The organism is Candidatus Venteria ishoeyi (genome assembly GCF_030378065.1).
GTDB lineage: Bacteria > Pseudomonadota > Gammaproteobacteria > Beggiatoales > Beggiatoaceae > Venteria > Venteria ishoeyi.
In genome coordinates, this window is sequence record NZ_JAUCGJ010000013.1 from 57,672 (window position 1) to 99,666 (window position 41,995).

Annotated in this window: 29 protein-coding genes (1 of these 29 running past the window's edge); 8 read left to right on the forward strand and 21 right to left on the reverse strand. The window is 44.9% G+C overall.

Features of this window, described 5'->3' with window-relative positions; genetic code table 11:
- Positions 1–1,986 carry the 3' portion of a DNA helicase RecQ gene (gene recQ / locus QUF61_RS06165; RefSeq protein WP_289680982.1) on the forward strand. Its footprint begins 177 nt before the window's first position, so only the last 1,986 of its 2,163 coding nucleotides appear in the window; its start codon lies beyond the left edge, outside the window; the stop codon is at positions 1,984–1,986.
- Between the two features lie 61 nt (positions 1,987–2,047).
- On the opposite strand, the gene QUF61_RS06170 is transcribed toward recQ, so the two are convergent.
- The 3 genes from QUF61_RS06170 to QUF61_RS06180 all read right to left on the reverse strand — a co-directional run bounded on the left by QUF61_RS06170 (position 2,048) and on the right by QUF61_RS06180 (position 6,531).
- Positions 2,048–3,811, reverse strand: a complete 1,764-nt coding sequence (locus tag QUF61_RS06170; protein WP_289680983.1) for a mechanosensitive ion channel family protein — start codon at positions 3,809–3,811, stop codon at positions 2,048–2,050.
- Positions 3,812–3,876: 65 nt separating this feature from the next.
- A complete protein-coding gene (cls, locus tag QUF61_RS06175; protein ID WP_289680984.1) occupies positions 3,877–5,325 on the reverse strand; it encodes a cardiolipin synthase in 1,449 nt (482 codons plus the stop codon).
- Between the two features lie 6 nt (positions 5,326–5,331).
- Positions 5,332–6,531 carry a hypothetical protein gene (locus tag QUF61_RS06180; RefSeq protein ID WP_289680985.1) on the reverse strand — a complete coding sequence of 400 codons (1,200 nt, stop codon included), beginning with the start codon at positions 6,529–6,531 and terminating at the stop codon, positions 5,332–5,334.
- A gap of 214 nt (positions 6,532–6,745) precedes the next feature.
- On the opposite strand from QUF61_RS06180, the gene nagZ reads away from it, so the two are divergent.
- Entirely contained in the window at positions 6,746–7,819 is a 1,074-nt protein-coding gene (gene nagZ / locus QUF61_RS06185) for a beta-N-acetylhexosaminidase (protein ID WP_103919626.1), read from the forward strand.
- 85 nt (positions 7,820–7,904) lie between these two features.
- Here nagZ and QUF61_RS06190 read toward each other — a convergent pair whose 3' ends face one another.
- From QUF61_RS06190 to QUF61_RS06200, 3 genes are all read right to left on the reverse strand, one after another.
- On the reverse strand, positions 7,905–10,661 hold the full coding sequence (locus QUF61_RS06190) for a cation-translocating P-type ATPase (protein WP_289680986.1): 2,757 nt from the start codon (positions 10,659–10,661) through the stop codon (positions 7,905–7,907).
- Between the two features lie 183 nt (positions 10,662–10,844).
- On the reverse strand, positions 10,845–11,780 hold the full coding sequence (locus tag QUF61_RS06195; RefSeq protein ID WP_289680987.1) for an NAD-dependent epimerase/dehydratase family protein: 936 nt from the start codon (positions 11,778–11,780) through the stop codon (positions 10,845–10,847).
- Positions 11,781–11,791: 11 nt separating this feature from the next.
- A complete protein-coding gene (locus tag QUF61_RS06200; RefSeq protein ID WP_289680988.1) occupies positions 11,792–12,775 on the reverse strand; it encodes a malate dehydrogenase in 984 nt (327 codons plus the stop codon).
- A gap of 308 nt (positions 12,776–13,083) precedes the next feature.
- Here QUF61_RS06200 and fusA point away from each other — a divergent pair, with 308 nt between their 5' ends.
- The gene (gene fusA, locus QUF61_RS06205) at positions 13,084–15,129 is read left to right on the forward strand and encodes an elongation factor G (protein WP_289680989.1); all 2,046 of its coding nucleotides are present in this window, start codon (positions 13,084–13,086) and stop codon (positions 15,127–15,129) included.
- A 71-nt stretch (positions 15,130–15,200) separates the two neighbouring features.
- On the opposite strand, the gene QUF61_RS06210 is transcribed toward fusA, so the two are convergent.
- The 5 genes from QUF61_RS06210 to QUF61_RS06230 all read right to left on the reverse strand — a co-directional run bounded on the left by QUF61_RS06210 (position 15,201) and on the right by QUF61_RS06230 (position 21,647).
- Positions 15,201–16,406, reverse strand: coding sequence for a TonB-dependent receptor (locus QUF61_RS06210; protein ID WP_289680991.1), 1,206 nt, complete (start codon positions 16,404–16,406; stop codon positions 15,201–15,203).
- Between the two features lies 1 nt (position 16,407).
- Positions 16,408–17,196, reverse strand: a complete 789-nt coding sequence (locus QUF61_RS06215) for an outer membrane lipoprotein-sorting protein (RefSeq protein ID WP_103919613.1) — start codon at positions 17,194–17,196, stop codon at positions 16,408–16,410.
- Positions 17,196–19,547, reverse strand: coding sequence for an efflux RND transporter permease subunit (locus tag QUF61_RS06220; RefSeq protein ID WP_289680992.1), 2,352 nt, complete (start codon positions 19,545–19,547; stop codon positions 17,196–17,198). Before QUF61_RS06220 ends, QUF61_RS06215 begins: the two co-directional genes overlap by 1 nt.
- A gap of 169 nt (positions 19,548–19,716) precedes the next feature.
- Positions 19,717–20,448 carry a TetR/AcrR family transcriptional regulator gene (locus QUF61_RS06225; protein ID WP_289680993.1) on the reverse strand — a complete coding sequence of 244 codons (732 nt, stop codon included), beginning with the start codon at positions 20,446–20,448 and terminating at the stop codon, positions 19,717–19,719.
- 83 nt (positions 20,449–20,531) lie between these two features.
- Positions 20,532–21,647 carry a metallophosphoesterase gene (locus tag QUF61_RS06230; protein ID WP_289680994.1) on the reverse strand — a complete coding sequence of 372 codons (1,116 nt, stop codon included), beginning with the start codon at positions 21,645–21,647 and terminating at the stop codon, positions 20,532–20,534.
- A 224-nt stretch (positions 21,648–21,871) separates the two neighbouring features.
- On the opposite strand from QUF61_RS06230, the gene QUF61_RS06235 reads away from it, so the two are divergent.
- The 5 genes from QUF61_RS06235 (at position 21,872) to QUF61_RS06255 (ending at position 27,560) form a co-directional block, all read left to right on the forward strand.
- A complete protein-coding gene (locus QUF61_RS06235; RefSeq protein WP_103919617.1) occupies positions 21,872–22,492 on the forward strand; it encodes an L-threonylcarbamoyladenylate synthase in 621 nt (206 codons plus the stop codon).
- 12 nt (positions 22,493–22,504) lie between these two features.
- Positions 22,505–23,164, forward strand: a complete 660-nt coding sequence (locus QUF61_RS06240; RefSeq protein WP_103919618.1) for a site-2 protease family protein — start codon at positions 22,505–22,507, stop codon at positions 23,162–23,164.
- A 26-nt stretch (positions 23,165–23,190) separates the two neighbouring features.
- Positions 23,191–24,402, forward strand: coding sequence for a tryptophan--tRNA ligase (locus QUF61_RS06245; protein WP_289680995.1), 1,212 nt, complete (start codon positions 23,191–23,193; stop codon positions 24,400–24,402).
- Positions 24,403–24,909: an O-acetyl-ADP-ribose deacetylase gene (locus tag QUF61_RS06250; RefSeq protein WP_103919620.1), complete on the forward strand. Its 507-nt coding sequence runs from the start codon at positions 24,403–24,405 to the stop codon at positions 24,907–24,909. It abuts the gene before it with no gap.
- A 113-nt stretch (positions 24,910–25,022) separates the two neighbouring features.
- Positions 25,023–27,560 (forward strand): efflux RND transporter permease subunit, encoded by a 2,538-nt coding sequence (locus QUF61_RS06255; protein ID WP_289680997.1) that lies wholly within the window; start codon positions 25,023–25,025, stop codon positions 27,558–27,560.
- A 250-nt stretch (positions 27,561–27,810) separates the two neighbouring features.
- Here the strand turns inward: QUF61_RS06255 and QUF61_RS06260 are convergent, their stop codons facing one another.
- The 10 genes from QUF61_RS06260 to QUF61_RS06305 form a co-directional block, all read right to left on the reverse strand.
- On the reverse strand, positions 27,811–28,335 hold the full coding sequence (locus tag QUF61_RS06260; RefSeq protein WP_289680998.1) for a hypothetical protein: 525 nt from the start codon (positions 28,333–28,335) through the stop codon (positions 27,811–27,813).
- A gap of 61 nt (positions 28,336–28,396) precedes the next feature.
- Positions 28,397–29,539 (reverse strand): type II secretion system minor pseudopilin, encoded by a 1,143-nt coding sequence (locus tag QUF61_RS06265; RefSeq protein ID WP_289680999.1) that lies wholly within the window; start codon positions 29,537–29,539, stop codon positions 28,397–28,399.
- A gap of 518 nt (positions 29,540–30,057) precedes the next feature.
- Positions 30,058–30,633 (reverse strand): formylglycine-generating enzyme family protein, encoded by a 576-nt coding sequence (locus tag QUF61_RS06270; protein ID WP_289681000.1) that lies wholly within the window; start codon positions 30,631–30,633, stop codon positions 30,058–30,060.
- Entirely contained in the window at positions 30,606–30,764 is a 159-nt protein-coding gene (locus tag QUF61_RS06275; RefSeq protein ID WP_177428389.1) for a hypothetical protein, read from the reverse strand. Before QUF61_RS06275 ends, QUF61_RS06270 begins: the two co-directional genes overlap by 28 nt.
- A gap of 121 nt (positions 30,765–30,885) precedes the next feature.
- Positions 30,886–32,787 (reverse strand): ATP-binding cassette domain-containing protein, encoded by a 1,902-nt coding sequence (locus QUF61_RS06280; RefSeq protein ID WP_289681001.1) that lies wholly within the window; start codon positions 32,785–32,787, stop codon positions 30,886–30,888.
- 207 nt (positions 32,788–32,994) lie between these two features.
- A complete protein-coding gene (locus QUF61_RS06285) occupies positions 32,995–35,322 on the reverse strand; it encodes a CHAT domain-containing protein (RefSeq protein WP_289681003.1) in 2,328 nt (775 codons plus the stop codon).
- Complete coding sequence (locus QUF61_RS06290) at positions 35,306–35,554, reverse strand: hypothetical protein (protein WP_289681004.1); 249 nt, start codon at positions 35,552–35,554, stop codon at positions 35,306–35,308. Before QUF61_RS06290 ends, QUF61_RS06285 begins: the two co-directional genes overlap by 17 nt.
- A 515-nt stretch (positions 35,555–36,069) precedes the next feature.
- Positions 36,070–36,687: a hypothetical protein gene (locus tag QUF61_RS06295; protein WP_103920702.1), complete on the reverse strand. Its 618-nt coding sequence runs from the start codon at positions 36,685–36,687 to the stop codon at positions 36,070–36,072.
- A 43-nt stretch (positions 36,688–36,730) separates the two neighbouring features.
- Positions 36,731–38,962: a two-partner secretion domain-containing protein gene (locus QUF61_RS06300; RefSeq protein ID WP_289681005.1), complete on the reverse strand. Its 2,232-nt coding sequence runs from the start codon at positions 38,960–38,962 to the stop codon at positions 36,731–36,733.
- Entirely contained in the window at positions 38,959–41,877 is a 2,919-nt protein-coding gene (locus tag QUF61_RS06305; RefSeq protein WP_320416058.1) for a chitobiase/beta-hexosaminidase C-terminal domain-containing protein, read from the reverse strand. The genes QUF61_RS06300 and QUF61_RS06305 overlap by 4 nt, the downstream gene beginning before the upstream one ends.
- Positions 41,878–41,995 lie beyond the last annotated feature (118 nt).

The following is a 41,995-nucleotide window of genomic DNA, read 5'->3' on the forward strand; positions in this document are numbered from 1 at the left end:
GCCATTGTGATTTCCCCCTTGATTGCATTAATGCAGGATCAAGTAACGGCCTTATTGCAGTTGGGCATACGCGCAGCCTGCCTGAATTCCTCATTAAACTATGAAGAAACCCAGCAAGTCTCGCGGCAACTACGCAGCGGCGAACTGGATTTATTATATATTGCACCAGAGCGTTTAATGACTGAACGCTTCCTGGCTTTTCTTGAGCAAACACAGGTTGCCTTATTTGCCATTGATGAAGCGCATTGCGTTTCACAATGGGGACATGATTTTCGCCCGGAATATGCGCAACTTTCAATTTTGCATGAGCGCTATCCACAAATTCCACGTATTGCCTTAACTGCGACCGCTGATGGCCCGACACGGCGGGAAATCATGACCCGTCTGCAACTGGAAACAGCGCAACACTTTGTTTCCGGCTTTGATCGCCCAAATATCCACTACCGGGTTATTGATAAAAACCAACCACGCCAACAGGCACTGGAATTTATTCGCCAGGAACACCAGGAAGATGCCGGTATTATTTATTGTTTGAGCCGCAAAAAAGTAGATGACACCGCGCTCTGGCTGCAACAGCAAGGCTTAAATGCCCTGCCCTATCACGCAGGAATGCCAGCAGCGACACGTAAACTACACCAGCACCGGTTTATTCATGAAGAAGGCTTGATTATCGTTGCCACCATCGCCTTTGGCATGGGCATTGACAAACCTAATGTACGCTTTGTCATTCATCTGGATTTACCCAAAAGCATAGAAGCCTATTATCAGGAAACCGGACGTGCCGGGCGTGATGGCCTGCCCGCCAACGCCTTGCTGACCTATGGCCCGGAAGATGTGGTGATGCTGCAAAAGTTTATCCACAGCTCCGATGCTGATGAACAACACAAACGTCTGGAACTACATAAACTTGATGCCTTGCTGGGTTTTTGTGAAATGACCACATGCCGCCGCCAAGGTTTGTTGGCATACTTTGAAGATCACCTGCCTGAACCTTGTAATAATTGCGATACCTGCCTGGAACCACCAGAAACCTGGGATGCCACGGAAGCCGCGCAACAGGCATTATCTTGCATTTATCGCACGGGCCAACGTTTTGGCATGAGTTATTTGATTGACGTACTACGTGGTAAAAGCAACGACCGTATCCGCAACTTTGGACATGAGCAACTCAAAGTCTTTGGCATAGGTAAAGAGCGTCCTGCCACGCAATGGCGCAATCTTTACCGGCAATTGGTCGCACAAGGTCTGGCAAGTGTCGATATTGAAGGTTATGGCGGTTTGTTTTTAACCGATGCCGCGCGTCCTATTCTACGCGGTGAAGAAACGCTATTATTGCGCAAACTGCGGCCCACGAAAAAACAAAAAGCCGATAAACGTAAATCTGCCTCTCTGTTTGAAGGTACTGATTTAGTACTTTGGGAACAACTGCGCAGCAAACGCCTGGAACTGGCAAATGCCCAGGATGTCCCACCTTATGTCATTTTTCATGATGCTACGCTGGTGGAAATGGTCTGCCATTGCCCCACTACAGATGCGGAACTGACACAGCTTTCAGGTGTTGGCAGCGCCAAACTGAAACGTTATGGCCCTGCTTTTCTGGAAGTCATAGAAAACCATGTCATTGAACAGGATCTGGATAAATCCAGCTTACCCGCTATACCGGAACCTGAGGCAACAAGCCTGCCTGAAACCATGCAAATCAGCCTGATCAGTTATCAGGAAGGTAACGACATCGAACAAATTGCCCAGATGCGTGACTTAAAATCCAGTACAATTTATGGGCATTTAGCCAGAGCCATAGAACTGGAAAAGCTTAATCTGGAAGAGATTCGGGAAGTCAAAACCGAAGATATTCAAACCATTGAAGCCGCTTTAGCCGATTTACCCAAAACCGAACAAATGGCACTCAAGCCTTTATATCAGCAATTGGAGGAAACCTATTCCTATGGCCTGTTACGTTGTGTCATGGCGGGTTTATTGCGTTGATTTCAACCTGAATTCGCAACCGTTCCAAAGCGTCACTCAAGAGACTGTTTTTCACAAAATATCAACGCTTACCGCGCGTAATATATTCCGCCTGTTGCCGCGCAACATCCTGCGCGTGATTGCTGGAACTACCCGCTGGCAAAAGTTCGTCAATTGGATGATTGGCATTCTCGTCAACTTGTTGCCAGTATAAAGTTTGAGTTGGAAAGGCAAATTCAACCCCCATGCGCTCAGCCAGTTTTAAGGCATCCAGTAAAAATTGATGACGCGCCTGTAATTCCATGCTCCAGGTGGGAACCTCAAAAAAGATATACACCATAATATCCAAAGAAGAAGCGGCATATTCATTAAAATAAATATGGAAATAATCTTTACGGGTGTGCGGATGTTGGCGCACCAGTTCGCGCAGTCCTTCACAATAACCATCAATGCGCTCTGGTGGCGTATCATAAGTCAATGATAAAACCGTTTTTAAGCGCCTATAACGCCGCTGCCCCATATTATCCACTTCAGCGGTAATCATACGGGAGTTGGGCAGGGTAATCACCGAGTTATAAAAGGTACGAATCCGGGTACTGCGAAAACCGATGCTTTCAACCGTGCCTTCAATTTTATCGATGACAATCCAGTCACCCACCAGAAACGGGCGATCTGTCAGTACCGTAACAAAACCAAACAGGTTTTCTACCGCATCTTTTGCCGCCAGGGCAAAGGCCAATCCGCCCAAGCCCAGACCTGCTAAAACACCGCTGATATTCAGGCTCAGGCTGTTGGCAATGAAAATGATACCGGCAACCGTGACAAAAATTTTAAGTACCTGAGTAATCAAAGGCACCAGCATATCATCGAGCAAAGTCTCTGTTTTTAATGCCTGCTCCTGGAAAAATGCGCTGATTAAATCGACCAGACGATAGGCTGTCCAGATACCGGATAATCCCGCCATAAATTTTGCGGCAACCAGTAATACCAGCAATACATCATCGGGTAAACCCAGCAAATTCAGACCCATCCACCAAATGCTCGCCATCATCATCAGGCCCAGAGGACGCAATATGTTGCTGGAAAGCTTTCGATAATAGGGTTTTGCAAATTTTTGCCAGATTTTAACGCTGACTCGCAGCACAAATGCCGCCAGACGATCAGCAACCACCCCCAACAGCACTATCAACAAAATACTCAGCCATTGCCAATACGCTACATCCAGCAAGGTGGGTTTTAACCACTCAGGGACTTTTTGACTAATGCGTAAATGCCAGGGTAGGTGTTCAGGTGCACTGCTGACCAGTGGCGCTACCGATTTATCTGTTTCAGCTTGTGTTTGTTGCTGAGTTTGCAGCGTATTTAAAATGGCTTGTAAGGTATCCAGAGATTCATGCGCAAACAGCCAGCGTCCATCTGTTTGTTTGGCAAAATAGAGCTTGCCTTCAGCGTAGTCATATAAGGTATATTCGCTATCTTTATGCGCTGGGGGCAGGGTTTTGGGTTCCAGATACGGGGTGTTTTCCAGCACCGTCAGCAGCATCCAGGCTAAATCTCGACCGCGTTCTTTACGCACCAGTGTGTTCACCTGGCTTAAATCCAGCGTTTGCTCGGCTTTATCGAGGGCATCTTTATCTCCGGCTTTCAGGGCTTCCATTGCCATGAGAAAGCTGTCCAGGGTTTTTTGTGGGGATTTCAATCCTTCAGGCACGGGGGCAGATACAGATTTTTCAGTACGCACTGTGGTGATAACCGTTTCAGAGGTTCCAATTACCTCTGATTGCCCCTCTTCGGCAACGGCGACAGTGGAAAACATAAGCCAAACTAAGGCAATAAAGTAATACATGTATTTCATAAACCATTTATTAAAAGACCTGCCAGGTTTTTAAAATCTGGAAGGTCTGATGCATGTTACAACAAGGGGGATAAGATACGCCCCAGCCCAATGAACAAAGATGCCTTAAAATCCCACTGAATATCTTGCGGCGACAGAATCCTACAGGAATCTTTTAGCAGATGGTTAAAATCATGCTGTAACTGTTGCGCCAGTCCCTGATTATACAGCAGGGTGCTGAGTTCAAAATTAATCCGAAAACTGCGGATATCCATATTTGCAGATCCCACCATGCCCCAGTTGTCATCTACAATAACCACCTTGGAATGCACCATGCCCCGCTGGTATTCATAAATCTGGATACCGGCATTTAACAAGGTTTGATAATAGCTGCGTCCAGCCCATAAAACGATGGCATGATCGAGTTTATTAGGCAATAACAGGCGCACCCGCACATTGCGATACGCTGCGGCCTCCAAAGCCAGCACCATGCTGGCATCCGGCACAAAATAAGGCGTGGCAATATCGATCTGGTGTTGTGCGGTAGAAATAATTGCCAATAATAAATGGTGCAGGATACGGGTATTCATATCCGGGCCGGAAGGAAATATCTGTACAATCTGATTATCCGACCCTGTTGCTTGCGGCTGTGGTGGAGGAAAATAGCTGGCAGCACTTAAATCCTGATGCTGCGCATAATGCCAGTCTTCAACAAACACATCCTGTAATTCATGCACCGCAGGCCCGGTCAGGCGCAAATGGGTGTCGTGCCAACTCTGATAATGTTTATCCAGACCCACATATTCATTACCGATATTCTGGCTGCCGGTAAAACCGATTAAACCATCAATAATCGCAATTTTACGATGATTACGAAAGTTAACCCGCCAACGCCCACGCCAAGGCACCACCGGCAGAAAATAACTGACCTCCACCCCGCTTTTACGCAGACGATGTAAAAAATGCCGGGACCAACCCCAGGAGCCGATAAAATCCACCAACACACGGCATTCAACCCCCGCTCTGGCTTTTTCCCGCAACAGTTTTGCCAGCTTTTGCCCGGTTTCATCGGCATGAAACGCATAATATTCCAAATGAATATGCTGTTGTGCCTGACTGATAGCCTCACATAATGCCGCCAGTGCCTGTGGCCCATCATGATAAATTTGCACTTGATTATTACAGGTGGGCGGCATTTTATTCAAATGGCTGATAAAGGTGATAAACCCCCGCACCCGCTCCGGCAGCACTTCGCAGGAGGGATGTATATATTGTTGTTGCAGGCGTTGCAGACGTAACTCCAGGGTATCGAGCTGTTTACGTTTTTTATCCCGTCGCTTGCGCATACGCGCCAGCTTTGGCGTACCCAGCAGCAGAAACAAAACCACGCCCAGTATTGGCAACAAAAAAAACAGCATCATCCAACTGAGCATCACCTGCGGCTCGCCAGGATGACGTAAGATATAGATGATGGCAAAAATCACCAACACCACATCAAAACCCAGTACCACTAACAGCCAGTCCATTACTGATTATTCCGCTTGGCGCAACTCCGTGGTGAGTTTTTCAAACTCAGCGCGCATTGCCATATTTTCAAAGGGCACTAACTCCGGCAATTGCAAGTTTGCCAGACTGCTAAATTGCTGGTTACTGGCGCGAATCAAGGTCACCAATTCACCACTGATACGCACAGTCTGATAACGGATTAAGGCCACGTCATAGTCTTTTTTCAAAGCCCCCTGTGCTTTTAACACCTGATTGGCCTGCCGGGTCAATTGCTGGCGATATAAATTCAAAGTATTACTGGTCAATTTCTGCGCCTGAATACTGATTTGTAAATTACTGCGGCGCAAGGCGTCGGTTTCCCGCATCAACATATTCTGGGTTTTTTGTTGCAAACGCTGATTATCCGCACGAATTTTTTCCAGTTTGGGTAAATAATTTTGCACAATACGATCTATAAAATTCTGCTGCATGGTAATCACCACCTCCAACAACACCGCATACATGCCATAATGTTTACGCGCAAATTCCAGGTCTTCACCGTTATCAATCATCAATTGTGCCAGATGGTTGCTGATTTGTTTGACATTATCAAACACCACACTCATTGCAATCACATCATCCCCCACCACGCTGGTCATCAACACATCTAACTGCGCCTCGCTTAAATACACGCCGGTTTTTTGCATGTGCTGGGCAATATTGGCTTTGTGTTGTTTAATTTGTGTTTTATTTTCCGCAATATCGCCTTTTAAGTCAGCTATTTTGTCATCGTAACTTTTTGCCTTGCCCGGACGGCTGATTTTTTTGGTTTGATATTCCGCCATTTGCCGACGTTTCTGACTAATCGTATTTTCCAGGTTTTTAATCGCCTGCACATCCTCCGACACGGCTGACAAGCCCAGAATTTTGACAGCCTCCTGCAATAAAGCATCAATTTCTTTCTGATGCGATTTTTGATCCTCGCCAAACCATTTTGATTCTGGTAAATCCTTATGCCGCTCTTTTTCTGCCAGCAAATCATCCAGCCTGGGGTAGGCTTCCTCCCACACCTTGGCAAACTGCTCCTGCGGATTAAGATTACTGCCCGTCATATCATCCACAAAATCACCTGTTGCGGTCATGATTTGATCCAATAAACCCGGATCGCTGCTACCAGATTTACTGGGTGATGCTGCGCAGGCTTGCAAACTGAAGCAAATAAAAATAAAAAACCATATGTGTTTCATTAAGTTATTTCCTGTTCCATTAAAGAATATATCATTAAACTTGTCTTTTACTTCTTCTTCCGCCTTGCAGACTGAATGCTACTTCGTACTCAATCAGGCACATAAGCTGGAATAAAGTAGCCTGAAATAGCATAGCGTATTCCACCTAAGTATTTGATAATATTTGAATTACAGTTATACTTGTTTTTTTATTAAAAAAACAACGGATTTTATCATGCATATTGGCCCTTTTATGATTGATTTTACCGGTACACAATTGACCGATGCCGATCGTAAACTGTTATTACACCCTTTGGTGGGGGGGGTTATTTTATTCAGCCGCAATTATGAGTCACCGCAACAGCTTACAGCTTTAACCAGCGAAATTCACGCGTTGCGCAAACCGCCGCTATTGATTGCCGTGGATCATGAAGGTGGGCGGGTGCAGCGTTTTCGTGAACATTTTGTACACATTCCTGCCGCGCAGACTTTTGGTTTATTGTATAAAAAAGACCCAAAATCTGCACTGGAAAAAGTACAGCAGGCAGGCTGGCTGCTGGCTGCTGAACTCCGTGCTGTCGGGGTGGATTTCAGCTTTGCCCCGGTATTGGATCTTAATAACCCCATCAGCAGCGTTATTAATGACCGCGCTTATCATCACCACCCGGAAGTCGTGGCTAAACTCGCGCGCGCCGCAATGAAGGGCATGAAACAAGCGGGCATGATTGCGGTGGGCAAGCATTTTCCAGGGCATGGCTCGGTGGCAGCGGATTCTCACCACAGCCTGCCGGTGGATACACGCCCGGAAGCCGATATTCGCAGCGCAGACTGGGTGGCTTTTGAGCGTATGATTAATTACGGCTTGCCTGCCTTGATGCCAGCCCATATTGTTTATTCTGCCGTCGATACATATCCTGCCGGGTTTTCAGCACAATGGTTGCAGATCCGCCTGCGTAAAGAACTGGGTTTTCAAGGCGCGATCTTCAGTGATGATCTGAATATGGCAGGTGCAAATGTTGCTGGCACACCATTACAGCGTGCGCAACAAGCACTTGGCGCAGGTTGTGATATGGCCTTGATTTGTAACAACCGCCCTGCGGTACTGGAAGTATTAGCGCAGTTTGGTGAATATACCGCACCCGCTTCACAATTACGTTTATCGCGTTTACACGGCTTTGCTGATGAGAATAACAAGATTCGGGATTGGCAGAGTTTACACCAAAGCCAAGACTGGCAGCTTGCCAATCAAGTCATGCAGCTTTTAGAAACAGAACCTGAATTAAATTTGGGAGATGATGGTTTATCTTAAGGAGTGAGGATGAAATAAATGCAGAAACTGGGCGCAGGATTTTTGTTCATTTTCAAGGCGTGAAAACAGATAAAAATCCTGCACGCTATGGGGGTGTTATTTCTTGCGAGTTACCTAACCACTTATTGCGCAGATACTTATCAAGCTCCAGTACGATAAAACCAGGGAGTAAGCAAGGCAGGATCACCCCCCACCATTCCAGTGGAAATTCAGCCGTTCTGAAAATAGCATTTAGTGCCGGTGTGTAGGTCAAATGATAATGTGTGAACAAACTGAATAAAGCACCTGCGAGCAGCCAGCGGTTACCAAAAGGACTGAAACTGAAAGCTGAGCGTCTGGTAGAACGCGCACTCATCACAAAACCTAAATGCACCAGCAATACTGCCCAGAATGCTGCCGTTTGCGCCTGGGTTAGTAATAGCGGATTAATCACCACGCCATCAACAACGGCGGCAGCGCCAAAGTAATAATACACATAAAAACTGGGCAGGGAAATTGCCAGACCAATCAACAGGACACGTTGGAAAAATAAGCGGTTAGCAATTTTTTCTGCGGCATCTCTGGGCGGGTCAGTAAGTAAATGCGAGGACTTGACTTCCATCATCAACGGTATGGTCAGAAATACGGAATCAAACAAGTTAATCCACAGAATTTGTACCGGTTCCAGCGGCAGGCGCGCGCCAAACAAGGGAATAAAGGGGGCCAGCAAAATTGCGCCCATCACCAGCAAGGCTTGACCGCCATTGGTGGGCAATGTGTATAAAATGGCTTTTTCCAGGTTATGCCAGGCATGACGGCCTTCTTCTACAGCGCCGACGATGCTGGCAAAATTATCATCTGTCAGTACCATGCTGGCGGCTTCCTTACTGACTTCGGTGCCGGTAATACCCATAGCAATACCGATATCAGCCGCTTTTAAGGCAGGCGCGTCATTGACCCCATCGCCGGTAATCGCAGTGACATGACCGTGGCGTTGTAGTTGTTGCACCACGCGCAGCTTATGCTCCGGCGCAACACGGGCATAAACAGATACATCTTCAACAACATCATATAAGTCATCATCAGACATTTTTGCCAGTTGTTCGCCAATCAGCAGATTTTGTTGTTGATTATCTATAATCCCCAAAGTCCGGGCGACAGCTTGCGCTGTCAAGCGGTGATCACCGGTAATCATAAGCGTGCGGATACCGGATGTTTTACATTTTTTTACGGCAGCAATCGCTTCTTCTCTGGGGGGATCGATCATGCCTTGCAAACCGAGGAAACAACAGGAATGGATATCATCTTCAGTTAAGTTGGTGTGGGTTTTTGGGACGGATTTCTGCGCCATTGCCAACACCCGCAAGGCATTATCCGCCATCATCTCAACCTGATTTAAAATCGTTTGCCTGGAGAAAGCCGTATCAGATGTCTGGCTGTATTGACTGTTGCAAAGTTCCAGAATAACTTCCGGCGAGCCTTTAATATAGATAATATTTTCGTTTTCACCTTCGCCTGCGTGCAGCGTAGCCATATACATGCGTTCAGATTCAAAAGGAATTTCATCCAGAACTAATTGCAGGGGGGGCTTCTGAACGGCATTTTTTTTGGCTGAAACAATCAGTGCACCTTCTGTGGGATCGCCAATAATATGATAAACCCCATCGGTTTGATGCAAGGTCGCGTTATTACAATAGAGACCCGCAGTCAGCGTATGCTGCACGGGTGCAGGCAGGCTGTCCAGTATTTGTCCATCACGCTGGATGTGACCAACCGGTTCATAACCAACGCCACTGAGTTCATAATGTACGTTATCGGCATATACATCGACCACGGTCATTTCGTTACGGGTCAGGGTACCGGTTTTATCAGAGCAAATCACGGTGGTACAACCCAGCGTTTCAGCAGCGGGCAAGCGTCGAATTAAAGCATTGCGCTTTGCCATAACCGAAGCTGCCAAAGCCAGAATTGCCGTGACTATCATCGGCAGCATTTCCGGGATTGCCGCAACAATCAGCGATACCGAAGCTAAAAAGCTATAAACCAGCGAATAACCAATCATGCCGCCGAGCATAAAGTTCAATAAGCCCAGCGCCAGAATGAGAATAATCAAAGTGCGGGTAAACTCGGTGATTTTCTTTTGCAGCGGGGTAAGTGCTTGCCGGGTATGCGACATCATTGCCGCAATTTTGCCAAATTCAGTATATTTTCCCGTACTGACCACCACCGCCTTAGCAGAACCGCTGAGTAAAAAAGTCCCGCTAAAAGCGATACAGCTTTGATCGCCGGGAGGTAAGTCAGGATTGGACAATGTTGCAGTATTTTTGTTTACCGGCAAAGACTCGCCGGTTAAAGCCGCTTCATCTACGGTCATGTCTTTACAGCGGAGCAGGCGCACATCCGCAGGCACCTTATCGCCACCTTGCAAAATCACCACATCACCCGGTACCACTTCCCGCGTGGCAATGGTTTTTTCCTCGTTATCACGCAGTGCCACCGTTTCGGAAACCATCATGTTTTGCAAGGCCAGTAATGCGCTTTCGGCTTTGCCTTCCTGGAAAAAACCTAAAATGGCATTTAAGATCACCACGCAGAGGATCACCAAGGTATCAGCAAACATGTCCTTGTTGCCACTAAAACTTAAAATGGCTGTGGTGGTTGCGGCAAGCAACAGAATATAAACCAGTGGATTATGGAACTGGCTGAGAAACCGCATCCATGCGCTACGGCGTTTAAAGGATAGCTCGTTATAACCGTAATGCTGCAAACGCTTTTGTGCTTCTTTACTGCTTAGTCCACTTTCTTGACAGGACAAAGCCGCAAAACTTTCTTCAATATTGAGTTGATACCATTTTTTATTCATGGCTTGAAACCAGGGTTTGAAATAGGCGATATCAGATTTTTATGACACGCCTTAAAAATTAGAAAATTCTAATTTTTAAATGTAGTCCATAAATAGACTATTGTATATAAGCGAGTACATCAGCCAGTAAACTTTACTAAGGAGTGAGAATTTTATAATTCCCAAAACCAAGCTGGCCTTTTTCTAAAGGCTGCGAATATAAGTTTCCAAACCCTGTTGCATGGAATAGTCTGCCTGCCAGTTAAATTCCTGGGTAATTTTTTGTATATTGGCGCAGGAATGGCGAATATCCCCGGTTTTTGCCGCTTGATAAGTAATTTTTGATGCACTTTTTCCGGTGATGGTTTGCAGCATTTGCAACAGGGTATTGATACTGAGCACTTGTTGCCTGCCAACATTGAAGACCTGCGCCCCTGTCGCCAGCGTCAAGGCTTTAAGATTGGCAGCCACCACATCCTGCACATAGATGAAGTCCCGGGTTTGCTCGCCATCGCCATAAATCACAATATCCTGTTGTGCTTGCAAGCGTTCCAGAAAAATGGAAATCACGCCGGAATAAGGCGAACTGGGGTCCTGGCGCGGCCCGTACACATTAAAATAACGCAACCCCACAGAATGAATGCCATAAAGCTGCGCATATAATGTGGCCAGTTGCTCGGCATAATACTTATCCAGCGCATAAGGACTGAGTGGTTGGCAAGTTGTGGTTTCAGGCAAAGGCAATTCCTGGTTATCGCCATAAACGGCTGCGGAGCTGGCATAAATTACGGTTTTTACACCCTGCTGCCGCGCGGCTTCAAACACATTAAACACGCCCTGGGCATTATTTTGAAAACTGGCGGCAGGCTGTTGGATGGACAAGGGTACTGAAACCAGCGCGGCTTCATGATAAATCGCGCAGGCTCCCTGACTGGCAGCCAATACTGTTGCCAAATCACCCACATCACCTTCAATGAGTTCAAACTGTTCCAATGCCTGTAATGTTTTAAGGTTTTCCCTATGCCCAGTGACAAAGTTATCCAGTACACGTACCGCATAACCTGCCGCAATCAGCGATTCTGATATATGTGAGCCAATAAAACCTGCGCCACCCGTCACCAGAATAAGATTTTTTGCCATTATTAATATCCTTATAAACCCAATATTTGCGCAACTGCTTGCTGTTCTGCAACAATTTCCGCCACTGTTTTATCCAAAGCCTCACGACTGAAAGTATTCAGTTCCAAATCCCGCACAATGTCATAATCCCCATTTTCACAAACAACCGGCACCCCACACACCAGCCCTTTGGGAATATCGTAACAACCATCACTGCATACTGCCATGCTGACCCATTCGCTGTTACTGCCTAAAACCCAGTCACGCATGTGTGACAATGCGGCATAAGCAGCAGAAGCCGCGCTGGAAGTGCCGCGCGCCTTAATGATTTGTGCGCCACGTTGCTGCAAAACTGGCAAAAATTCATTCACCATCCAGTCATGTTCCTGCGGGGTTTCAATACAACGCTTATCATCAATTAAGGCATGGCTGATGTCAGGGTATTGCGTTGCAGAATGATTGCCCCATACGGCAACCTGATGAATTCGCTTTAAATCAATCTGTTGGTGGCTGGCAAATTGTGAGATTAAACGATGATGATCCAGGCGCATCATGCCACTAAATTGTTTACTATCCAAATCCGGCGCATATTGTCGGGTAATCCAGGTATTACTATTCATGGGATTACCGACAACCAGCACTTTTACATGTCTTTGCGCCTGCTCGTTTAAGGCGCGCCCTTGCTGCTGGAAAATGCTCGCATTTATCGCCAGCAGATCAGCGCGCTCCATACCAGGGCCGCGTGGCTTGGCACCAATCAGAAAGGCATAATTCACATCCCGGAAAGCCTGCGTGGTGTCATCGGTTGCAACAATATCCTGCAATAGAGGATAAGCGCAGTCTTCCAGCTCCATCACCACGCCCTGCAAAGCGGTCATGGCAGGCGGGATTTCCAGTAAATGCAAAATAACGGGCTGCTTTGGGCCAAACATTTCCCCTGCTGCAATGCGGAAAACCAGGCTGTAAGCAATATGTCCGGCAGCGCCGGTAATAACGATACGTACGGGTTGTTGCATGGTCGCCTCCCCCTATTAATTTTCATATCTGAAAATTAATAGATAATTTTTTTATTTATAACGGGTTCTTTATGACGTTTGCTTCAGAAAGGGCAATACCCCTGAGTGATAAGTATAACGTAGATGAGGGGCAATAAGACAACTGGCATAAGGCGTTGTTATCTGGGCTGGTGTCATCCCTCCCCTCTCAGGTTTATTCCCATTAAGCAAGACATTGACACAAAGTTTGATAAGCCAAACACTTTTATTCATCGCTGGATTCTGCTACTTTGCTATTTTTTTTCGCAAACTTATACCTGGAGTCTGCCATGCCTCATTACAGCCCCGAACAGATCTGCAATATTGCTTTGACTGGACAAAGCGGCGCGGGTAAAACCACGCTGGTTGAACATCTCTTATTTCAAGCGGGTCTTATACCGGATTGTGGTACGGTGGAAAATGGTAATACAGTTTGTGATTTTGAGCCACAGGAAAAAAATTATCAGCATTCCTTAATGGCATCACTTGCCAGCCTGGATCATGAAAATCGCCATATCAATATTATCGACACGCCAGGAATGCCGGATTTAATGGGTCATGCGCAAAGCGTGTTCCCGGCGGTAGAAACCGTTGCGGTGGTCGTGGATGCGGTGAATGGCCCGGATGTGATGACGCGGCGTATGCTGGAGCGCGCCGAGCGTCGCCAGCTTTGCCGGGTGATTATTATTAATAAAATCGATTTGGCTAAAACCGAGCTTGTTAGTCTGGTTGCTAACCTTAAAGAACATTTTGGCGAGGAATGCCTGCCCTTAAATCTACCTGCTGAGGGTGGCAAACAAGTGGTGGATTGCTTCTTTAACCCTGAAGGTGAGTCCGATTTAGGTTCAGTTGCCGACTGGCATGATCAGATTATTGATCAGGTGGTTGAAGTGGATGAAGATTTAATGGCGGTGTATCTGGAGCAAGGCCAGGAACTCAGCCCGGAACAATTACACAATCCGTTTGAAAAAGCCTTGCGTGAAGGCCACTTGATTCCAATTTGCTTTACCTCCGCGCAAACCGGCGTAGGCGTACCTGAATTACTGGATGTGCTGACACGCTTAATGCCTAATCCGCTGGAAGGTAATCCACGCCCATTCCTGAGAGGCGAAGCTGAGGCTGCAATTGCTTTCACTGCCGAGCCAGATGCAACAAAACATGCCCTGGCCCATGTGTTTAAGGTGACTTCAGACCCATTTGTCGGCAAACTGGGTATTTTCCGGGTGCATCAAGGTACGATTACCAAAGACAGTCAGTTGTTTATTGGTGATGCTCGCAAACCCTTTAAGGTGGGGCATTTATTTAAGCTGCAAGGTAAAACCCAGGTGGAAATTTCCAAAGCCATTCCGGGTGATCTCTGCGCGGTGGCGAAAGTGGATGCCCTGCATTTTGACGCAGTGTTACATGATTCGCATGATGAGGATTTTATTCACTTAAAACCATTGGATTTCCCGGTGCCGTTATACGGTCTGGCAATTCATCCCAAGCGTCACGGTGATGAGCAGAAAATCAGCACCATATTACAAAAACTGGAAGAGGAAGATCCCTGCCTCAAGGTGGAACATCGCGTAAACTTGAATGAAACCGTACTGCTGGGCCTGGGTGAACTCCATTTGCGCGTGGTGATAGAGCGTATGCAGCAACAATTTAAGCTGGAAGTGGATACCACGCCGCCCAAAATTGCTTATAAAGAATCCATCAGTCAGGCTGCTGAAGGTCATTATCGTCATAAAAAACAAACCGGTGGCGCGGGACAATTTGGTGAGGTTTTTCTGAAAATAGCGCCCCGGAAACGTGGCAGCGGTTTTTCATTCGTGAATGCTGTGACGGGCGGTGCGATTCCTTCTGGTTTTATTCCCGCCGTTGAAAAAGGCGTGTTGCAGGCGATGGAAAATGGTGCAGTTGCCGGTTATCCCATGCAGGATATTGAAGTTACAGTCTATGATGGCAAACACCATACGGTAGACTCCAAGGAAGTTGCTTTTGTCATGGCGGGTAAAAAAGCATTTTTAGATGCCGTGCAAAAAGCCAAACCGATGGTTTTAGAACCGATGGTGAATTTGGAAGTCACCATTCCAGAAGCGGATATGGGTGCGATTACCGGCGCGCTGGCAGGCAAACGTGGACGCATTTTGGGTAGCGAAATGCGCAGCAGCAACCGGGTGGAAATCAACGCCCTGGTGCCACTCAATGAGTTGGATCATTATGCTACGGAACTGAAATCAGCAACCGGTGGGCATGGCTCTTATACCATGGAATTCAGTCATTATGATCCTGCACCTAATGCCATTCAGGCTAAATTAATGACAGATTACAAACCTCAGAATGAGGAATAGGAAAAACCAGCCAGGTTTCTGGCATTCTAACCCCTTGAAACGGGTGGGTTAGAAAGCCAGACTTACCGGGTTTAAAAGTATTTCTCTAAGGTAAGTTGCAAATGATCATCATTGCTGATTGGGTTAAGCTCATGATCGGAAAACAATCTTAACGCCAGATTAAGTTTCCAGTCGTCTCCTAAACGGCGACTGGCCTCAATTTGAAAGCTACGTAATTCACTATAATCCAGATCTTGCACCAAACCAGCCAAAATTTCTGTACTTTGAGCGTCATTAAAAGCGAAACGCGCCCCCAACATCAGGTCATTCTGAAATTGGCTTAGGCGAGGATCATCTCGCTCATCCCAGGAATATTCCATAATTACCCCCAGATCGGTAACTGAATCCATTACCCCCACAAAGGTATATTCTAAACCACCACTGACAGCGGCAAAGTGGTCAAATTCATCTTTACGATGTAATATTTCCAGCTTCCATAACCAGGCTTCCAATGTGGCCTGAAAATCCAGGCCAAACTGATCGATTTGATCATAGTAAGGGATTAAATTCGATTCTCCCTTTGGGGATTCTCTTAATAAGAATCCGGGATCACGATTGGTTCCCCGAAAATAATAGAGGCCCATATCATAATCATCAAAGGTATAACTCCAGCGCAGTGCAAAATCAATATGCTTTTCTTCTCGGGATGATTCATACTCAGCATGATCGGTATCAATAGGCAAAGGGCCTCTTAAACGACCTTCCGCACCCGAAAAGGTACGTTCCCGAAATCCGGGTAGAATAAAAAAATCTATAATGCCCCAATCACGGATTAAACTCAGGTTAATCATCGCTTGACCCAACTTGGGATCACCGCTGATATCATCAACCTGATCGTCCTGATTAATAATATCTACCAGATGATTAGCCTCATTCACGCCCCAAAATACCTTGCCGATACCGGTTCGCAGTTCCCACTCTGTACCAACATGTAACCACATTAATTCCCGAATATCGAAGTGGGTACGTTCCTTATCATGCTGATCCACCCGTGCATAGGGTTTAAAAATAATACTATCCAGATCATTATTCCAGCTATGATAAAACTCCGGTTCTGCCAATACCGACCATTGCTGCCGATGTTGCTCCGAATACAAGGGTTCATGCTGAAACAGATAAGTCGATATTCCCACTTTAGTACTGACTTCCAGAGCATGGGTAAAGGGTGACAAGACCATGAATGCAATGATGAGGGAAATATTATGGCCTTGTCTAAATGGTTTTATCCAGGCAAACATATCAACGTATCCGTTTGAGTACGTTTTTATTAAAATCTTTAGCGGTTAAACCTACGGAAAATTTATAATCTGACCAGGTCAATTGGGTACTTTTACCCGTTTGGTGATTAAGCATCATATATTGATCCGCACGCCAGTATTTATTTTTATACTGTTGGTATCCCTTAAAGCTCAGAGTTTTTAATAAGCTGCCTTTGCGATCATAATATTCCGTTTTATGAACTCGATATTCCTGATCATCGAGCCAGGAGATAATCTTGGTATAGCCACTATGCTTGTACAGTGGTTTATTTTCTACCTTATAACAATTTAACTCACCACATTTTTCATCGCTAAGATATTTATAACTGTATTTTTCAATTTCAAAGGAGCTTAAGTCCTCATAGGCAAATTCACTGCCCATAAAGGGACCGGATTTATTCTTGGAGCTGATCCGCTTGACCCGTTTCAAAGCTGGCAGGTAGAGCCATTGATCATCATTACCCAGTGAATGGGAGAAGCTTAAAAAAGCCGTGCCTTTTACATCCCGTGGACGGTCAAAAATTGTCAATCCCTTGTCACCGTCATTTTCCATTTCCAAGCTTTTAATCCGAATATTCCGCTGACTCTCCCGACCATTTTTATTGCGCAAAATCATTATCATTTTGGCCTGACTGTCACCCCAGCCCTTATCATGAGCCTTTCGTTGTTTGGCAATTTCCAGTCCTTTGTCCTCTGCATCACCAGCCATTGCCAATGCTGAAAACAATAAGAAAGGTAAGGCAAACTGAGCTGATTGAATTAGTTTCATTATTTGGTCTCCTGTAAAATGGTTTCGTTTAATAGTGGCTGAAATTCATTCGTTTCTTGAGTTTCTTGTGGTTGTTTTTTATCGATTAACATCAATAAAGGGGGCAAAAATAAAAAGTCCACAATTAAGGCAATGGTTATGGTCACGGCGGTTAATAATCCCATATCAGCATTTAAGCGAAAAGTGGATTGTGCCAATACCATAAAACCGAAAGATAATACCAAGGTGGTAATCCAAAGCGCTCTCCCGACACTGGCAAAGGCATAATGTACAGCTTCTACAGCGTCATAGCCTTTATCTCGACGGGCATGTAAGTACTTACTTAAGAAATGTACCGTATCATCAACAATAATTCCCAGCGTCATACCGGCTACTACCGAAAGCGCCAATCCCACCTCACCGACAAAGATACCCCAAATGCCAAAGGCAATACCGGCTGGTGCCAGGTTAGGTAGCAAGCTGATAAAACCAAAACGTGCTGAACGCAAGGCAACGCCTAAAATAGCGGAAATTAAAATGAGTGCTACAGTCGTACCACTTAACATACTGACAATATTGCGCTGACCGATATGGGCAAACATTAAATTGGGACTGGCTGCTTCGAGCGTGTAACCATTGCCATTTTTGGAAAACCATTTGAGAGAACGTCGTTCCATATCCAGCATCTGATTAGAAGTCAGGTTTTTAAAGGTTGCAATCAAGCGGGTTCCTGACTTGTCTACATTAAGCTGGTTATTCAGATCCAGGCCATAGGGTAGAGACATTTCATACAAGAGCAGATACTGTGCTGATAATTCCTGATTTTCCGGTAACTTATAATAAGCCTCATCATCAGCATGCATATTTTTATTTAAGCGTTTAATGGTATCGGTAATGCTTAGCACATGATCCGTCTCAGGTTGTACCCGTAACCAGTTGGCAAAGTTTTCCGTGACTTGCAAAAAGTCCGGTTTATTGACCCCACTGGCTTCACCACTCTTAATGGAATAGGAGATACTGCTTAAACCACGAATATTTTCCTGCATATAATCAGTGGCATCACGAAATGCCACAGTTTTATCAAAATACTCAACAAAGTTATCATTCAAATCATTGCTGGGTACAAAGATAACCAGGGCCATAATAACCGCGCTGCTGATTGGCAATAACTTGATTCGATGCCGGATAACAAAATGGCTCAGCTTTTCCATATAATCTTTTTTGCCTGCTTCATGCGGCTTAACTTTAACAGGAAGCAAACTCAGCATCGCCGGGAACAGACTAATGGATAAGAAAAAGGCCAGCATAACGCCTGTCGCCACCATGTTACCCAAGTCCTGAAATGGCGGTGCATCGGAGAAGTTTAAACTCAAAAAGCCGATAGCCGTGGTTATGCTGGTCAAAAAGATTGGTTGGAAATTGATCTGTAAACTATTTAATAACGCCTCACGTTTAGCCGTGCCACGACGCATCTCATAAAACTGTGAAGTCAGAATATGAATACAATCAGCTACCGCCAGAGTCATGACCATAGTCGGCGTACTGGCTGAGGGACCGGTTAAATACAATCCCGCCCAACCAGCCAATCCCATAGCGCCGACTATAGAGCCAGCAATCACAAATACGGTGGCAATGGTACCGGTGATACTTTTTAAGGTTAGAATCATCATCACAATAATGGCCAAAAACATGACAGGAATCAGATTTTTACCATCATTTAAAGAAGATTCAGCAAAGCTGTTATTCATCATTATGATACCGGACAAATAAATATCCACATCCGGGTATTTAGCATGATATTTGGACTTCATCTCCCGAACAAATTCTACGATTTGCGGCACTTCCGTAGTGGCATCAAGACCGGGCAGTTGTACCGTGGTGGTAATGATAGTGACATGGGCTTGTTTTGATATCAGGCGATTAACTAATAGTGGATCAGTAATGGCAATCTGTTTGATCTCTGCCAATTTTTGTACAGTTTTCTGCGCCTCACTGGAAAGCAAATCCTCAACAATCATATCGTCTTCAACGGCATAGGTGTGTTGAAAATTGCTAATGGAATCTACGCGGGTGGAGAAAGGTATTTGCCAGGATTCCTGAGTAATATCCAGCACCATCTGCATCACTTCTGGCGTAAAAACCTGACCGTTTTTAGGTGCGATAACAAAATCAACGGTATCATTTTTATTATAGGCTTTTTGCATCTCTTCAAAGGCGATCAACTGTGGGTTGGTCTCCCCAAAGAAGACTCTATAATCCCCTTTAAATACCAGCTTTTGCATCCCATAACCAGCAGACATAATAAGTAATAGGCTTAAAATAATAACGATTACCGGTCGATCAACAACAAATTTAAACCATTGTTCTTTCATTTTCTTTCTCCTGCCGGTGGTTTGAATCCGGCATCCCTGATGCTCTACAAAAATTAATAAAATTGACGAATCGTCACTTTATGACGATTCGTCACATAATACGCTAAAAAAACCGACAAAAATAGTCGGCTTACTAAAACAGTATCCAATTAACAGTCAATAATCATGCTTATTGATGATTCAGTTGCTCCATTTCCGGTGCAAAAACTTCATTGTGAATCCGCTCGATGGTATCCAGATAGTCCCATTCACTACTTAAAGGTTTCCATCCTAATCCATCTAGCATCACGCAGATGTTGTACAGCAAAGCTTCTTCCACATCCAGCTTTTTAACAATCTGAGATTCTTCAGCATGCATCATTAAAGCAATCGTTCCAAAAGACGTGGCCCAGTGACTAAATGTCACTGCTTCAATACTACGTGATTTTAAAACATCCAAATCACCGACCTGCTCAGCTTCTCTAACCAGATCGTTTAAGAGTGAAATTAATTGCGTCTCTTTTTCAGTAGAAATTAACTGTCGTTTCTCACTGGATTTTTCTTTCACCGTAGAAGTTTTACAGCTTAATACACACATAAACTGATCTGATTTTAAGCGGGCATTCAACATATAAGCCACATGCATGGCGATCAAGCGTTCCCGGGGATTACCCTTAAATGCCATCGCCCGGGAAAATAAACTATTCAGATCATTTAAACAGCAGATCCCGATAGCACTTAAGACATCCTCTTTACAACTAAAATGGTTATATATGGTTCCCTTGGAGAAATCCGAACGAGCCGTCAGCTTATCCATAGTCAGGCCGACAAAACCCTCTTCATGCATAATATCCAATGCCAGATCGATTAATTCCTGTTCGCGTTCTAAAAAGTTTCGTTCTTTACGTGATAGTGTCTTCATATACCAGAGATCATAACCGAGACTATCAAAATTGACCAGTCATTGAGTCATGGCTAATGGGTGAAGAATTGCTAAGCTTGTTGCTAAGCATGAATAATTATCTGGCTAATCTCACTGGCTGCTAACACGCGCAGCGGTGGCCCCCAGTAGCCCGTACCCCTGCTGACAAAAATCTGCTGCGCTGCATTATGTTGATATAAACCCGCCAGATAAGGTTGGCTTAATAGCACCAATAAACCAAACGGGAAAATCTGCCCACCGTGGGTATGACCACTTAACATCAAGTCACAGCGATAATCTGCCATTTCCAAAATCATTTTAGGCTGATGAGCGAGCACTAAAGTGGGTAAAGTTGTATCAAGTTGTTGATAAGCCTTATCGATATCAGGTGCCAAACGCTCCATACGCTGACCAATGACATCATTAAAACCCACTAAATTAAATGCACCTTTGCGCGTTTGCAAGCTGACGTGGCGGTTATTCAGTACTTGAATCCCCAGTGTCTGCAAATATTCAAGCGTGGCTTCCGGGTCATGAAAATATTCATGATTGCCCAAGACAAAGTAAGTGTCCGCCTGAATGTCTTGTAAGGGTTTTAAGTCCTGCTGGATACGGGTTACGGGTAAATCGGTTAAATCCCCCGTAATAACCACCAAGTCCGGTTGCAGGGCATTCACCCGCTGTACTAAATCACGTACAAAATCCTGTTTAATGGTGCGCCCGACATGCACATCAGAGAGCTGCACCAAGTTAAAACCGGATATGGGAAAATCTTTAATTTTTACCCCGACTGTATTCAGGCGCGGTGGTTTTAAGCCTTGACTCAAACCACGCAGCAAATAAGCAATGGCAGCAATCAACATGGTCATATCAAACAGAATTTTAATCGTTTTACGACGTTCCTGATTAAACGGCACTTTACGCGATACTGTCAGGGTCAAATCATAAGTGATCGCCACCACAAACAACATAAAGCTGATGCCAACAAAAGTACCGTTAACCAGATATAACAAAGTCGAATCCGGTAACACAGCCAGTACAATATCCAGAGCGAATACAATTTCCCCGAACATTAAAACGGCTGGCACCAAACATGCCTGTGGCCAATGCTGGATTTTTTTAAAAAAACGCCAATAAATATAGCCATTGACGATAGCCATCACGCTAATGAAAACTGAAAAAACAATAATTTCACGCATCTTTTTTATATCCTGGCGTTACGCAATGGTTCAGAAGCTGTCAAGGCGCAACAGCCTTGTGCTTACGTCTCATTTCAAAATTGAAATATAGTGATTTCATTATACCGAACATTTTTTTAAGCGGTTTCTAGCGGCAAAAACTATCCGAAGCATTGATAAATACTGAGAATGATTTAAAATGGTTGGTTTACTTTTAATAAATTTTCAAGTATTTCCAGGTATTTATGGCACCCTTATTACATATTCATCCCGATAACCCGCAAGTCCGCCTGGTGCGTCAGGTGGTAGAAGTCATTCGCAGTGGTGGCTTGGTGGTTTATCCTACAGACTCCAGTTATGCGTTGGGTTGTCATATTGGCGATAAAAATGCGATGGAGCGTATTCGCCGCCTGCGCGCCGTTGATAACAGCCATAATTTTACGCTGGTATGTCGTGATTTGTCTGAGCTGTCGTTATATGCCAAGGTGCATAACCAAGCCTTCCGCTTAATGAAATCACTTTCACCGGGGCCTTATACCTTTATTCTCAAAGCCACGCACGAAGTCCCCAAGCGCCTGCAAAACCCCAAGCGCAAAACTATTGGTTTGCGTGTACCCGACAATGCGATTTGTCATGAAATCCTGGCGCAACTTAATGAACCGATTATGAGTTCCACGCTGATTTTACCCGGTAAAGACATGCCGGAAACCGATCCGGAAGAAATTTATGACAAAATTGGCAAACATGTGGATATGATTGTTGACGGTGGCGCTTGCGGTCTGGAAGCCACCACCGTACTGGATTTGCTGGAAGAAACCCCGCAGGTTATGCGCCGTGGTTGCGGCCCTACTGATTTATTTGAATAACTGGACACTTTAATGTTTGAAGATCTCAACACAGCACAGTTGATTGCCATCACTGTGTTGCCGCTGTTATTTGCCATTACCCTGCACGAAGCGGCACATGGCTGGGTTGCCATGAAACTGGGGGATAATACCGCGAAAATGCTGGGGCGCATCACCTTAAATCCGGTGCCGCATATTGATCCCGTAGGCACTATTGCCGTGCCATTGATACTGGTTTTGTTATCCAGTTTATTGGGTAATTTTATGATTTTTGGTTGGGCTAAACCCGTACCGATTACCTGGCGTCATCTGCGCAATCCGCGCCGGGATATCGCTTTGGTTGCCTTGGCTGGCCCCATGGCAAATCTACTCATGGCAATTTTCTGGTTTGCTGTTTTAAAAATCACTTTTGGGCCAACAACGGGATTTACTGCCACTTCTTTTATCCTGATGAGCGCAGCCCTGGGGATATACTTTAACCTGTTGTTGATGATTCTGAATTTATTACCCATATTACCGCTGGACGGGGGGCGTGTTCTTAACAGCCTGCTGCCTTACAAGCTATCCAGAAAATACAGCGAACTGGAGCCTTATGGTTTATTCATTTTACTGGCATTAATGGCAGTGGGCTTATTGCCTTATTTACTGGCTCCAGCACCCTGGCTTTATAACTTATTTATACAGTTTGTATAACACCCGTAATTTTAGAGGAAAAAACTTTGAACCTGACCAATCCACAGCGTGTCTTATCTGGTATGCGCCCCACCGGGCAATTGCATCTGGGACATTTGCACGGTGTCTTAAAGAACTGGGTGCAATTACAGCATGAATATAAATGTTTCTTTTTTGTCGCTGACTGGCACGCGCTGACCACCCACTATGATGATACCAGCGGCATTAATGAAAGCATCTGGGATATGGTCATTGATTGGTTGGCGGCTGGGGTTAATCCTGGCGAAGCCACTTTATTTATCCAGTCACGGGTGCCGGAACATGCGGAATTACATCTGTTATTGTCCATGATTACCCCCTTAAGCTGGCTGGAGCGCGTGCCTTCTTATAAGGATCAGCAAAATAAACTCAGCTCCAAAGACCTGGGTACTTATGGCTTTCTGGGTTATCCGCTGCTGCAAAGCGCGGATATTCTCACCTATCGCGCAGGACTGGTGCCGGTGGGAGAAGATCAGGTAGCGCACGTTGAATTAACCCGTGAAGTGGCAAGGCGGTTTAATTTCGTTTATGGGCGTGAACCGGATTTTGAAGAACGGGTCAAAGTCGCAATTAAAAAAATGGGCAAAAAAAACGCCAAGCTGTATAAAGAACTACGTCGCCGTTATCAAGAGCAAGGGGACAGCGAAGCGCTGCAAACCGCGCGCGCCTTGCTTGAAGGCCAACAGAATATCACTATCGGTGATAAAGAACGCTTGTTTGGCAATCTGGAAGGATCGGGTAAAGTCATTTTACCGGAACCCAATTCACTATTGACCCGTGCCGCTAAAATGCCGGGACTGGATGGACAGAAAATGTCCAAGTCTTATAACAATACTATCGCCCTGCGCTCACCACCGGAAGAAGTGGAAGTTGCATTGCGCACCATGCCCACCGATCCCGCACGGGTGCGCCGCACCGACCCCGGTGAGCCGGAAAAATGCCCGGTCTGGCAAATGCACGAAGTGTATTCCAATGATGAAATCAAAAGCTGGGTGCAGGAAGGCTGTCGCAGCGCGGGTATTGGTTGTATTGACTGTAAGCAGCCAGTGATAGATGCGGTATTAAATGAACTCAATCCCTTGCAGGAGCGCATCAAGGCCTATCAGGAAGATCGCGAAACCGTACACGCCATCATTGCAGAAGGTTGTGAGAGCGCGCGTAATGAAGCCAGGGAAACCCTGGAAGAAGTGCGTCAGGCGATGGGGTTGTTGTATCGTTGAATGAAACAAAATATTGAGATTTTAAACACGGATATTACCCGTTTATCCGTAGATGCCATTGTCAATGCCGCCAATCACTCGCTATTGGGCGGCGGCGGAGTGGATGGCGCGATACACCGCACTGCCGGAGCGCAACTGCTGGAAACCTGTCGCACCTTAAATGGCTGTAACACCGGCTTTGCCAAAATTACCCCCGGCTACCGTTTGCCTGCAAGCTATGTGATTCATACGGTAGGCCCAATCTGGCAAGGTGGTGGACATCAGGAAGCTGAGTTACTGGCATCCTGCTACCAGCATTGTATGCGTCTGGCAAATGAAAATCAGATTCACAGCATTGCTTTTCCAGCTATCAGTTGCGGGGTTTATGGTTATCCGATAGAACAAGCCTGTGAGATTGCATTACGGGAAATATCACGCGCGTTGCAGCAAGAAACCAGCGTGGAACAGGTTATTATGGCTTGTTTTGATGCGCGGGTTGAACAGTGTCTGATTCAGCGTATGACATGAAAAAAATCAATATCTGACCTGTTTCGGGAAATCCGCTACATGCCATTCCTGAAGCAAAACATGTATTTTTAGCATTTCATTAAATCCATAAAATCTATAGTAGCAGCTTAATCATGCAAAAACTTCTAACCGCCCTGTATTTCCGTTTCACCTTGCTAACACCCGCATGGTCATGGGCAACAGTCATTTTATTACTGTTGTTTGCCGTGTATTTCGCCCAGGATTTCAAGCTGGACGCTTCCGCTGACGCGCTGGTACTGGAAAGCGATCAAGACCTGCGTTATTACCGCGCCATCCGCGCGCGTTACGGCTCTGATGATTTTCTGGTGGTGACATATCGCCCGCAAGGGGATTTGTTCGCCAAGGAAACCCTGGCAGATATTACAAACCTGCGTGGAAAACTACAAAAACTGGAACGGGTGGCCTCTGTCACCAGTCTGCTGGACGTGCCACTGATAGACAGTCCGCGCATGACCTTGTCGGAGCTGCAACAGGAAATCCGTACCCTGGAAACGCCGGATATGGACACAGAACTGGCGCGGCGCGAGTTCCGTGACAGTCCCTTGTATCGTAATCTGCTGGTCAGTCCAGACGGGCATACCACCGCCATGCTGGTTAATTTACGCCACAATAGCGATTATCAGACACTACTGACGCGGCGTGACGCGCTATGGGAAAAGCGCCTGCACAATCCGCTCAGTGCTGAAGAAATTAATGAACTCAGCCTGTTGAGCGGCAAGATTAAAAACCAAAACGAGGTTTTGCAGGCCCAGCAAAAAAACGACATTGCCACGGTCAGGGATATTTTGCAACAGCATCGGCAACAAGCCACCATTCATCTGGGTGGCGTGCCGATGATCAGCGCCGATATGGTTGATTTTATCCGCAGTGATATTCGTGTATTCGGACTGGGCGTGGGCTTATTCCTGATTGTCCTGCTGGCAACCGCATTCAAGCAACTGCGCTGGGTGCTGGTGCCGATGTTAATCTGTGTCAGCACAGCGGTGATGATGGTGGGTTTTCTGGGTTTGATGGATTGGCCCGTCACGGTGGTGTCCTCGAATTTCATTTCCTTGATGCTGATTCTGACCCTATCGCTGGTGGTGCATCTGATCGTGCGGCATCAGGAGCTACACGTTAACGCGCCAGAGGGCAAACAAGGTGATATGTTACGCGAGACGGTGCGCAGTAAAATTGCGCCATCGATATATACTTCGCTGACGACTATTGTTGCCTTTGCCTCGCTCATCGTTAGCGGCATCCGTCCGGTGATGGATTTTGGCTGGATGATGGTGGTTGGGGTGAGTCTGGCTTTTGTGCTGGTATTTTTATTATTTCCTGCCTTGCTCATCGGTTTGCAACCGGGAACACCGATTTTTCGTAAACATGATGCCACAGCAGTGATCACGCGCTTTTTTGCGCGCATTGTCACCGGTTTTCCTAAAGGCACACTGCTGGTTTATGTGTTATTGGTCGTCTTGGGCGTTGTTGGCATCTCACGCCTGACGGTGGAAAATCGTTTTATTGATTACTTTAAAGACAGCACTGAAATTCATCAGGGCATGTTACTTATTGATCGTGAACTGGGCGGCACCACCCCGCTGGATGTGGTATTAGAACCCCCCAAGGTATTTTTTGAAGCAGAGGAAGAAGCAACCACAGAAACAGCAGGCACAGAAACAGCAGGCACGGATTCAGAAGATTTTTTTGATGATTTACTGATGGAAGACCTGGAACAGGAAGATGCCGGCCTCAGTGGCAGCAGCTACTGGTATAACATTTTTCAGTTGCGCCAGGTCGAACAGGTACACGCCTATCTGGAAGCCTTGCCGGAAACTGGCAAGGTTTTATCTCTGGCGACCACTATGGCGATGATGACCCAACTGAACAAAGATGAACCCCTGGATAATTTATCGCTGGCAGTCATGCATAAAAACCTGCCTGCCGATGTCAAAACAACGCTGTTTGATCCCTATCTGAGCGAAGAAGGTAATCAAATTCGTTTTGCGGTGCGGGTGATTGATTCTGATAAGAATTTACAGCGTGACGCGCTCATTAAAAAAATCCGCGCTGAACTCATTGCCAAGTTTAAGCTGGAACCGGAACAAGTACATTTATCCGGGATGCTGGTACTTTACAATAACGTGCTGCAAAGCCTGTTTCGCTCCCAGATTTTAACCCTCAGCGTGGTATTTTTAGCCATTATGCTGATGCTGTTATTGCTGTTCCAGTCACTGAAATTTGCCTTGATTGGCGTAGTGCCAACGATGGTGGCAGCAACCAGTATTCTGGGACTGATGGGCTGGCTGGGCATTCCGCTGGATATCATGACCATTACCATTGCCGCGATTACCATCGGTATTGGTGTGGATAACAGTATTCATTATATCCACCGCTTCCGCGAGGAATTTGCCAAGGACGGAAATGGCAATGCTGCCGCACAACGTTGTCATGCCAGCGTGGGACGGGCTTTGTATTATACCTCGGTGACGATTACCCTGGGTTTTTCCATTCTTGCGCTGTCGAATTTTATTCCCAGTATTTATTTTGGCCTGCTCACAGGTATTGCCATGATTGTCGCGCTGGTGGCAAACCTGACGCTGTTGCCCGTGTTATTGGTTCGATTTAACTGGAAGCTGAACGCTGCTTAGGAGTGAGAATTTTATAACTTCAGCAACTTGGCTGGTCTTTTTCTCCATTTTCTACGTTGTGAAAACAGTTACATAGCTTGCTATGCGCCTGTTTTCACGCCTTGAAAATGAATAAAAATCCTGCGCCCAGTTTCTGTATTTATTTCATCCTCACTCCTTAGTCACTGTTTAATATTTTTTCTATAATTTGGCTCGGCGCGCGGTTTGCCGTCTGGAAGACGGCGCTCCCGGCAAATTTAGCGCATGATAATCAGGGTATGATTGACGTTTCCTGCGGTGTTTCTTCCTCAATCTGTTCAATCGGAATATCCAGAAAACGGGCAAGGCAATGGACACTCTCCAGAGAATAATCATCCAGATTAATTGAAATATTTTCACCACACAATAAGGTATGACTGCCTTTTATTTCACTTTCGCTCTGTAGCACTTTCTCTACGCCTTCCAGGGTTTGCCGCCCCACTTGTTTTTTACGCCATAAATAATTACCGGTATAGCGCCGCCATTCTCCCTGGCGTTTGATTTTATCCGTCAGCACATAAATATCCAGATGGCAGGCAAAACTCTGCACCAAACCCGCCAAGCCAATGAGCAGTATTAAACCCAGCAAAGGCCAAAGCATTGCGGCGATAATCCCGTGCATTTCATCAATGCGGGACAAACCGCCCAGCGTCAGCCAAATCATGCTTAAGCTGAATAAAAATAAAAGCACCCGCTGCTGCATGGCGGGTTTGACGAATAGTTGCTGTCCTTGCTGGATACAGGTTGTTTTTTTCATATTAAAAATTGCTCACGTTCAGGGAACTGAAACACCGGCTCAACACTATAATCGACCTCTTTCATGAGCGTTTATCCTTGGTTTTCGGTGGGGTTTTAGCAACACTGCCCGGTAATAACCCATAAGGATCAACCCGCAGGATTTTAGGCGGCCTGGCATATCCCCGGTTTTGTACCGTCATCATAAAAGCGCGACTGCTTTCTGCTTTTAAGGCGGGTTTTTTTGCTTTTTTATCAGGCTTATCAGTGTTTGTTTTAGTATTTGTTTTGTTTGATTTTTTTGTCTGCTTTTTATCATCTTCTGTTTGCGCAGCCTGCCAAGCCTCCATATCCACCTGGACGGCTATGCTATAAACCCCGGTGCCATTGCGGTTATATTGCAACCAGGGTTTGATTTTCAGCAAAATGTTGCCATCCACCAGATCATTAAAATCATTAATTGAGCGAATTTCCTCCTCCTCGCGTAATTTCATGATTGCAGCAATCACCTCATCGGTCATGCCGGGTAATAAACGCAAGGCATCAGCACTGGCATAATTAGGGTTTAAGCCATTGGCCTGTCCGTAAATCGTAAACCGGGTTTCCAGCTCTTCCGCACTGAACACCTCATCAAAACCTTTAATAAAACGCAGCTCGGCAACACTTTCCAGTTGTCCGTTACGCGGCAGATAAGGCGGTTTAAGTTTTTTGTAATAATCTTTTTCCGCACCATTGAGCTGTTTTAAATCATCCTGATCGGTCCAATCTTGCCAAGCCTGCACCAAACCATCCAAACGTTCCAAATCATCCTCACCAATACGCAGGCGTAATAAATCACGCAGACGCTGTTTGCTCAGGCGGCGCAAATTCAAGCGTCCCGCGTGATCATAAATCCGCACTGTCACGCCGGCAGGCAGCGTATGAGCCAGTTCCAATGGATCGCCGTTGAAACGCAGCAAAGGATAACGATCTTTAACTTTTTCCTGATCAGATGATTTTTTTTTCAGCACTGGCATACGTTGAATCATCAGTTCCATTTGCGCCAGATGCACAGCTTGCAGCGTGAGCGCCCAGCGTTGGGTATTTTGCTGATAAAACCAGGCGGCTTTGGCGGATAAACGCACTTCACTGGCGAGCGTTGCCACCAGCAGGCTGATCAGGGTGATAAACCACAACACGATAATCAACACCGCGCCCCGCTGGCGCGCTGGTTTTTGTCGTTTCATCGGTGTTTGCAGGGATAACACCCCTTCAAGGGGTGTTATCCCTCCGGGGGACTGACGGCTTACACGCATAGTGGAATAATAAAATTTAATTGTTTTCAGCAAGGGTAATCCTAAGATGACATTAATACCTGCCTGAATTCAAGCAGGCCTTCTTTATTGTTATCGATAAAACGACTGATTTCGTATTGACGTTGGGAATGGGAGAAACCAGTCAGCCATAAGTCATGCAATTAGAAAACAGAACGTCTAAAATATCAATATGAACTTTGAAATTATTGGACGGGACAGTGTTAAATGCCGAAATTCATTGGTACGAAGCCCGCGGGATAGGTAAACGTGAATTTAAGATAAAACGATATTTGGAGTAAAACTTTTATGGTCATTCCACAGTTTGTTGTATGTATAGCCAATTCAGGTTACGAAGTCTCTCTGGAGCAACGTAAATTATATCAATTAATACCGGATAAACAGGCTGAAAAACATCATCAGTTAAGGGTTATTGATGAATCTGGAGAAGATTATTTGTACCCAGAGTCATTTTTTCTTCCTGTCGCGTTACCGGAAGAAACGGCAAGGAAAGTTGCGTATATTAACCTGAACCCGACGTAACGATCCATGCACCATTCCCAGACATTACCGTGCATATCATACAAACCCCAGGCATTAGGTTGTTTTTCCCCCACCGGATGGGTCTGTCCGTCTGCATTATCAGCATACCAGGCATAATCTTTTAATTGTTGTTCATCATCACCGAAACAATAGGCCATGTTGCTACCCGCGCGGCAGGCGTATCCCCATTGCGCTTCACTGGGCAGGGTATAGCTTTGTCCGGTTTGCGCCGTCAACCAGGCGCAATACGCCTTGGCGTCTTCATGTCTCACATTGATGACCGGGCGTTGCTCTCGCCCCCAACCTTGATCATCGGGGCATTTACGCCGTGTTGCCAGACAAAATGCATCATATTGGGCAAATGTGAACGCAAAATCCAGTCGCGTATCCGTTAAAACGGCCTGCTGAAACTGCGAATGACATAAATTACTGTAACGTAAATCCGCTTTGTCCAGCGTCACCCCCGCCAGTTTTGCCTTTTCCATATTCGCGCCACTGCCAGCGCATCGATTTCCAGTTTGCGCCGCACCCGGATTTCCCGCCATTGTTGCAGCAGTTTTTTGATGCTGTCAGTGGCAAACGGCAGCGTGACCCACTCCAAACCTAAAAATGCCATTATCCGTTCCTGTTTCTTTGTTAAAGAAGTCCAATACACGCCATCAAAAACTTAGCGTGAGATTTTGGCGGCTTTCATCGCCATAAGCGATGAATGAAGCCTAAATTGAACTCAGGTTAAATCATGAATCTTCCAGCAATTCCCAGCGTTCATAACAGCCTTCCAGTGCTTGTTCAATTTCTTCCAGGCGTTTCAGTACCGGTTGGTTTTGTTCCTGGCTTTGTTTATAAAACGCGGGATCTGCAACCTGTTCCTGTAAAGTACTTTGCTCGGTTTCCAGTTGCTCAATTTGCAGCGGTAATTGCTCTAATTCGCGCTGTTCTTTATAACTGTGTTTTTTTCCAGGTTTGTTTTTTTCTGTTGCCGGACTGGTTTTTGTTGATTTTTTCACCACTTTCTGGGCTTCAGCCGGTGGCTTGCTGCGGGTATTTTTCACCCGTAGCCAATCCAGATACCCCCCCACGTATTCATTAACCTGCGTGTTATCTTCAAACACCAAAGTGGATGTCACCACCTTATCCAGAAATTCCCGGTCATGGCTAACCAGTAATAAAGTGCCATCATAATTGCTTAATAATTCTTCCAGCAATTCCAGCGTTTCCACGTCCAGATCATTGGTGGGTTCATCCATCACCAGCAAATTGGCGGGGCGGGTAAATAAACGCGCCAGCAACAGGCGATTACGCTCACCACCGGACAGTGATTTGACCGGCGAGCGCACCCGCGCAGGGGGGAACAGGAAATCACCCAGATAACCAATCACATGTTTGCGCTGTCCGAGGATTTCAACAAAATCCTGACCCTCAGCGACCGTGTCCGCCACGCTTTGCTCAGGGTCAAGCTGTTCGCGTAACTGGTCAAAATAGGCAATTTGTAGCTTGGTGCCGTGTTTAACTTCGCCTTGCTGCGGTTCCAGTTGCCCTAGCAGCAGTTTCAGCAATGTACTTTTTCCCGCGCCATTCGGGCCTAACAAACCAATGCGGTCGCCGCGCAAGATGGAAACTGAAAAATCCTTAACAATGGTTTTATCTTCGCCATTTTCATTTTTCCAGACGTAAGCGATATTTTTGGCTTCGATGACCCGCTTGCCGGAAGACTCGCCACTGTCCAAATCAGCGCTGACCTTGCCTTTCACGTCACGTCGCGCCATGCGCTCGGCGCGTAATTTTTCCAGATTGCGCACCCGGCCTTCATTGCGGGTGCGACGGGCTTTAATACCCTGGCGAATCCACACTTCTTCCTGTGCCAGTTTTTTATCAAACTTACCCGCTTGCGTGGCTTCGGCTTCCAGTTCAGCAGCACGGGTTTCCAGAAAGCGCCGGTAATCGCCGGGGTAACTGCGTAATTGTCCGCGATCCAGTTCAATAATCCGGGTTGCCAGTTTTTTTACAAAAGCCCGGTCATGACTGACAAACAACAAAGCGCCGTTATAATCCAGCAATACGGTTTCCAGCCATTCAATCGCTTCCAGGTCTAAATGGTTGGTCGGCTCATCCAGCAATAACACATCGGGTTCTTGCACCATCGCCTGCGCCAACGCCACGCGCCGCCGCCAGCCGCCGGATAAGTCGCTGACGGCCTTATCTTCCGGCAAATCCAGACGCGATAATACGGTTTCCACCTTCTGTTGCAACGACCAACCATCTTTAGCTTCCAGTTGATGTTGAATCCGGGACAATTCATTTAAGGCATTGTCATCACTCAAATCCTGTAAGCGTTCATGATAACGATTGAGTAAATCACCGATTTCCCCCAATCCCGCCGCCACGCTGTGATAAATCGTGTCGTTGCCGGAGAAATGCGGCTCCTGCGCCAGTCGCGCCACCCGCGCGCCGCTGACCAATTCCATGCGTCCATCATCGGGCTTTAGCTCGCTGCTGATAATTTTTAATAAGGTGGACTTACCTTCGCCATTACGTCCTAGCAGACATAGGCGCTCACCACGCTCAATGGTCAGAGAAACCTGGTCAAGTAAATGCACATGACCAAAAGCGATTTGTATCGCATCAAGTTTAAGCAGCATAAAATAAATACTTTATTGTGGAATAATTCAGGATTAACGATGTTTGCGCATACTAAAAAGCACACGCATGGAACCGGTAGGATTGATGTAGGATTTTTGCACCCATTCAAGATATTGGATTATACACCCTTTGCACAAAAGCGAGTATCGAATGCTGGAAAGGATTATTAGCCAATTGAGAAGGAAATGTAGCTTAGCAATAATTTCTTACATCCAATTTCCAATCAAAATAAAGGCTGCCCAGTAATAAGGATGCTGATAATTGAGTGGACGCTCAAAGCAAGCCGACGTTTTAAGCTTGTTACGCAATAATTCTAACTGCGCAGAGCGCAAGGCTTGCGCGGCTGGCATTGGTTTTTGCAGTAACTGATAAAAACGGCTCATGAGATAACAAGTGGAAGCATCATTCACTTTCCACAAACTGGCCAGCGCGGTGCGCGCCCCCGCTTTGACGGCAACCCCGGAAAGCCCCAGCGCGGCACGTTCATCACCTTTAGCACTTTCGCAGGCGCTTAAAGTTAATAACTCCACAGGCTCGCCACGCATAACATTGTGTCGGGATAAGTTCTCAAGTGCTTTGATTTGCAAGCGACCATCATAAGCTTGTAAATAACTCTGGCTAATATCACCCTTAAAAACACCGTGCGTGGCAATATGTGCGATAGAAGCGCGATAATCACGCGCAGCTTCCTGAAAATTTTTAACCGTAAAAGTCTGATCTCTTAAAGTATGTTTATAAGCTGACAAGGCTTCCAGGTTATCAATTTCCCGGGGGACAGTGGCTAAGCCTCCAAATTTATCCACGGCGACAGAAAGCCCATTCAGAAAAAAACGCTCCAGTGGTTTGCGTTTACCAATCTGCGTCAAACTCAAACTTGGCGTAACGGCAATGGCATATTGTTCCAGCAAATACTGCTTGGCATCTGCTGCGTATAACATGGAAAATGGAATGGTGCGTAACTCACCATCGGGTATTACAATTAAAGTCTGCACACCCTCAAGTTGTTTTGCAAAAGGCTTAATCAGCCATTGATATAATTGATGCGTTGCCGTTTGAGTTTTAGCCAGATTATCTTTGATTTTTAATAGATTATCTTTTGATGTTTCGGGAAATTCCCAAATTGCATTATTGGCCTTTGCAACCGCCTGGTTGACATCATCAAGCGCAAGCATAGCACCTGTATGAATTTGTCCCTGACGATATAATAAAACTGCCAGTTTATTTGGTAACGCGATGGGGTATAAAACTGCTTCATCATCAGCAATTTTTCCAGACAAAACATCCGTGTTTTCATCCAGACAGGTATTACGCTCATTTTTAAGGGGCTGAGGATGGCTAATGCAATCATCCTGATAATATTCCTGCAACTCAATCGTTTTAAAGCTTTCCTGAATTTTTAAGATTCTGTGTAAATAAACCTGCCGGGTTTCATTGTCTTTTTCAAGTTGCGTGGCTTCCAGCAATAAGCCAATAAAATCCAGATAGGTTTTTGCCTGCACCCTTTCCCGCAGCGGTTTGTTGGCTTCCTCATAATAATTAAATTGCAGCAATTGCGAGCGAATTTGTGCAAGATAATCGACTGCCTGTTGATAAGCCTTGATAGCCGCCGCTAAATTCCCCAAAGCGTGATGCGCCTGCCCTAAACGTGCCTGCCAACGAAACAGCAAATCCAGCGCCGAAGCCTGCTGGGCATGAAAAATAGCCTGATTAAATAATTGTACGGCTTCCTTATAATGTCCGGCATCATAATAGATTTGCCCTGATTGGGCTTTGGCGTGACTGATTTGGCGAGGGAATTTTTCAGCATTAAAGGCTTGCGCATACAGCAAAGCTTCTCGTGCTTGTTTAACCGGCCCCAAAGCGGCTTTACTTTGCTGTAGTTTATAAGCGATATGCGCCAGATGTAACAAAGCATCAGCCTGAGTTTCAGATTGTTGCAGGGCCAGCGTTTTTTCAAGCGCATTTTGCAGTGCCTGGATAGTGTTATGATATAAAGCCTTATCATCACAAGCCGGACAAAGTGCTGATTTATCTGATTCATAACCCCTTAAAATCAGGTCTACCCAAACCTGAGCGATATTAAGCAGAACCTTGGCATGGTTATCAGAAGCTTCAGGCAGCAGGTTCAGCGCCTGCTGATAAGAAGGCAGCGCCTCCTGGTAAACTTTATTATGCAACTGGGCATTGCCATGAACAACCCATGCTTGCGCCATCAACTTATGCTTATCCGGTAGTTTGGCGGCTGCTTTTAATGCGCGTTGCGCATAGTTTATCGCCTCGATTTGAGGGTTATTGATGCGATAAAGCGTGCTTAACTCAATAAAAGCCCGTATTGTGCAAGGTTCAAATTCAGGTGATGAGGCAGCAACTTGTTCTAAAAGTACAATTTTATCCCGATCCGTAATTAAAACGTCCCATTGTTTTTCCCAACTACAGGTTTGAGCCGCGAGATTTTCCGTCAACAGCAGCACAACAAACAAGTAATACCAGCGGTAACTTGTAACCAGTCGATATATTTTAACAGCCCACAACATGAATCTGCTTTCCATTGCTTTCATAACTTTGCCAGAACAACTTATCTTCCCAGGTCATGCTTTTACGCCGGTCAAACACCACCAGCCAGCCCTCGTTGCAGGCCAGTTTATCCATATACCCAGCCAATTGTTTCCGGCCTTCGCTGTAAGTTTCCTCTCCATAACGAATTTTCAATTCCAGCGGGTAATCCATGCCTTGATAATGCAGGCACAAGTCTAGGAGCCTGTCCAAGAACACAAGACCTACTGCGGAAAAGCTGGATTTGGTCATATTTCTCCCTTATTTTCGTTAAATATACCCAATATTCGCCTCAAATAATGAAAAAATCTGCCTCAAACCAGCCTTCCCTCGCTACGGCCTCTGTTCTCGGACAGCCTCCTAGTACAGTAACTGGTAAAAACAAATAATAACTTCAGGACTGGCAGTCCTTAAAGGACTGCCAGTCCTACGCTCAAAGTTATTATGTGAACTTAGTGTTCGCTGTACTAGCCGCGTGGATAACAAAATAATCCCCCGCTCAATCAAGTTCGGCAAACCCCGGCAACGCTCCTGGGCAGGCAGCATATAATGCCGGTCTGGATAACAGGGGCCAGTGGTATTAAAAGCTTTAATCATATTCAGTATCAGTTTTTATTTTGCCTGCTTCGGAAATAGTCGGGTAGCGGCTTTCCCGAAACAAAGGCGTTCTGGAAAAGCCTTGGCGAGCATTCCTGAAATATGGAAGAACATTTTAAGCTTTAAGTGATTTAATCAATATAAAATATACCATCTTTCTGATACTTGCACTCATGTAATACCATTGCTTTTTCAGAAGCGGACAAAGTTTCAGATAAATAATGAAAATGCAGTTTTATCCGCTCACCTGCTTTTTTGAAGGTATAGCTTCTATAGGATTGCGCTGTATCAACCGGCAATTTAGCTAAAGGCCAACTGAGTTCATTTTTTTTAATTGCCCACCTTTCTCGCCAATTTGTATCTAATACCGTGACTTCTTCCGTATTATCAGCTTGATGTCGGTATAACAGCAATTCTTTTAGCGGCTTGTCAAAACAAAAATGTCGTTCATCCTGTCCCCGTTGCGTGGCAAAACATTGAATGGACTTTAAAAAAGTTGTACCGTGTACGGCAATATTTTGGTCGGAATGTGGGCCTTGCAGTGTTTTTATACAAGATTTATCCGTCGTAGATACAACCTTTATATGCTCTCTATCTTTCAAGCGAATTTGTGTATTTAGTCCTAAAATAGCACCAATTTGATACAACAAAGAATTGCTTTGAGTAACTTCATACTGCTTATTAGCTAAAGCAGAAAAAGAAAGTGTAAATAAGCTAATCGCTGTTAGAGTGTTCAATATAATTCTCATAAAGTTACCCCTGATATATTAATTTACTAAAACTATTGCTTGACTATTCAGTACTGATATTTTTTAGTTCATTGGGCAATAATTGGATTTTATGATGGGTGACAATAAGACGGCTGCTATCTTCCAATGTGTGACTAGTACAGGTTTGCATAAGTTCATTAGAAAGAAAGTCTGGTGTTAAAAATTGTAGCATACTGCTTAAATCCACCTCTGGTGCTGAAATATCTACTACTCCATTAATACCTAATGCAGATGAGGCATCAATATTATTGCTAATTTCTGGAGAAAAATGGAACATACCAGTAGTTGTAATATCAATATTGCCACCTTGTCCTTCATAAGCTTGAGCAATAATATCGCTGTTGTCTATCACAATGAACTTTGGAGATAAGTTAATATTGCCACCATCACCATATTCAGTACTCACACTGGTAGATATTTCACTATTTTCTAAATAAAGATAAGACGGTGAAGACAAATGAATATCGCCACCATCAGCCTGAGTTGCGGAGGTGTGTAAACGACTATTTTTCAGATAGATACTATCTCCAGTAATAATATTGATAGAGCCTGCATCTCCCGTTGCAGGATCCAGAGAGGCGCTACTAATAAAACCACCCTCATACATTTCCAGGTTTTCGGTTGCCAGGAGAATGTCACCTGCATGACCGCTGTTACGGGAACCTGTTTCTATTGAAGCTCCATGTTCTAGCAATATTTCTTTTGCAGATATTTGGGTAATACCACCAGCACCTGAAGTGAAAGTATTATTGAATAATCCAGTATCTGCTCCACTGATCTGTAATTTTTTATTGGTTTTAATATACAGACTTCCGCCTTTACCTGAACCATTTAAATACTGGTTATTTCCTGAGCCTGTAATAATTTGTCCTTCATTACTGAGATTCAGATTATTTGTGTGGATATCTATTTTTCCAGCATCCCCATTACCTAAAGTTGCTGCGACTAATACAGTTTTAGTACCATTAATATTTAAATTGTCTGACTCAATTAAAATAGAACCAGCTTGACCGCTCCCCTGGGTTTCTACGCGAATTTGTCCACCTCCCAATAGGTTCAGGCTTTGTGTTTGAATACTAATATCACCACCTAAGCCACTATTTATTGCATTACTGAAAATACCGCTATGAATAGATGATCTTCCTTTTATAATTAAGTTTTCCGCTTGAATATTTATATTGCCTCCCGACCCTATATAAGCAGCGGCACTGATCTGGCTGCCGCCATTTACTTCAAGCGTATGCGTTTTTATCTGAATTTCTCCTCCTTGTGCTACTGAAGCCCTGCCCTGTATCTCAGGCTTAAAAGCAACATCTGCTGTCAATCTTGCCTCATTTTGCATCAGCAAGCGATCAGCTTGTAGATAAATACCCTGTCCATTTGCTTCACCCAAGGTATCGGCAAAGACATAAGCATTGTCCAACAATACCTCCCCCGCCCTGATTTCCAATCGTCCCGCGCTGTGTACTGTTTGCTCAGGGTTACTGATATGTAAATTTGCTGTAAAACGCGTATTTGCAATATCTGTGGAACTATTGTCACTGACATAAATTTTCCCCCAGCTTTGTACGGAACTATTGTCTGTTTTACTTAGTGCTAATTCCCCCCTCCCAGCGACACTTAACAAGCTGATTATTCCCGATTTGGCAATTAAATGACTATTTTGCATATCCAAGCCACCTGCTGCGAGCAATAAATGCTCGCCAATATTTAACTGCAAATCAGCTTGTTCTATCTGCAATGGTGCAATAGATTCAGAAATAAATCCAAAAGCACTCGGTATTGCTTGAGTAAAAATACTGGCTTTTTCTAAATCACTAAAAACAACACCTTGGTTTTGACCTAGATTCAGATAATCTGCTGTACTGACATAAAAAGAACCATCAATATCCAGACTTGCACCATCACCAAAAAATATTCCAGCAGGATTGAATAAATACAAATGTGCTGGCGCTTGAATTTGCCCATGAACCCAGGAAGTTTTTCCACCCGTTACACGACTGATTATATTGACTATATTAGGTGAATCCTGAAATACTGCACGCTCTTCCCTTTGCAAAGAAAAATCTGCAAAACTATGAAACAAGTTCTCACCTTTGTGTATACCTGCTTGCGCGGGAATATGATAATCAGGCCCCTCCAAGTTTAGTTGCTGGCCCACGGAACCATCCAATATAATGTCAGCCATCGCTGTACATAAAATATTTAAATAATACAAGCCGACAATACATATTATTTTTTTAAAAATATTCATTGCAAAGCTATTGGCTCCAGCATCGTAATTTCAAAATGGAAATCCGAAGAAGATTCAGGAAGTAGACTTAAACCGAGCCTATATAGCGGTAAACCAGGCCTGTCAAGAATCTTCACGATACTAACCAAGTTGATATCAGCTAAATCCAGCGGTACATAACTGAGTATATTATTTGGTTTGACTGGGTTCACGTTACGTAGCACAAAGCCAGTGCCTGTATAAACAAAATCTGCGGCAAACCAATGCGGATGTGGCATATCAATGCGAATCAAGGGGATCGTCAGACTCAAATCGGAAAAATTAAAGCTGGCTGTTGCTTGTCCCGCCCATAAATTGACTTGAGTTACAACGTCGGATTGTAAAGTAACGGGTATTGTTTGTGTTTCGCCTATGCCATTGGTAAAGCTTGCCTGATACTCTCCCGCAGGTGCAACAAATAATTGTTTGCCATCTTGCGTTGTTTGCTGCACGTTGTGCACGGGGGTTAAAGTCACCGAGCTATTTAAATTGAAGTCGCCTTCAATTGAAGGAGATAAGCCGCCGGGAGGGACGCTGGGGTTATTTATTGTAAATTGATGTATTTGACTCTCCATTTTTGCGCCAAAGGCATCTACTGCCCATACTTGCCAATAATAGTTTTTACCATCTTGCAGTTGCGCAGCATCCGTGACAATAGTAGCGGAAATATCCAATAAAGTTTGCTGATATACAGGGCTGGAGAAATCTTCCATATCACTGATTAACAAAGTATAAGTCAGTTTGTTGCCATCCGGGTCGACACTGCTTTCCCAATCAAATAAAGCAAAGCTTGGTATTTCTGCGTTATCTTTGGGAGAAGTCAGATTGAAGAGGTTGGGCGGGTTGTTATTGACTTTATTTTTATAAACCACGCCTTGCCATGCAGTTGATATATCACCAGCATAAATCACCTGTCCTGTAACTGGGTCATTTTTGTAAGTGGTCGCATCCTGCACATAATAAAAAATGTCATATCTGCCAGGCTCAATAAATTCCTTATAAGTCACTTCATAACGATTGGTATCCAGGTTTGGGCTTAAAAAACGTTTTTCCAGCATCAGGATACTTTGTCCTGTCGCATTAGGGCGTTGTGTCAGACTTGCTATGTCGGCGGGTTTGCGTATCTCAATCAAAGCTTTTTCAACTTTGCGCATATCATTGACCGTAAGCCACAATGGGCCTTCCGTATCCGTACTGGATAAGAACAAGGTGTCATTAATTGCCTGGATTTCCGCAGGGTTGCCGTCAAAACTCACATCATAATCAGCGCCCGCGCCTAAAATCACCGTTTCAGCATACTTGCCTTCATCCTGGTTTAAATAAAAGGTATTACTGCCTTTTGCATCACCATTATCATCCAACAAAGGATGCTGAACCGCTGAATCATTAAAGCGGTTTTGCGCATTAGCCGATAGTGAACGATGATGCGTAAAATGCTCTGTTGCCTGTGTTGCCTGTGTAAACGCGGTTTTAATATTGAGACCTTTACCTAAAAATCGAAACAGGGAATCAATAAAATACTCACCGCTACGAATGCCATCCGCTTCATGCAGTCCTTTGTAAGAATACTCATCTTCTGCGGCGCTGCTGATAATAATACGCCCTGGCTTGGATAATTCAGAAATAAAGCTACCGGAAAAACAAGCGCCTAAAATAATAATACGCGGTTGCGCTAATGCTGCGGGGTTTAACCCTGCCTCCAGTTCCGTCAACCAGGCATTCAATTCCTGCGGGGAAATTTCTTCTTCGCCCAACATGAAACGCTCATAGCTGCCATGATCCAGCATAAGCAAATAAAAAGGCGCGGCGACCTCATTCAAATAGGTTTGAATTTTGCCTAAATGATTTTGTATATTGGTTTTGCTAGGCCTTGCATCGACACCTTCCTGTTCAGCGTTGTAATTAAAATAGATAATATCCTGCGCGGTGAACTCTCTATCCAGTAAGGTGCGATAAATTCTGTTCAGACTTTTATTGTAGGCCTCCATGCCTTCATTATTGCTCACACGCCCCTGCACCAGCATGGCATAACCTGCGGATTGTCCGACAAATACATGGCTGGTTTTAGTATGGGCTTCAACAAAAAAATCCTGCCCCATAAATGCCGTTTGCAGGCTATAACTACCTGCTTTATGAAAACTGTCAATATCTGTAGGCGCATAATTGCCATAAGCATCAGTGTGTAAGATCTGGGGTGGCTGTTGAATGCCATCAGGGTCAGTGATATTTAAAAGGATCGGCAGACCCGACAAATCGATATCCTGGCTTGCAGGAAAATACCTTAATTTACCCGTTATACTAATGGTATCTTTTTGCAGGATTTTGCTTTTATCCGTATCCAAAGTCAGGGTAGTGAATATGGGTTTGCCAATCATAAAGTTAACCATCTCCTGGGATTCATTACCCAATTTGTCATATAGACGGGCTTCAATTGTGTAATGGCCTGAAGGTAAAGTATCTGTGACTAATTTATGCGTCCAGTTATCACCTGTGTGTATGATATTTAATAAGGCAGGGGTTGTACTTAGAGGGTTTTCGGGATCATTGGTTAAATAAAAATCGCCGTTGGTAACGGTGAGTTCAAGGCGTTCAATACCTGAACCACTACTTGTTTTTGGATCCAGGGCAGTACCCTTAAATTCATAGATATTTTCTATAATAGAGTTTTCAGTAGGAAACTGAATACTCAACTCAGGCTTTTTAAGATCAATGATATATTCTGCCGACTCAACAGTACCCACATTATCTTCCGCATCAACAATAATAAATTTTAAGGATGTATCCTGAGATAAATCAATTAAAGTTTGAAAGGCTGGAGAGTCCTGAGTTGGAATACTACCATCTAAAGTATAATGAATTGTTTGACAACCAAAGCAACGTATATCTAATTCCTGAATCCGTGACGTAAATTCAAAAAAATTAAATAATTAACTTTATTAAACAGCAATATAACGTTTAAATATAGGCATCATCCACTTCACCAACCAAGTGAATCATGCCAAATATTAAATTAGA

Bases quoted from the DNA above. Each gene is read 5' to 3' on its own strand.
- QUF61_RS06170 (WP_289680983.1), bottom strand. From the start codon at position 3,811: ATGTATTACTTTATTGCCTTAGTTTGGCTTATGTTTTCCACTGTCGCC.
- cls (WP_289680984.1), bottom strand. From the start codon at position 5,325: ATGGACTGGCTGTTAGTGGTACTGGGTTTTGATGTGGTGTTGGTGATT.
- QUF61_RS06180 (WP_289680985.1), bottom strand. From the start codon at position 6,531: ATGAAACACATATGGTTTTTTATTTTTATTTGCTTCAGTTTGCAAGCC.
- nagZ (WP_103919626.1), top strand. From the start codon at position 6,746: ATGCATATTGGCCCTTTTATGATTGATTTTACCGGTACACAATTGACC.
- QUF61_RS06190 (WP_289680986.1), bottom strand. From the start codon at position 10,661: ATGAATAAAAAATGGTATCAACTCAATATTGAAGAAAGTTTTGCGGCT.
- QUF61_RS06195 (WP_289680987.1), bottom strand. From the start codon at position 11,780: ATGGCAAAAAATCTTATTCTGGTGACGGGTGGCGCAGGTTTTATTGGC.
- QUF61_RS06200 (WP_289680988.1), bottom strand. From the start codon at position 12,775: ATGCAACAACCCGTACGTATCGTTATTACCGGCGCTGCCGGACATATT.
- fusA (WP_289680989.1), top strand. From the start codon at position 13,084: ATGCCTCATTACAGCCCCGAACAGATCTGCAATATTGCTTTGACTGGA.
- QUF61_RS06210 (WP_289680991.1), bottom strand. From the start codon at position 16,406: ATGTTTGCCTGGATAAAACCATTTAGACAAGGCCATAATATTTCCCTC.
- QUF61_RS06215 (WP_103919613.1), bottom strand. From the start codon at position 17,196: ATGAAACTAATTCAATCAGCTCAGTTTGCCTTACCTTTCTTATTGTTT.
- QUF61_RS06220 (WP_289680992.1), bottom strand. From the start codon at position 19,547: ATGAAAGAACAATGGTTTAAATTTGTTGTTGATCGACCGGTAATCGTT.
- QUF61_RS06225 (WP_289680993.1), bottom strand. From the start codon at position 20,448: ATGAAGACACTATCACGTAAAGAACGAAACTTTTTAGAACGCGAACAG.
- QUF61_RS06230 (WP_289680994.1), bottom strand. From the start codon at position 21,647: ATGCGTGAAATTATTGTTTTTTCAGTTTTCATTAGCGTGATGGCTATC.
- QUF61_RS06235 (WP_103919617.1), top strand. From the start codon at position 21,872: ATGGCACCCTTATTACATATTCATCCCGATAACCCGCAAGTCCGCCTG.
- QUF61_RS06240 (WP_103919618.1), top strand. From the start codon at position 22,505: ATGTTTGAAGATCTCAACACAGCACAGTTGATTGCCATCACTGTGTTG.
- QUF61_RS06250 (WP_103919620.1), top strand. From the start codon at position 24,403: ATGAAACAAAATATTGAGATTTTAAACACGGATATTACCCGTTTATCC.
- QUF61_RS06255 (WP_289680997.1), top strand. From the start codon at position 25,023: ATGCAAAAACTTCTAACCGCCCTGTATTTCCGTTTCACCTTGCTAACA.
- QUF61_RS06260 (WP_289680998.1), bottom strand. From the start codon at position 28,335: ATGAAAAAAACAACCTGTATCCAGCAAGGACAGCAACTATTCGTCAAA.
- QUF61_RS06265 (WP_289680999.1), bottom strand. From the start codon at position 29,539: ATGAAACGACAAAAACCAGCGCGCCAGCGGGGCGCGGTGTTGATTATC.
- QUF61_RS06270 (WP_289681000.1), bottom strand. From the start codon at position 30,633: ATGGAAAAGGCAAAACTGGCGGGGGTGACGCTGGACAAAGCGGATTTA.
- QUF61_RS06275 (WP_177428389.1), bottom strand. From the start codon at position 30,764: ATGGCATTTTTAGGTTTGGAGTGGGTCACGCTGCCGTTTGCCACTGAC.
- QUF61_RS06280 (WP_289681001.1), bottom strand. From the start codon at position 32,787: ATGCTGCTTAAACTTGATGCGATACAAATCGCTTTTGGTCATGTGCAT.
- QUF61_RS06285 (WP_289681003.1), bottom strand. From the start codon at position 35,322: ATGTTGTGGGCTGTTAAAATATATCGACTGGTTACAAGTTACCGCTGG.
- QUF61_RS06295 (WP_103920702.1), bottom strand. From the start codon at position 36,687: ATGAGAATTATATTGAACACTCTAACAGCGATTAGCTTATTTACACTT.
- QUF61_RS06300 (WP_289681005.1), bottom strand. From the start codon at position 38,962: ATGAATATTTTTAAAAAAATAATATGTATTGTCGGCTTGTATTATTTA.